The 54,670-nt window shown below is 40.1% G+C and carries 47 protein-coding genes; 22 read left to right on the top strand and 25 right to left on the bottom strand.

Translation table 11 applies throughout. The features are described from left to right. The coding region (locus PR809_RS18090) for a hypothetical protein (protein ID WP_272524600.1) at window positions 1-1,248 on the top strand (1,248 nt) is incomplete at its 5' end. A 210-nt stretch (window positions 1,249-1,458) separates the two neighbouring features. Here PR809_RS18090 and PR809_RS18095 read toward each other — a convergent pair. From PR809_RS18095 to PR809_RS18105, 3 genes are all read right to left on the bottom strand, one after another. Beyond that, a complete protein-coding gene (locus PR809_RS18095) occupies window positions 1,459-2,277 on the bottom strand; it encodes a helix-turn-helix transcriptional regulator (RefSeq protein WP_166267694.1) in 819 nt (272 codons plus the stop codon). Between the two features lie 735 nt (window positions 2,278-3,012). Beyond that, window positions 3,013-3,381 (bottom strand): nitrous oxide-stimulated promoter family protein, encoded by a 369-nt coding sequence (locus tag PR809_RS18100; RefSeq protein WP_166267696.1) that lies wholly within the window; start codon window positions 3,379-3,381, stop codon window positions 3,013-3,015. A gap of 284 nt (window positions 3,382-3,665) precedes the next feature. Next, window positions 3,666-3,878, bottom strand: coding sequence for a DUF465 domain-containing protein (locus PR809_RS18105; RefSeq protein ID WP_004261774.1), 213 nt, complete (start codon window positions 3,876-3,878; stop codon window positions 3,666-3,668). 267 nt (window positions 3,879-4,145) lie between these two features. Here PR809_RS18105 and eco point away from each other — a divergent pair, with 267 nt between their 5' ends. Further along, window positions 4,146-4,622: a serine protease inhibitor ecotin gene (gene eco / locus PR809_RS18110; protein ID WP_206277137.1), complete on the top strand. Its 477-nt coding sequence runs from the start codon at window positions 4,146-4,148 to the stop codon at window positions 4,620-4,622. A 47-nt stretch (window positions 4,623-4,669) separates the two neighbouring features. Here the strand turns inward: eco and PR809_RS18115 are convergent, their stop codons facing one another. Next, on the bottom strand, window positions 4,670-5,107 hold the full coding sequence (locus PR809_RS18115) for a universal stress protein (RefSeq protein WP_102137443.1): 438 nt from the start codon (window positions 5,105-5,107) through the stop codon (window positions 4,670-4,672). 299 nt (window positions 5,108-5,406) lie between these two features. Here PR809_RS18115 and PR809_RS18120 point away from each other — a divergent pair, with 299 nt between their 5' ends. Further along, window positions 5,407-6,336, top strand: coding sequence for a cation diffusion facilitator family transporter (locus PR809_RS18120; protein ID WP_102137444.1), 930 nt, complete (start codon window positions 5,407-5,409; stop codon window positions 6,334-6,336). Window positions 6,337-6,560: 224 nt separating this feature from the next. Beyond that, a complete protein-coding gene (locus PR809_RS18125; RefSeq protein ID WP_102137445.1) occupies window positions 6,561-7,601 on the top strand; it encodes a galactose-1-epimerase in 1,041 nt (346 codons plus the stop codon). 72 nt (window positions 7,602-7,673) lie between these two features. On the opposite strand, the gene PR809_RS18130 is transcribed toward PR809_RS18125, so the two are convergent. The 3 genes from PR809_RS18130 to prpB form a co-directional block, all read right to left on the bottom strand. After that, window positions 7,674-9,128: a bifunctional 2-methylcitrate dehydratase/aconitate hydratase gene (locus PR809_RS18130; protein WP_206276986.1), complete on the bottom strand. Its 1,455-nt coding sequence runs from the start codon at window positions 9,126-9,128 to the stop codon at window positions 7,674-7,676. Window positions 9,129-9,139: 11 nt separating this feature from the next. After that, the gene (prpC, locus tag PR809_RS18135) at window positions 9,140-10,303 is read right to left on the bottom strand and encodes a bifunctional 2-methylcitrate synthase/citrate synthase (RefSeq protein ID WP_206276987.1); all 1,164 of its coding nucleotides are present in this window, start codon (window positions 10,301-10,303) and stop codon (window positions 9,140-9,142) included. Between the two features lie 61 nt (window positions 10,304-10,364). Continuing rightward, window positions 10,365-11,252, bottom strand: a complete 888-nt coding sequence (prpB, locus tag PR809_RS18140) for a methylisocitrate lyase (RefSeq protein WP_206276988.1) — start codon at window positions 11,250-11,252, stop codon at window positions 10,365-10,367. Window positions 11,253-11,493: 241 nt separating this feature from the next. Here prpB and prpR point away from each other — a divergent pair, with 241 nt between their 5' ends. Further along, on the top strand, window positions 11,494-13,083 hold the full coding sequence (gene prpR, locus PR809_RS18145; RefSeq protein WP_241098797.1) for a propionate catabolism operon regulatory protein PrpR: 1,590 nt from the start codon (window positions 11,494-11,496) through the stop codon (window positions 13,081-13,083). A 590-nt stretch (window positions 13,084-13,673) separates the two neighbouring features. Then, entirely contained in the window at window positions 13,674-14,816 is a 1,143-nt protein-coding gene (locus PR809_RS18150; RefSeq protein ID WP_102137449.1) for an MFS transporter, read from the top strand. Between the two features lie 68 nt (window positions 14,817-14,884). Here the strand turns inward: PR809_RS18150 and PR809_RS18155 are convergent, their stop codons facing one another. Together PR809_RS18155 and PR809_RS18160 are read right to left on the bottom strand one after the other, a co-directional pair. Further along, window positions 14,885-15,829, bottom strand: coding sequence for an ATP-grasp fold amidoligase family protein (locus PR809_RS18155; protein ID WP_102137450.1), 945 nt, complete (start codon window positions 15,827-15,829; stop codon window positions 14,885-14,887). A gap of 371 nt (window positions 15,830-16,200) precedes the next feature. Beyond that, the gene (locus tag PR809_RS18160) at window positions 16,201-17,298 is read right to left on the bottom strand and encodes a fatty acid desaturase family protein (RefSeq protein WP_206276071.1); all 1,098 of its coding nucleotides are present in this window, start codon (window positions 17,296-17,298) and stop codon (window positions 16,201-16,203) included. Between the two features lie 556 nt (window positions 17,299-17,854). Between PR809_RS18160 and PR809_RS18165 the strand changes: the two genes are divergently transcribed. From PR809_RS18165 to fghA, 5 genes are all read left to right on the top strand, one after another. Continuing rightward, window positions 17,855-18,181, top strand: a complete 327-nt coding sequence (locus PR809_RS18165) for a DUF1090 family protein (RefSeq protein ID WP_195697514.1) — start codon at window positions 17,855-17,857, stop codon at window positions 18,179-18,181. A gap of 185 nt (window positions 18,182-18,366) precedes the next feature. Further along, on the top strand, window positions 18,367-19,284 hold the full coding sequence (locus tag PR809_RS18170; protein ID WP_102137453.1) for a bestrophin family protein: 918 nt from the start codon (window positions 18,367-18,369) through the stop codon (window positions 19,282-19,284). 168 nt (window positions 19,285-19,452) lie between these two features. Further along, entirely contained in the window at window positions 19,453-19,725 is a 273-nt protein-coding gene (gene frmR, locus PR809_RS18175; protein ID WP_004261729.1) for a formaldehyde-responsive transcriptional repressor FrmR, read from the top strand. 15 nt (window positions 19,726-19,740) lie between these two features. Continuing rightward, window positions 19,741-20,853 (top strand): S-(hydroxymethyl)glutathione dehydrogenase/class III alcohol dehydrogenase, encoded by a 1,113-nt coding sequence (locus PR809_RS18180; RefSeq protein ID WP_206276072.1) that lies wholly within the window; start codon window positions 19,741-19,743, stop codon window positions 20,851-20,853. A 10-nt stretch (window positions 20,854-20,863) separates the two neighbouring features. Continuing rightward, the gene (gene fghA / locus PR809_RS18185; protein WP_166267940.1) at window positions 20,864-21,700 is read left to right on the top strand and encodes an S-formylglutathione hydrolase; all 837 of its coding nucleotides are present in this window, start codon (window positions 20,864-20,866) and stop codon (window positions 21,698-21,700) included. Between the two features lie 93 nt (window positions 21,701-21,793). Here the strand turns inward: fghA and PR809_RS18190 are convergent, their stop codons facing one another. The 8 genes from PR809_RS18190 to hemP form a co-directional block, all read right to left on the bottom strand. After that, window positions 21,794-22,012, bottom strand: coding sequence for a HEAT repeat domain-containing protein (locus tag PR809_RS18190; protein ID WP_166267938.1), 219 nt, complete (start codon window positions 22,010-22,012; stop codon window positions 21,794-21,796). Window positions 22,013-22,285: 273 nt separating this feature from the next. Continuing rightward, window positions 22,286-22,498, bottom strand: a complete 213-nt coding sequence (locus tag PR809_RS18195) for a HEAT repeat domain-containing protein (protein ID WP_102137457.1) — start codon at window positions 22,496-22,498, stop codon at window positions 22,286-22,288. Window positions 22,499-22,800: 302 nt separating this feature from the next. Then, window positions 22,801-23,589 carry a heme ABC transporter ATP-binding protein gene (locus PR809_RS18200; protein WP_232368237.1) on the bottom strand — a complete coding sequence of 263 codons (789 nt, stop codon included), beginning with the start codon at window positions 23,587-23,589 and terminating at the stop codon, window positions 22,801-22,803. Between the two features lie 2 nt (window positions 23,590-23,591). Continuing rightward, window positions 23,592-24,593 carry a FecCD family ABC transporter permease gene (locus PR809_RS18205; RefSeq protein ID WP_102137459.1) on the bottom strand — a complete coding sequence of 334 codons (1,002 nt, stop codon included), beginning with the start codon at window positions 24,591-24,593 and terminating at the stop codon, window positions 23,592-23,594. Then, window positions 24,590-25,411 carry a heme/hemin ABC transporter substrate-binding protein gene (locus tag PR809_RS18210; protein ID WP_102137460.1) on the bottom strand — a complete coding sequence of 274 codons (822 nt, stop codon included), beginning with the start codon at window positions 25,409-25,411 and terminating at the stop codon, window positions 24,590-24,592. Before PR809_RS18210 ends, PR809_RS18205 begins: the two co-directional genes overlap by 4 nt. 15 nt (window positions 25,412-25,426) lie before the next feature. After that, entirely contained in the window at window positions 25,427-26,476 is a 1,050-nt protein-coding gene (locus PR809_RS18215; RefSeq protein WP_272524603.1) for a hemin-degrading factor, read from the bottom strand. Between the two features lie 25 nt (window positions 26,477-26,501). Next, window positions 26,502-28,514, bottom strand: coding sequence for a TonB-dependent hemoglobin/transferrin/lactoferrin family receptor (locus tag PR809_RS18220; RefSeq protein ID WP_206276073.1), 2,013 nt, complete (start codon window positions 28,512-28,514; stop codon window positions 26,502-26,504). A 430-nt stretch (window positions 28,515-28,944) separates the two neighbouring features. Continuing rightward, a complete protein-coding gene (gene hemP / locus PR809_RS18225; protein WP_229597470.1) occupies window positions 28,945-29,118 on the bottom strand; it encodes a hemin uptake protein HemP in 174 nt (57 codons plus the stop codon). Between the two features lie 209 nt (window positions 29,119-29,327). On the opposite strand from hemP, the gene PR809_RS18230 reads away from it, so the two are divergent. After that, on the top strand, window positions 29,328-29,957 hold the full coding sequence (locus PR809_RS18230) for an NAD(P)H-binding protein (protein WP_102137463.1): 630 nt from the start codon (window positions 29,328-29,330) through the stop codon (window positions 29,955-29,957). A 184-nt stretch (window positions 29,958-30,141) separates the two neighbouring features. After that, window positions 30,142-31,467 carry an MFS transporter family glucose-6-phosphate receptor UhpC gene (gene uhpC, locus PR809_RS18235; RefSeq protein WP_102137464.1) on the top strand — a complete coding sequence of 442 codons (1,326 nt, stop codon included), beginning with the start codon at window positions 30,142-30,144 and terminating at the stop codon, window positions 31,465-31,467. 57 nt (window positions 31,468-31,524) lie between these two features. Here the strand turns inward: uhpC and PR809_RS18240 are convergent, their stop codons facing one another. From PR809_RS18240 to PR809_RS18260, 5 genes are all read right to left on the bottom strand, one after another. After that, entirely contained in the window at window positions 31,525-32,469 is a 945-nt protein-coding gene (locus PR809_RS18240) for a DUF1177 domain-containing protein (RefSeq protein ID WP_195697507.1), read from the bottom strand. Next, window positions 32,469-33,194: a dipeptidase PepE gene (pepE, locus tag PR809_RS18245; RefSeq protein ID WP_102137466.1), complete on the bottom strand. Its 726-nt coding sequence runs from the start codon at window positions 33,192-33,194 to the stop codon at window positions 32,469-32,471. The genes PR809_RS18240 and pepE overlap by 1 nt, the downstream gene beginning before the upstream one ends. After that, on the bottom strand, window positions 33,187-34,392 hold the full coding sequence (locus tag PR809_RS18250) for an aminotransferase class V-fold PLP-dependent enzyme (protein WP_102137467.1): 1,206 nt from the start codon (window positions 34,390-34,392) through the stop codon (window positions 33,187-33,189). Before PR809_RS18250 ends, pepE begins: the two co-directional genes overlap by 8 nt. 17 nt (window positions 34,393-34,409) lie before the next feature. Continuing rightward, complete coding sequence (locus PR809_RS18255; RefSeq protein ID WP_206276075.1) at window positions 34,410-36,038, bottom strand: OPT/YSL family transporter; 1,629 nt, start codon at window positions 36,036-36,038, stop codon at window positions 34,410-34,412. A gap of 64 nt (window positions 36,039-36,102) precedes the next feature. Then, complete coding sequence (locus PR809_RS18260; RefSeq protein WP_102137469.1) at window positions 36,103-36,816, bottom strand: IclR family transcriptional regulator; 714 nt, start codon at window positions 36,814-36,816, stop codon at window positions 36,103-36,105. Between the two features lie 494 nt (window positions 36,817-37,310). Here PR809_RS18260 and galE point away from each other — a divergent pair, with 494 nt between their 5' ends. The 6 genes from galE to PR809_RS18290 all read left to right on the top strand — a co-directional run bounded on the left by galE (window position 37,311) and on the right by PR809_RS18290 (window position 44,763). Continuing rightward, complete coding sequence (galE, locus tag PR809_RS18265; RefSeq protein ID WP_166267926.1) at window positions 37,311-38,336, top strand: UDP-glucose 4-epimerase GalE; 1,026 nt, start codon at window positions 37,311-37,313, stop codon at window positions 38,334-38,336. A gap of 12 nt (window positions 38,337-38,348) precedes the next feature. Beyond that, window positions 38,349-39,401: a UDP-glucose--hexose-1-phosphate uridylyltransferase gene (locus PR809_RS18270; RefSeq protein WP_102137471.1), complete on the top strand. Its 1,053-nt coding sequence runs from the start codon at window positions 38,349-38,351 to the stop codon at window positions 39,399-39,401. A gap of 80 nt (window positions 39,402-39,481) precedes the next feature. Further along, window positions 39,482-40,636, top strand: a complete 1,155-nt coding sequence (galK, locus tag PR809_RS18275; protein ID WP_166267922.1) for a galactokinase — start codon at window positions 39,482-39,484, stop codon at window positions 40,634-40,636. Between the two features lie 34 nt (window positions 40,637-40,670). Beyond that, a complete protein-coding gene (gene galM, locus PR809_RS18280) occupies window positions 40,671-41,711 on the top strand; it encodes a galactose-1-epimerase (protein ID WP_206276076.1) in 1,041 nt (346 codons plus the stop codon). Between the two features lie 153 nt (window positions 41,712-41,864). Further along, complete coding sequence (locus tag PR809_RS18285) at window positions 41,865-42,869, top strand: substrate-binding domain-containing protein (RefSeq protein ID WP_166267918.1); 1,005 nt, start codon at window positions 41,865-41,867, stop codon at window positions 42,867-42,869. Between the two features lie 262 nt (window positions 42,870-43,131). Beyond that, entirely contained in the window at window positions 43,132-44,763 is a 1,632-nt protein-coding gene (locus PR809_RS18290; protein ID WP_102137475.1) for a sodium/sugar symporter, read from the top strand. A gap of 219 nt (window positions 44,764-44,982) precedes the next feature. Here PR809_RS18290 and PR809_RS18295 read toward each other — a convergent pair whose 3' ends face one another. Next, the gene (locus PR809_RS18295) at window positions 44,983-45,786 is read right to left on the bottom strand and encodes a DUF4198 domain-containing protein (RefSeq protein ID WP_206276077.1); all 804 of its coding nucleotides are present in this window, start codon (window positions 45,784-45,786) and stop codon (window positions 44,983-44,985) included. Between the two features lie 14 nt (window positions 45,787-45,800). Further along, a complete protein-coding gene (locus PR809_RS18300; protein WP_206276078.1) occupies window positions 45,801-47,774 on the bottom strand; it encodes a TonB-dependent receptor domain-containing protein in 1,974 nt (657 codons plus the stop codon). Window positions 47,775-48,125: 351 nt separating this feature from the next. Between PR809_RS18300 and PR809_RS18305 the strand changes: the two genes are divergently transcribed. The 3 genes from PR809_RS18305 to PR809_RS18315 all read left to right on the top strand — a co-directional run bounded on the left by PR809_RS18305 (window position 48,126) and on the right by PR809_RS18315 (window position 54,449). Next, entirely contained in the window at window positions 48,126-49,730 is a 1,605-nt protein-coding gene (locus tag PR809_RS18305) for a class I SAM-dependent DNA methyltransferase (protein ID WP_206276079.1), read from the top strand. Beyond that, the gene (locus tag PR809_RS18310; RefSeq protein ID WP_206276080.1) at window positions 49,720-51,048 is read left to right on the top strand and encodes a restriction endonuclease subunit S; all 1,329 of its coding nucleotides are present in this window, start codon (window positions 49,720-49,722) and stop codon (window positions 51,046-51,048) included. The genes PR809_RS18305 and PR809_RS18310 overlap by 11 nt, the downstream gene beginning before the upstream one ends. A gap of 122 nt (window positions 51,049-51,170) precedes the next feature. Further along, the gene (locus PR809_RS18315) at window positions 51,171-54,449 is read left to right on the top strand and encodes a type I restriction endonuclease subunit R (RefSeq protein ID WP_272524609.1); all 3,279 of its coding nucleotides are present in this window, start codon (window positions 51,171-51,173) and stop codon (window positions 54,447-54,449) included. On the opposite strand, the gene PR809_RS18320 is transcribed toward PR809_RS18315, so the two are convergent. Beyond that, window positions 54,437-54,670 (bottom strand): hypothetical protein (locus PR809_RS18320; protein ID WP_272524610.1); only part of this gene is annotated, 234 nt, incomplete at its 5' end. The genes PR809_RS18315 and PR809_RS18320 overlap by 13 nt on opposite strands.

The raw sequence follows: 54,670 nt of genomic DNA on the forward strand, positions 1-54,670 counted from the left end.
GCTGCCGAGCTGCAACAAAAAGCGCAACAAGCAGATAAAATTCAAGCCTCTTTAGCCGAGCAGACCGCGAAGGCAGCTCAGAAAGTGGCGTTAGAGTCAGAATTAGCAATAGCGAAAAAACAGTTAGCTGAGCAGCAAGCAGCACAAAATACATTATCAAAACAATATGCTGAGAGCCAAAAGCAACAGGAACAATTACAAACAAACTTAAAGCAAAATGAACAGAATTTTGTTGATGCTCAAAAACAATTGCAACAGGCCAATGCGGATCTGTTGAAGTTACAAAAAGATGTTGAAAAACAAACGGCGCTAATAGGGCAAGCAAGTGACAAGCAAGTCAAAGAGTTAACGACAGACTTAAATAAACAAATTGCATTATTGAAACAGAAAGAAGCCGCTTTAGCTAAGTTGGAATCTGAGAAAAAATCAATTAATGATGCACTGACTGCCCAGGAAAGTGAGAAGAAAAAACTTGAGCAGCAAAACCAGCAATTTGTTAAACAGGCTAAGTCCCAAGAAGACAAAATTAGTAAACTTGAAAGCGATATTGCGGCTAAAACAAAGAAACAGTCTGAGATTGAGCAAAAACTGACAGAGACGAATAAACTTCTTGGTGATTTAAAAACTAATTCTCAAAAAGAGTTGGCATCAGCACAAGAGAAGTTGAAAAAATTACAAACAGAGCTAGATTCGCGTAAATCCATTTCGAGTGATGAAACTTTAAAATCACAAATTATGGAATTAAACCGATTGATAACTCAGTTACAAGATGAAAATGATGCATTAAAAGCGAGAAGTGGCACAAAACCGAATACTGGCTTGGCAGGGCGAGTTCCACCTAGCAAAGATGCAAAAGCGGTTGCCGCAGAAAATGCGAAGAAAAACCAAAAAATTATTGAGCAAATCACCGCTCAAAAATACAGTAAGCTCGATAGCAACACTTACTATAAAATCATTCAAGCAGGTTCTCCTATAAAAGATGTTAAAAACAAAGACGTGACTTTTATTATGAGAGAGCAATTAACGGATGGTAAGGTTACGGTATTGTACACCGACCAAAACCCGGTCACATTACCTTATAGTCAGTTACCAACGCCATTAAATTCCTTTGTAGAACGAGCAGGGGAAGGGGGTATGGTTAAAGTCTATATTAAACCTGAAGGAGGGTATGGTGTTGACGGTATACCAGGAGAAGTGCCACCAAACTCCATGTCAATCATTGATTTAAAAATAATCAAAGCAAAATAATATAGCTTTTGTCTGAGTTCATCTTAAAGGTAATTTGTCACTGAAAGGCGAATTACCTTTTTTTGTGATATATCAATCTGAAGGGATTATAGAAATTTAAGAAGTCTAAGAAGTGAATATGGCTGTGTAACGGAAGGGACTGAGACTTGCCTTTCTGCCAGATTATATTTCTATAACTGACAGGGCATGAGTTCGAAGATTGCTGAGCGGTTAAGCTGCTATTCTTGATCTACTCGGTGTGTATCCAAATCGTTTTCGATAAGTTTGGGTGAAGTAAGATTGACTGGAAAAGCCTGCTTCCATTGAAACCTCTACAATGCTCATTGTCGTGTTAATTAATAGCTGGTGTGCATACATGATACGTTTTTCACTAATCCACGAGCGTGGTGAGGTTGAATAAACGGTATTGAACAATTCTTTAAACGTTGTTAATCCCATACCAAAAGTACGTGCAAATTCACTTAGTCTCCATTCTTTAAGATAATTATTTTCCATAAATAACTGCAAACGCTCAACTTGGCGACTACTCAGCTGCCTAAAATTAGATAACAATAGAGCTCCTTGTTCACTGTAGCTGAGTAATAATAATAATTCGCTTACTCGGAGTGTGAAGATGACGTCAGGGTATTCATTATTAATAAATGCATTTAAGCTTGCTTTGATCTCATCAATGATAGGAGATGAATTAAATTTAATCACATCACATGGTAAGGCTTCATTACGGTCTATTTCGCTTAACTCTGCACCATGATTGGAGATGAAGTTACGCAAGAAATCATCATTTAAGGGGATCCAAAGTAATTTGCAATCTGTGGTTTCGGTGAGTTGCAAGGAGTAAGCCCCTTGTTTGTGATATAAAATATCACCTTCATTTAAGTGTTGTGAGTTAGCTGGGGTTTCTAGTAACACAGAGCCTTGTTCTATGATCAAAAGCCCTTTGGTTTCTAAGTCGATGATATTATGAGATGCGTGACTATTAATGTTTATCTGTTTAATTACGTATTGATTCGGTGAATTTATTACTTGCATGACGATACCTTCATTAATTGTATTTCAAATATAATTTCAAAATAAAATATTCAACAATTTCCATCTGGTAATATAAAGCATGGGTGTTATTAGTATGGTTGAAATTATATAAATCGATTAATTTTGTGTCACATTGTAATTCTAAATATAAATAAATGTTTCCAAATATGTTTTTTCCGATCTTTTCTTAGTTTTAGCTCGGTATTTATAGTGTTAAAAAAAGTTTGTTTAGTTTTTTATTTTTATTATTTTTTTTAGTTTGGGTTATTAATCTAAAATACTAAAATTAGTCGGTTGTTAATATGTTATCGTTTTTTACGCATAACAGGCGTTTTTTTTTCTACTTTTTGCTCAATTGTCATTTTTAGTATAGTAATGTGAATTTTAGCTATGTTAATGATGATATTAAAATTCGTTAAAACCATCATTGATTAATATTATTTATGTAATAAATAATTGTTAACTTGAGTTATTTATTATGTTTATCGTATCGATAATATTAGTTTATCAAGATAGGGCTGGATAGCGGATTTATTGCGACAGGTATCTCATTTTTATAATGATAGGTTTGTACAATTGCTCTGATAGGCATTTCAAATATGTATTTTTATGCATAATTTCAAATGTTATTACTTTTTCATTCATCATTTTTCAGCCTACCTATGCCTTATTTTTCTCCTTATGCTGTGTTTTGTTTGAAACCTCAAATAGAGGGTGTCAATTTGAGCTAGGGTTTCACTCATCATGACCCATGTTTTTAGCTGTTCGCTTATTCACTTTAGCTGGTAAGTCAGGAACGGGTTTACGGTCATCAAGTAAGTGGCGTACAGCTAGTATTGGGTGATGGATTAGCATCTTAGGGCCAGCCCAGCGCATAACTAGCTTCATCTGCTCTCGCATTTTGGGTTGGTAACAATGGATTGGACATTGTTTACAAGCTGGTTTTTCTTCTCCATATCGGCATTTCTCTAACCTATTAACGGCATAGGAAAATAATTCTTGATAGAAATTAGGCGATTCTATGGGAGCGGGGTAGGTTTTTTCATAGATTTTTATCATTTTTTCAATCGTTTTAATTTCACGTTGAATGCGTTTACCAGCCATAAAATAAGTCTCTATAAAAAACAAACATACATTTAATATACAACTTTATATGAGGATAGCGAGTTAATGATAATGTATTCTTACTTTTATTGATGGAGCTCAACAAAATAAAGAGTTTTTCAATGTAACAAAAAAGAGGGTAAAAATTACCCTCTTTTAGTTGAATGAAAAATACTTAGCTAGGTACTAAATGAACAATAGAACATCGTCATTTTTTAGGGTGTTAGCTAATCTTTTTATTTTCATCATGTTAGAAAAACAACACATGTTGTTATCGTGATAGTCTATTGACTCGAGAGCATTATTTTTTGCATTTCATCTTTAAGATGTAATTTTTCTTTTTTTAGCTTAGCGACATGCTCATTGTAACCAGCACCAGAAGGGCCTTCTAATTTACTGATTTCTTTGTCGAGTTGATGATGCTTTTCATAAAGCGTTTGAAAACGGGGATGCGTAGAGATTAATTTTGAAACTAAATCTTGATCTGCTGATAACATACTACCTCCTCAGAATATATTAAGCCTCAGATTCAGTATAAACAGAGCGTACATTTTGTACATCCCAATAGCTTGTAATTTACATAATTTTTATTAGTTTTATGATCTTTCAACTAGAATTAAGTAGTATTACATTGTTTTTACCCGGGTTATCTATATTTTTGTAATTAAGAATCATCTATAGTGATAATTACGGTGTAAATGACTTAGTATGTATGAAATTCTGGTTTTTAAAATTGATTTTGTATTTCTAGATAGGAATAAATAATGAAAAAAGCGATTTTATCTGTAATGGCAGCGGCATTAATTTCATCATGTGCAGTCGCAACGGAGGATTTGGAAAAGATCGCGCCATACCCAAAAGCAGAATCGGGTATGACTCGTCATGTGATTGAATTAACCAAGCAACAAAATGAAAATGATTTTATGGTTGAGTTAGTTATTGGAAAAACGATCAAAGCAGATTGTAACCGCCAATGGTTTATGGGTGACCTAGACAGAAAGACGTTGGAAGGCTGGGGTTATGATTATTATAAACTTGACGAAGTAAAAGGCCCTGCATCTACTATGATGGGGTGTTCTGAACCTGCAAAAGACCGTTTTGTGACAACTCAATTAGGTGATGATGCATTTGTGCGTTATAACAGCAAATTACCGATTGTGGTTTATGCTCCGAAAGATATGCAAGTAAAATATCGTATCTGGTCTACAGACGATAACTTAATGGATTCAGTTACAAAATAAATATTCAAGAAAATGCCGCATTTAGCGGCATTTTTTATAGAACCAATTTAGCGAATAACAAAAACAGATGTTTTCGCATGACGCACGATTGCAGAGGCTGTTGAACCTAATAGATAGGTTGAAGTGCTTGGGTGATGAGAGCCAACAACAATGAGATCTGCGCTAATGTCTTGCGCATAATCTAAGATTTCATCTTTAGCTGAACCAATACCAATTTTGCAGTGGATCCGTTCATCAGCAACTTTGATGTCTTTAATGACTTCTTCTAATGCACGCATTGCAAGGATTGAGCGTTCCGCGGAATCTTTGTTACTTTCTGGTAATGCGGCAATTTCAATACCAAAAAATAACTCAAGGCTCGGAATAACGGATAGAAAATGAATTTCGGCTGAGCTTAGTTGCGCTAGTGCCTCAACGTGTTTGATGATCTCTTGGTTTAATTCATCTTCTAACAAATCAATAGGGACTAGGATTTTTTTATACATAGCTACCTCATTTTCGTATTATTTAAAATTAATTACAAAAGGTTATCTACAATATACTATAAGTTAAATGAAAAGTAATAAATGCTATAACGTGCGCATTTATGGCGATAATCTAAAAATGACATAACTTATTCTTTGAAAAGAAAGAATAATTATTATCAACTCTCTGTGTTATTTACAAATCACACAGAGACTTTTAATAAAATATATGCGAATATTGCGGTAAGTTATTTAACTAATTGATTTAAATGTATTATTTGAATGATAATTGTTTTGTTTTTCATTAAAGAACCCATTTTATGACTATGAATAATGCTTCAGCACAGAAAAAAAGTGATTTTGAAATTCAACAAATAAAATTTAAAGCCGCAAAAAAAAGCACATTAGTCAGTGTTGTCGTAAATATTTTCTTATCGATTTGGCAGATAATTGTTGGCGTTTTTTCTCATTCTTCCGGGTTAGTAGCTGACGGTATTCATACATTATCGGATTTGGTTGCTGATTTTGTGGTGTTGATAGCGAATAAGAAAAGCCACAAAAAGCCAGATGAAGACCACCCATATGGCCATTTTCGTTATGAAAATGGTGCGTCATTAATATTAGGTATTATTTTATTAATTGTGGGTGTGGGAATGGTTTGGTCAGCGATTGAAAAATTACTGAAACCTGAGTTAATTCCTGAAGTTCACTCAATTGCATTGATTGTCGCACTGATTGCTTTAGTCGCAAAAGAGGGGCTGTTTCGCTATATGCTGCATGTCGCGAAAAAAGTGAACTCCAGTATGTTAGTGGCGAATGCATGGCATGCTCGTTCTGATGCGGCTTCTTCCTTAGTGGTGGCTATTGGTATTGTTGGTAGCTTGTGCGGATTTAAAATTTTTGACCCACTGGCCGCATTGATTGTGGGGACATTTGTTTTTCGGATGGGGTTTAAATTCACCAATCAATCCATGCAAGATTTAATGGATAAAGGTGCAGATGAAGAAACTTTGCAGGAAATCCGTTCTATTTTGGATAATATCAGTGAATTATCAGGGTATCATGATTTAAAAACACGTAAGTCAGGCGACTTTTTATTGGTAGATGTACATTTAGAGCTTGATGGAAATATGAGTATTACTGTTGGCCATGAGATTGCGGTAAATGTGCGTAAAAAGCTGATGGAAAACCCATTAATTTTGGATGTCATGACACACCTTGACCCATACGACAAAGAGATTAAGCATTAATTATAGGTTGATTTTATTTTCCGATAAGAACCGAGCATAAAAGTGGCTCGGTTTTTTATTGCAAGCTATTATGTAAAAAGGCTCCATTAATTATTGCACCTAGTTGATAACAAGGTGAAAATTAATATGTTGTTTCAGCACGGCACAATATAGTATTTTTCCAACGTAAAGGGCAAATATAGCAAGCAGCTCTTTATAGTAATTATTGAATGATTGAGGAAAAAATGCAGTTAACTCAAGAACAATGTCAGATATTTCGCGCCCCAAAGGTTATTGCCCTTACAAATCAAAATGGCATGAAGATTATTCTCAGTAGTCTAGGCGCTAGTTGGGTTAGCTGTATACTTCCATTAGTAACAGGTAAACGAGATGTTGTTTTGGGTTCACCCAATATGGCGAAACAGATGGAACAAGGAGTATACCTTGGTTCAACCGTTGGGCGAGTCGCTAGCCGTATAAATAATTCACAGTTCACGTTAAATGAACAGCGTTATCAGCTTGCGAATAACCAAGGTGTACACTGCTTGAATGGTGGAAAGCATAATTTTAGCCAGCGTATATGGGGTATTTTTCAGCCAACTCCCCAGAAGGCTATTTTTTCTTTAGTGTCTCCTGCCGGTGAACAAGGCTTTCCAGGTCGGCTAGAGGTTGAGGTGAGCTATGAACTCACAGAAGATAATCAAGTCGTTATTCACCATACTTATCAATCGACAGAAGCTTGCCCTGTTAACCTCGCGAACCACATCTACTTCAACCTAGCGGGGGAAGATTCGGTCAGAACGGCTTTGGAACATGATTTATATATTGGTGCAGACCAATTCTTGCCGACAGATATGGACGGTATTCCAACGGGCGAATGGCATAACGTGGCTGAAACCAATTTTGATTTTCGCCAAAGCAAGCGTATTGGCCGAGATTTTTTACAAGACGATGTGCAGCACCGCGTTGGTGGGTATGATCATGGGTTTATATTAAACGATGCATTAACCGACGGTGAGCAGACAGTGGCAACACTGGGGGCGCCAAATGGGGATGTATGGCTCAATATCGCAACAACACAGCCTGCATTACATGTATATAGTGGAAATAACCTGCTAGCAACATCGGGGAAAACTCGAACGTATGTCCCTTATTCAGGGGTAGTGTTGGCAACTCAGTTTCCAGCGGATGCCATTAACCATTCAGAGTGGGGAGAACAATACAGTTCGATTGCGTTTCCTCAACAAGTGTACCGAAACCAAACTCGCTACCAATTTGTTTTTTGATACCTCAGTGAATGTTCAGCGCCTCAATATTAAGGCGCTGAATTGAATTGCTCGCTAATAATTGCTTTAGACTTAAATAACAAATAAATCCATATATTCATTAACGGGCATTTTTTCTAGCATTGGTTTATCGAGAGAGGCTGTTAGAATTCGAATTTGTTGAGCCTCAGGGAATTGCCTTGCTAAATTAACTCTAAATTTATTTAATAATAATGGCATACCCTCTTTACGGCGGCGCTTGTGGCCAACAGGATATTCGATAACAACTTCATCAAGCACTTGCCCATCCTTCAATGTAATAGTTAACCCATTGCTAATCGAGCGTTTTTCAGGGTCATGATAGTCTTGGGTGAACTGTACATCTTCTGTGCAATGCATTTTTGCACGTAATGCATCAATACGTTCGTCTTTAGCAACATTGTCTTCATAATCAGCGGCCGTTAGACGACCAAAAATTAATGGGACAGCGACCATATATTGGATGCAATGATCCCTATCTGCCGGATTATGTAATGGGCCTTTTTTATCAATGATACGAATACAAGCTTCATGGGTACGTATGGCAATCGACTCAATATCTTGAGCCGTTTTTCCTAGTTTTTCGAGGGTTTGATGGAGTTGTAACGCAGCTTCTACTGCAGTTTGGGAATGAAACTCAGCAGGGAAAGAAATCTTAAATAACACATTTTCCATGACATATGAGCCATAAGGGCGTTGAAAACGCAGTGGTTGCCCATTAAATAAAACATCGTAAAAACCCCAGGTTTTAGCGGTTAACGCCGTTGGGTAGCCCATCTCCCCTTTTTGAGCCATTAAAGCGAGCCGAACCGCACGAGATGTTGCATCACCAGCAGCCCATGATTTGCGAGACCCTGTATTGGGGCTATGGCGGTAGGTACGCAGACTGTGCCCATCAATCCATGCTTGGGAGACCGCATTGAGAATTTGCTCTCTTTCCAAGCCCAATAAATGAGAAACAACCGCAGTTGAGGCCACTTTGACTAAAATAACATGGTCGAGCCCAACTTGGTTAAAGGCGTTTTCTAATGCGATACAGCCTTGAATTTCATGCGCTTTAATTAATGCCGTCAAAACATCTCTAATCACTAGCGGGGGCTTGCCTTTCGCAATATTTTCACGAGAAAGCCAATCCGCAGTAGCTAAAATACCGCCAAGGTTATCAGATGGATGTCCCCATTCGGCAGCAAGCCAAGTGTCATTAAAATCAAGCCAGCGGCACATTGTGCCAAGATTAAATGCGCCTTGCACAGGGTCTAATTGAAATTGTGTACCTGGGACTTTTGTGCCATTTGGGACGATAGTCCCCGGGACGATAGGGCCTAATAATTTTTTACATGCAGGGTATTCAAGGGATTCCATACCGCAACCAAGGGTGTCTAGCAGGCAATGATAAGCCGTATCATAGGCGAGCTCAGAAATAATCGGGTAATCCATTACATAATCAACAATATCGCTGATCACTTTATCAAATTCAATTTGTTGCGAACGCACGGTTTGTGTTGTCATTAGGTTACCTTTTAACGCTGTTCTATAGGAATAAATAATTGGTTTTCAGGCCCAACATAGTTGGCTGAAGGGCGAATAATTTTATTATCTTGTCGTTGTTCAATAATATGTGCTGACCAGCCAGCGGTACGGGCCATAACAAATAATGGAGTAAACATAGCGGTGGGAATGCCCATAAGGTGATAAGCCACAGCAGAAAACCAATCTAAGTTTGGAAACATATTTTTTTCACGTTTCATGACAGATTCAATGCGATCTGCAACGGTATAAAGATGTCGATTTAGATTTTGTTCTGATAACTGTAAGGCGACAGATTTGATTATGGGATGACGAGGGTCTGCGAGGGTATAAACTGGGTGGCCAAAGCCAATGATAATCTCACTCTTTTTAACCCGGGCGATAATATCTTGTTCCGCTTCGTCCATTGATGCATAACGTTGCTGAATTTCTAATGAAACTTCATTTGCACCACCGTGTTTTGGGCCACGCAGGGCGGCAATTGCCCCTGTCATTGCAGAGTAAAAATCTGTGCCTGTTCCCGCAATAACCCTAGCTGCGAATGTGGATGCGTTAAATTCATGTTCTGCGTATAAAATTGCCGCAATATGCATGAATTTTTCCCATTGAGCAGGGGGCTTTTTACCGTGTAATAGATGCAAAAAATGCGCGCCAATCGAATCATCATCCGTTTGGGTTTCAATGCGTCGTCCATGGTGGCTAAAGTGGTACCAATACAACAACATCGAACCCAGTGACGCTAACAAGCGGTCAGCGATATCTTTAGCGCCAGAAAAAGGGTGTGATTCTTTTTCGGGTAACACACATCCCATCATTGATACGCCTGTACGCATGACGTCCATCGGGTGTGCGTTCGCCGGTATTGATTCTAAGGTTTGTTTGACACTTGCGGGTAACCCTCGAAAGGATTGTAGTTTTTCTTTGTATGCAACGAGCTCAGTTGCCGTAGGGAGCCTGTCATGGATGAGCAAATGTGCGATTTCTTCAAATTCACATTGTGTGGCTAAGTCGTGAATGTCAAACCCGCGATAATGCAGGTCATTACCATTACGTCCAACGGTACAAAGCGCTGTGTTTCCAGCCGCTACACCAGAAAGTGCAACTGATTTTTTAGGTTTAAATTGAGGTGCTTCAGTACGACTAAGTTGTTCATTCATCATTTATTCCTTGTAGGGGACAGAAGAGATGCAACTTTGAGTAATGATAAGTGTTTAAAAATTATGATTTCTTTTGGGAAAATAGTGCATCCAGTTTTTGTTCATAATCGTAATAATGAATACTTTGATACAGTTCTTCTCGAGTCTGCATTAGTGGAATGACACTTTTTTGCGAGCCTTCTTTACGTAACGTTGTATAAACCTGTTCAGCTGCTCTATTCATGGCTCGAAACGCAGACAGTGGATATAGCGCAATGGCAATACCCACACTGCGTAATTCATCAAGGGTAAATAAAGGGGTTTGGCCAAATTCGGTTAAATTGGCCAATACGGGAGCGGAAGTATTACTCGTAAACTGTTGATACATAGAAAGTTCAGTGATTGCCTCTGGAAAAAGCATATCCGCACCGGCTTCTATGTAGGCTTGTGCACGTTCCAGCGCGGCATCGAGGCCTTCGACCGCTAATGCATCGGTTCGAGCCATAATGACAAAACTGTCATCAGTTCGTGCATCAACGGCTGCTTTGATGCGGTCGACCATCTCTTGCGTCGATACAATCTCTTTATTAGGGCGATGGCCACAGCGTTTTGCGCCTACTTGGTCTTCAATATGTAACCCGGCTGCGCCCGCCTTGTAAAATGATTTTACCGTGCGTGCGACATTAAAAGCAGAAGGGCCAAAGCCAATATCAGCATCAACCATTAGTGGTAAGTCACATACGTCAGTAATGCGTCGAATATCAATTAAAACATCATCTAACGTTGAAATACCTAAGTCCGGCATGCCCAGTGACCCAGCAGCAACGCCACCTCCAGATAAATAAATAGCTTTATAGCCAGCTTGTTTAGCAAGGAGTGCGTGGTTGGCATTGATGGCCCCAACAAGCTGTAGTGGAGATTCTTGGGTGATAGCCTCGCGCAACTTTTGACCTGCACTAAATGACGACATAATAGCCTCATGTGGTGTTAATTAATTGTAATTAAATTGAGATAACTATAGTCATATAGCAATTGACGTGCCAACCTTGAGTTAAATTACGTACAGGTAAAAAGTGTTTAAAATCAATGGCGTGATGATTTTCTCGATTTGTGATAAGAAAAACAAATTTAAAATAATCGGTTGGCATGTTTCATTGAAACCATATATTGTTAAATGAAACAAATTTGAAACGTATTGAGAAGGTAGGGTGATGGTGGAAAAACCCATTATTTGGACGGTTTCAGTGTCCCGGTTATTTACATTGTTTCGAGATATCAGCCCTGAATTTAGTGAGCAAGCGGAAATCACGCCGCTCAATCTTGGTTTTGAACAGGCGGTAGAGGCTGTTCGTCAACGACTAAAGGATGGACACTGTGACGCCATTATCAGTGCGGGTTCAAATGGGGCTTATTTAAAAAGCCATGTTTCAGTCCCTGTTATTATCGTGAAAATCAGTGGCTTCGATGTTATGCAAGCATTGGCTAAAGCCCGAGAGATTAGCGATAAAGTCGGGATCATCAATTATAAAAAAACGTTGTCTTCATTAGATGAATTTCAGCAGCGCTTTGGTTTACAAATCGAGCAGCGGAGTTATGTCACGGCAGAAGATGCAGGGTCTCAGCTTAAAGCACTAAAAGCTATGGGGATTTCTGTTGTCGTGGGGGCTGGGTTAATCATGGACTTGGCGGATGAAATGGGGATGACTGGGGTTTTTGTCTATTCCACAGAAACCATACAGCAAGCATTTTCAGATGCTATCGAATTAAGCCGAATGTCGAGGCGTGAAAACCATTCGCAAGGTAAATACCTTCCCCCTAACCCCGCAAAAGTTCGTTATACGATAAACGACCTGATTGGTTCGTCATTATCGATGGAGCGTGTTAGGCAAACTATTATGTTGTATGCACGTTCTGATGCAACAGTATTGGTTCAAGGCGCGAGTGGAACAGGAAAGGAGATGGTGGCGCAAGCTATTCATCACGAATATACCTTATTTAATCAACATAAGCGTAGTAAACAGCAAATGCCTTTTGTCGCTGTTAACTGTGGTGCGATACCTGAAACATTATTAGAAGCAGAATTATTTGGTTATGAAGAAGGCGCCTTTACTGGCTCTCGTCGCGGTGGTCGAGCAGGACTATTTGAATTGGCGAGTGGGGGAACTCTGTTTTTAGATGAAATTGGTGAAATGCCTATCGTATTGCAAACAAAGTTGTTGCGGGTTCTCGAAGAACGCTCTGTAGTACGAGTCGGTGGGTATAAACCGCTACAAGTGAATGTTCGAGTCATTTGTGCGACCCACTGTGATTTAGACCGTTGGGTGAAAGAAGGGCGTTTTCGAGCCGATCTATTTTATCGGCTCGGGGTGCTGAGAATGCGCGTGCCTGCGCTCAATGAACGTGGTGATGATATTTTAGTATTAGCGGAGCGGCTACTTAAGTTAGCCTTTGCTGGATTGGTCTTGCCACTCCCTGCTTTTCGCGTGCAACAGCTGTTAAGTTGTCGTGACTATTTTCTCAATTACGCGTGGCCAGGAAATGTTCGTGAGCTGCGAAATTTAATGGAGCGGGTGGCTCTCTATTGTAGCGCATACTCCGAAAAAGCCATCAGTGAGGAAATGTTAGCGAGTTTGTCTCCTGAGCGCAAATGGGAAGCAACTAGTCATGAGGTTGTTATTGATAAAAGTAAGGAATCACTCACTGACGTGATGGCTAGGTTTAATGGTGACCGCAAAGCTGTAGCTCAGTATTTAGGTATTAGCAGGACAACCCTTTGGCGGCGACTTTCTTCACATTCCTAATCATCCTTTGAAAGGTCTGGGAGATCCGCTTATTGGCGACCAATCAAAATGGGCTTAATTTTTATTATTAGAAAATTTATTTCTCTATTTTAATTAAAAAGTGAAATAAATTGTTTTAGTAAATTGAGCAAGGTGAATTTGCTTCATCGATCAGCTTATGCAGCAGGAGAAAACAATAAATAGTTTTTTTTGTGATTAAGCACTTTTTAGGCATTTTATATTTAGTTTAAGTTGTATCTAAAAGTAACAGAGGTGGCTTTATTTGCGGTTTTTATAATTTGCTGTTTTTTAAGTGATTATCTTCTTTTTTCTGCCATTTTTGCTCTGGGTTCGCTGACATAAAAAACGTGATTTTTCTCACATAAATTATTTTGTTAGTCACCATTAGATTTTCTCATTTTAACTTCATGATTGAACGTTCTATATTGCGCTCAAATTAGTCTTATCTTTGTTTTTTTACTACTGCACTAATCGCCGAAATGTGTTCTTTAATTAGTAACACAATGTTGTCGTATTCTACGATGTAGTTGCAGCGCATATTATTTATTTTGTTAGTTGGAGAGTGGGGCGTGAATCAGTCCACTACTATCATGCGCAAACGCGACAATGCATTCGTTCCTGTTGCAGGGTTAACGATTTTTGCTATTGCATCGGGTTATTTAATGAGCTTAATCCCATTATCGATGGGAAGCTTTGGTATTGATACGCAATATGCGGGCTGGTTAGCGAGCGCGTATTATATTGGTCTATTAATTGGCTCAATGTTAATTGAACCAGTTATTGCTAAAATAGGCCATCGCCTTGCATTTATAGGTTTCTTATTGATGCTTGCCGCGACAGTTATCGTACTGCCATGGGCACCGACCATTGAATCTTGGTTACCGAACCGCTTAATTGCGGGGGTAGCTGTAGCGGGTATTTTTGTGGTTGTCGAATCTTGGTTATTGATTGGTGATAACCCGAAAGAGCGCGCTAAGCGTTTAAGTTTTTATATGACGTCATTGTATGGCGGAACAACGCTTGGGCAGCTTGCTATTGGTGTCATTGGAACCCATGGTGCCTATCCGTTTATGGTGGTACTAGGGCTATTATTATTAGCGGTAATGCCACCGTTATTGGTACGTCAAGGCCAGCCAGATAGTGGTTCACATCAAAAATTGTCATTGAAGAAAATTGCTCGTTTAAGTAAACCTGCAATTATTGGTTGTATGGTTTCTGGTATTACCATGGGGACTATCTATGGGTTAATGCCGTTATCATTGAAAAAAGACCAGTTCACCACCGACCAAGTGGGGGTGTTGATGGCTTCAATTATTCTTGGTGGGATGTTAATACAGCCAGTTGTTAGCAAATTATCTATTTTAATGAGTAAAACCTTATTGCTTGCCATGGTTTCATTATTAGGTGTTTTTGCTATGGGGGTTATTTATATTTCGAGTGACTACTTGGTGATGATTGTCGCTTTAGCGTTACTCGGTATGTCAACTTTTGCCTTATACCCTGTAGCGATAACGCTAGCGTGTGATGGCTTAGACTCCTCCTATATTGTTGCTGCAACCCAAGTGATGCTGTTTAGTTACAGTATTGGTTCAGCGATGGGACCTATCGCTGCGGGGACGTTCTTAGGCCAATATAATGGGTTAGTGAATTTCTTCTTTATTGTGCTGTTAGTGACTGCAATTTATATGTTAATTGCTAGCTTACGCCGCAAAGCCAGTGTGTTAGCAAATTAATTTTGTCGACATAAAACTGATTAATAAAAGGCTCTGTGAGTTATCTCAGAGCCTTTTTTACGTTTTAATTATTTCTTTTTACTTGCAGCTGAAGGTGCAAGTTGTGCTTCGATGGGTAAATGCCTTGTGTTACGTACAATACGTTGTTCCCAAAGTTCTCCCAATTTGAAATCCCATGACAGGGGTGATATTTCTGTTCTGCCTGCATTTGGTGCGAAAGTGAGTTCACTGAAATACAACGTATTTTCATCAGACATCAAAAAGTCAGCTCGGCAATAATCAAAGGGTGTGACGAGTATTTCTGCTAACCGTAACATTTCTTTGAATAATGGTGGCTCAGATACGGGTTCCATCATGTTTGGATAACCAAAAGTCACGGGTTGCAATTGCCAGTTGGTATCGTAAATATTAATAAATTCATTGCCAAATTCATCGGAGTAGTCAATCTCTGCATAGACAGGCTTGCCAGAGAAGCAGTGGATCCTGCATGTTTCAGGCACTAACTTTCGGTTTTTATTAGCGAATAAATCAATATATTCTTCACACATAATCTGTGCGGGAATCGTTTTATAATGGCGCTCTCGAGTAATATAGTAAAGATTTTTAGTTAAGTGAAAATCCAATTTGCTTTTAGCTTTTGGCCAATCAAATTGCGCTTTATTGCGACAAATAATGCTACTGCCACTATCATGATTGCATTTTAAAACAAAACGCTCTGGCAGTTTATTTATATCAATTTCATCGACATTTTTATAAGTAGCTATAATAGGAACTAAATATTCATTTCCTATTGTTCGGGAAATATATTCTCTAACGGTGAGTTTATCCGCAAATTGTGAATATAATGGATTTTTATCTCGTAGCATTCTAAAGTTGACCTTCTCATTAAAGCTTTTTGGTGCTTTAAAGTCAGGGCGATAATTGAGTTTTTTAGTAAATTTATTAGAGAGATAGATATTATCACTCATAATGAGTGTGCGTAATTTTTTTATAAAATACTCTGCTTTTTTCATGCGAGCACCAACCATTCTAATATTGTAGTGTGTAAATGAAATCTAATTTTTATTTGATTATATTTTTTATAACTTAAATAAAGCATCAATAAATGTAACGACCAATTTAATAATCTCTTAATCAATAAATAGTAAACAAAAGATAAATAACAGCCATTTTGTTAATAATAGCCGGGAATCTGTCTGCTTTTATATCAATAATTCAATCGATTGTTTTAATTATTCGACATTAATAATGTGGAAATTGCTATTTAAAGTGTAACAAAGGTAAGGAAGATAAACCTTAAGGGTTTATTTAGATATTATCTCTAAACCCGTGGGCTCAGAGATAATAATTGAGAAGGTTATTATTTTCAAAATGACTAATATTCTTACTGTAATGGCGGTTGCCCCATTTTTTTTAGGAATCGTATTTGAGCCGCAACGAGTTGTTTGTAATCAATACAGCGGTATGGCATATCATATTGTTGCGCCAGCTTAGCTAAAATTTGAGCTAAAGCAGGGTAGTGACGATGATGCCAATGAGGAAAAATATGATGTGTAAGGTGGTAGTTTAATCCCCCTGTTAAACGCCATAAATAGTGGGGGGTAGGTAGCCAGTCACAAGCCGTGACAAAATTATGGTGGTACCAGCCATGCTGAATTTGTTTATCTTCAGGCGCAGTGAAAAACTGTGTCTCTGCCCAATGTGTGCCTAGAAATAAATAAATTACAAAAATGGATGCGACCATTTGGCTCAATAAGTAAGTGATAAATATTGTTGCTAAGCTGATCCCATGGCTGTGAGCTACGAACAACGGGAGGCCGAGCATCAGTATTAAATGGCATATTTTGCTGCCTAAAAATAGCCCCCAGCCCAGTTTACCCTCGAGTACTTTCTGCGTCTTTAAGCGTGTTTTCCCAGTCCTATCGGACCAATCAAATACGAGAGCTATCCATGTGAGTGACAACGATGCAATGAAAGGCCAATAAATATGCTGATATTTCATAAAAGGCCGCCACCGTTGAAATGGCGTTTGGCGGAATATACCATTTTCTTCAGTGTCTAAATCGTAATGTTCGATGTTGGCGTAGTGATGGTGATAATGAACGTGACGTGTACGCCAAAACTCCGGTTCTAAGCCTAATGGTAATGTCACCAAACGGCCAAATAACCGATTTTTCCAGCCTGATTTAAATAGGGTATTGTGGCAGGCATCGTGCTGGCCAATTACATTTAATAACATGATAAGTAAAACAAATACAGAATAGGACAATATGTAAATTGAGGTAGATGTTGTCATGAGTGTTGGAAGATAACTCAGAAGGGCAACAATAAATAAGACCCCAATTATAGTAAGGTCAGCTAGGCTGGCATACACGTGATCTTGTTTAGCTTGCAGATATTCCTGACTTGCTTGTTTTAATGCGATATGAAATTGTTGTTCGTTAGCATTTGAGAACGTGAGTTCGAATTCAGTGTGATGCATGCGACTCTCATTTGATGTGATCTTCTTTTAATCAAAGAGTATATCCATACTAAGTTAATCGTCGCAAAATAAATATGACAGGGGAAGAACGTTTCGACCTATTCTGAATCAGATTTCATCGAAAGTAATAAATTTCGACAATTTAAATAAGTGTTTTTGATGGAAATAAATATAAATGAATGATTTCCGCCGTATAAACGGTAAAATGTGAGTTATGGATTAATTAAACTGATATGTTTTTTTATGGGCGACTCAGTAAAACATGTATTATCAACCTATTGAAATACGAAAAACTGGCTACATCCTTGTAGAGAAATCCTTTAGCTGTAAAGTATCAGGGAAAAATATGTCTGTCTGTAATAAATCATGTGAAAAAATGATTTCATTTGCTTTCCTATGTTAACAATAAATTACGGTTATCATTTTTAGTTGGTTTACTTGAATTGCTCGTTATATTTATCTTGCTTAAGCTAAATTAGGAGCTTGCCTATATTAATAATGTGTCAAAGTGATGAAATAGTTACTGGTAAATTATTTCTTGAATTAGGAATGTAATATGAAAAAAATACTGTTAATAATTTTATCAACACTGATTATTCCAGTATTCGCTCAAGCAAGTTATAAATACTATGGTTGTGATAAAAAAATCTATCAACTAGAGAAACAACTAAAATATGCCAAAATGCATGGAAATCGAAATAGGGTTGCAGGATTAGAGCGTGCGATTTCAAATGTACAAAATAACTGCTATGACCATTATTCTGGAGCGACAGGCCCAACTAAACTAAATCATCGATATAGTTTTACTGAAACTGATCATTTAGAGCGGCAGATAGAGGCGTTACAAGATGAAGTCGAACGCTTAAAAGCCGCTAAAAAATAACGTAATATTTAATATTAAAACCCAATATTATTTATAGAATAAAACCGTGTTGGATGAATTTAGCACTATTGCCGCTTGTTATAATTAGAGTAACTTTCACTTTAATTTTTGTTTGGCGCTAGCGTATTGAATTAATCAATGAAATAATAAGTTAATGTCGTTTTCTTAACACAATATGTCTTCTTATGGTTATTCGTCCTCATCAACACTGGTTTTTTCGGTTATTCGACTGGCATGGTTCTGTACTGTCAAAAATAACATTTCGGCTTTCTCTAAATATAATGATATCCATCGTGGCTGTACTCAGTTTTCAATGGTACGAACGATTAGGTATACACTTAACGATAGCCCCTTTTAGTTTGCTAGGGATTGCTATCGCAATATTCCTAGGTTTTCGTAATAACGCATGTTATAGCCGCTTGATTGAGGCTAGGACGCTTTGGGCTTCGTTATTGATTAACCAAAGAAATATTCTAAGAAATATTAAAGGATTATTACCCAATGACCCATCAGCTCAAAAGGAATTTGCTAATTTATTGATCGCTTTTGGTTGGAGCCTTAAACATGAATTAAGAAAAACCAGCCCAGTCATTGATTTGTATAGGTTGCTACCCCGAGCTATTTTTGATGAAGTTATCCAAAGTCCGTTTCCCACTAGCCGAATATTATTGCAGATTGGCCTAAAGGTGGGGGAATTACGCGATAAAAAAGTCATCAGTGATGTGCTCTTTCAAGCCATTAATAAAGATATTAATGCGCTATCGGAGGTACTTGGTGGCTGTGAGCGGATTTCGAATACACCGATCCCATTTGCTTATACACTCATTTTGCAGCGAACAGTCTACTTATTTTGTTCATTACTTCCTTTTGCATTGGTCGTTGACTTGCATTTTATGACGCCATTTGTGTCTGTTTTTATTTCTTATACCTTCTTAGCGTGGGATGCATTAGCGGAGGAACTTGAGGATCCTTTTGGGATTGCTGCAAATGATTTACCGCTTAATGCCATTTGTAATAGTATTGAACGTAATGCATTAGATATGTTAGATATTAAACCGCTTCCCCCTCAGTACCAGCCAGATAAATACTTCAACTTGTTGTAGCGTTGATCTATTCCTAATTGGAGACAGTAAAGCTCGATATTGGTGTTTTACTGTTTCACTTTTCCACTGGGTATTATTTTGTCTTTTTTGGTCATAAAAATAAGGAATTCTGTACAGATAATTCGACTAATACTATACTCCCCCTATGTATATTAAAGGGGCTTAAATATGCCACATTCCCCAAAAGAAAAAAAAGCAGTCCTTACACGGGTCAGAAAGTTGAAAGGGCAATTGCTTGCCTTGGAGTCGGCCTTGGAAGATGAAGTTGAATGTGCAGCCATTTTACAACAAATTGCTGCTATTCGCGGTGCAGTTAATGGCTTGATGGCTGGGGTATTAGAGAGTCATTTACGAGAAGGGCTTCAGGAGTCTGCGACAACACAGTTGCAAAAAGACTCTGTAGACGACGCTATCTCATTAATTCGAACATATTTGCGGTAAAAAGAAGGAATAACGATGAAATCACGTGCAGCAGTCGCATTTGGCCCTGGTGAGCCATTAAAAATTGTCGAAATTGATGTCATGCCACCAAAAGCCGGGGAAGTATTAGTTAAGATTAGCCATACAGGTGTTTGCCATACTGACGCTTTTACATTGTCAGGTGATGATCCTGAAGGCTTATTTCCTGTGGTATTAGGACATGAAGGTGCAGGTGTTGTTGTGGAAGTCGGGGAAGGTGTTACCAGCGTTAGCGTGGGTGATCATGTCATTCCTCTTTATACGGCAGAGTGTGGAAAATGTGTTTTTTGTGAATCAGGTAAAACAAACTTATGTGTCTCTGTTAGGGAAACACAAGGTAAAGGTGTGATGCCAGATGGGACAACCCGTTTTTCTTATAATGGGCAGCCGATTTACCATTATATGGGCTGTTCAACATTCAGCGAATATACGGTGGTTGCTGAAGTTTCTTTGGCGAAAATTAACCCTCAAGCTAATCATGAAGAAGTGTGCTTGTTAGGTTGTGGTGTGACCACGGGTATTGGTGCTGTACATAATACGGCTAAAGTACAAGAAGGCGACTCTGTTGCTGTTTTTGGGCTAGGTGGGATAGGCCTCGCAGTTATTCAAGGGGCAAGACAAGCAAAAGCTGGCTGTATTATTGCCATTGATACTAACCCGTCTAAGTTTGAATTAGCGCGTCAATTTGGTGCGACAGAATGTTTGGATCCTAATGACTTTGATAAGCCGATTCAACAAGTGTTGATTGAGAAAACCCAGTGGGGAGTTGATCATACCTTTGAATGTATTGGTAATGTTAATGTTATGCGTGCAGCACTTGAAAGTGCACATCGAGGATGGGGCCAATCAATTATTATTGGTGTCGCAGGGGCTGGGCAAGAAATCTCAACTCGCCCATTCCAATTAGTAACAGGGCGATCATGGCGCGGCACGGCATTTGGTGGTGTGAAAGGTCGTAGTCAATTACCAAAAATGGTTGAAGATGCCATGAAGGGCGATATTGAGCTGTCTCCATTTGTGACGCACACATTGCCATTAGAGAGTATTAATGACGCATTTGATTTAATGCATGAAGGTAAATCAATCCGCACCGTTATTCACTATGATTAAGGAGTCTTTGATGGAGAGAATTGAACGCCATGCGTGCTTTGGGGGCTGGCAGGATGTTTATCAACATCAATCCACCGTACTCGGCTGTGAAATGAAGTTTGCCGTCTACCTACCACCACAAGCGAAAACAGCGGCTTGCCCAGTGATTTATTGGTTATCAGGGTTAACCTGTAATGAACAAAACTTTATCACTAAGGCGGGAGCCCAACAATTTGCGGCAGAATATGGCGTGATCTTAATTGCACCAGATACCAGCCCTCGTGGTGCTGAGGTCGCTGATGACGAGGCATATGATTTAGGGCAAGGTGCAGGTTTTTATGTGAATGCTCAGCAAGCGCCATGGCGCAATCATTACAAAATGTATGATTATATCGTATCTGAGTTACCCGCTTTAGTTGAAACGCATTTGCCTGTAACGGATAAACGCTCTATTTTTGGCCATTCAATGGGAGGGCATGGGGCTTTAATGATTGGCTTACGTAACCCAGGTCGATATTGTAGTTTATCTGCATTTTCTCCGATTGTTGCGCCAACCCAAGTTCCTTGGGGACGAAAAGCCTTTACGGCTTATTTGGGGGAAGAGACGAGTAGTTGGTCCCAATATGATACAGTTGAACTGATTGAAAAATCTGAGGCTATCCCACCTATTTTAGTGGATGTAGGCACTGCGGATCCTTTTTATCAAGAGCAATTAAAACCTGAGTTATTTGCTGGTGTTTGTGACAAAAAGCAATTTGAATATCGATTGAATCTTCGTGATGGCTATGATCACAGTTACTACTTTATTAGTAGCTTTATTGGTGAGCATATTGCATTTCATGCTCGCTATTTAAACGATAATCGCTAAATATAACTAGGTGGGACCAATAATAGCTAGGTGGGACCAATAATTGGTTTCACCTAACTATTTCTATAATTTTACCATAATAAGACTAAATCACTATTTGAAGCCCCCGTATGAGAGCTTGCTTATTGCTTTAATGGCACTGATTGCGACATCTTTATTTGGGTCATTACATAATTCAAGCAGCCGATTAATCGTACTATGTTGTTTTAGCCGTATATTACAATCACCTAAAGCGGATATAGCGGCTATTTTCACATCATCATTTTTTCTTTTTGTTAAATCAAGTAATGTATTGATGACTTTGCTATCCATTTATTATCCTACTTATGGGTATTAATAAATAAGCTAATTAAAACTCATTTTTTTCAAATATTAATCTCAATGTTGGGAATGCTACTAAAAGAAATGGTTTATTAATATCAAAAAACACAACTAATATGAGTGTTGGTTGATATGGAGGGGAGCTAACGGATGAACAAGTGGAAATATCACTATCTATTCATCCGTTAGCTACTAGAGAGGTGGTGAGATTCAATTAAAAGCTTTTGGTTTTAAAAAGTATTAATGAAAGATATTGGTTTTAGATTAAAAATGTTCAGAGAGTTTACTTAATGCTTTTATTGCAGACACTGCGACATCTCTATTAGGGTCTTTACAGAGTTCAAGTAAACGATTGATTGCATTTTGTTGTTCAACGGTGACTTTATAATCACCTAAGGCTGAAATAGCTGCAATTTTAACATCATCATTTCCACGATGTGTTAACTCAATTAATGTTTCAATAATGTTATTTTCCATGTAAACCCTTTGAAATACCTACGCGATGCCAAGGTATTCTAAGTGAAAGTACTTGAGATTTATTTTTGAAGTTTAAGGTTTTATTAATAGATTATATAGATTTTACTCATTTTTAGGCTAATAACTATTTTATTAACTGAAGTGCACTAAGGGAGTAAAGGTTATTGATATAAAAATTAAGATTATTAAATCTATTAGTTAAATATTAAAATAGATATGACTTGATGATTTTTTAATAAGATCTAAATAACAAAGCACCTTACCTTTAAAATGGGTTAAATAAAGTGCTTATTAAGCCTAAGTTAGTGACGCAAATAAATGTGAGGCGTGTTATTTTCAGGATGTTGAGTTACACCGAGGTCAGCTTGGTACCAACGTGTTAAGTTTTCAGTCGTTAAAACATCGGTAGGGGAACCTTGGGCGACCAACTTCCCATCATGAATTAATAACACTTTATCTGCATATAATGCGGTTAGATTAAGGTCATGTAATACACAGCAAACGCCTAACGGTCGTTGACGTGTAAGTTGATGTAGTAGCCGTAAGCTATGTTGTTGGTGATATAAATCAAGCGCTGAAGTGGGTTCATCGAGAAACAAACAAGCGGGTTGAGCTGTGGGTTGCCATAATTGCGCTAATACTCGAGCCAATTGAACGCGTTGCTGTTCCCCCCCTGAAAGTTGGCGGTAGTCTCGCTGCCGTAGTGATTGGCAACTGGTTTGTGATAAGGCTTCATCGATGGCGGTGTGTTTGTGCTCTGAGCCGTAGGGGGTTCTCCCCATCGCAACGACATCTTCAACAGTAAAAGCAAATTGTAAGTGACTATGTTGTTTCATGACGGCACGTTTTCGCGCTAATGCATTATGGTCCCAGTCAACCATCGCTCGGCCCTCAATAAAACATGCGCCATGAGTTGGGGTGTTATAGCCTGTTAGCAATTTTAATAGGCTGGATTTCCCTGCGCCATTGGGACCAATAATCACCACGAATTCCCCTTGCTCAATAGATAAACTCACATTATCTATAAGCGTTTTTTCACTGATTTTATACGATAAATTTTGGGCTTCTAACAAGAACGGTTTTGTTTGCATATTTAGATCCTCCCTGCAGGCTGGCGTAAAATAAGCCATAAGAAGTAGGGGCCACCAATCAAACCTGTCAGTAAACCAACAGGAATTTCAGCAGGTGCAACCGCAGTCCTCGCGACAGTATCGGCAATGAGTAATAACCCCGCACCGACGATAGCTGAACCTGGAATGAGCCAACGATGATCAGGCCCGAGCGTCATGCGAATGAGGTGCGGAACCACGAGGCCAACAAAACCAATAACGCCGCTCATAGCAACAGCACAACCGACTAACATGGCACTGAGGAATAATAAAATAAATTTGGTTCGTTCAACATTAAGCCCAAGGTAATGTGCATCTTCATCGCCTAATTGCAGAATATTGAGTTTAGCGCCCTGCATTAGACAGATAGCACAAATAGGCAGAATCACTGAAGCTGCAATGGTCAATGACGTCCAGTCAACATTACCGAGTGTGCCCATCATCCATAAGCTGAATGTTCTTAGTTGTTGGTCATTGCTGATATAGCTAAGAACGCCAATGAATGACATGCACAGTGCATTGATAGCGATGCCTGCGAGAAGTAACTTTGCGAGGTTGCCATTTGATGAGCGATTTAAGCTAAAAATAATAAAAGAAACGGCTAGGCTACCAATAAAAGCGGCAGCAACATGGCCATACCCTTGCATCACGGTAGGTAATGAAACCGAGAAAACAATAAATGCAGCAACGGATAGGGCTGCACCGCTGCTGATACCGAGTAAGCTCGGATCTGCGAGAGGATTACGAAATAACCCTTGCATAATGGCACCAGACACCGCCAAAGCAAGGCCGACTAAAATGGCAATTAACACACGAGGAAGGCGGATATTCAGCCATATCTGCCAATCCGAGTCTGTGGCAGATGCCTGCCACAGTGCTTTTAATGAAAAGTTCATTGCGCCTGCATTCGACGCGATGAGAACTAAACCACCAAGTGCGAACAATAAAACGATAATCACCAAAAATGGGTTTTTAAAGCGACTCATTGGGATTTTTCTAATGCCTCACGTAGTTGTTTCATGACTTCAGGCGTACCTAAACTGAAGGTGAGCATGCCGACATCATCAACAACCAGAAGCGCTTTATTTTTCCCAGCGGGGGTCATTGACATTCCTTGTAATTTCCACACTTTTTCTATTCCTCCTAATGATTTAACCCCTTCTTTGGTGAAAATGATTAAATCGGGTTGGCTTGATAGCAAACCTTCTTGGGATAGAGGACGATAGCTGTCGAAGCTGCTCATGGCATTTTTTGCACCGACTGCGTTAATCACGCTGTCTGCCGCTGTGTGCCGTCCTGCCGCTAAAGGCATAACACCACCGTGGCTCATAATGAACAGGACTTTTTTATCGATAGGAGTTGTATTTACTTGGCTGAGCTGTTGGTTAAATTGATTAACTAATTGCTTTCCTTGCTCCGTTTTACCGACCACGTTAGCGATGGTGGTAATTTTTTCTGGAATGGCTTCTAAACTGGGTTTCCCTGTCACCTTAATAATTTTTACGCCACTTTTTTCGATTTGCGAGAGAGCCATTGAGGGTTTGGCTAACTCACTCGCAAGTACTAAAGTCGGGCGCATTGACAGCACGCCTTCTGCGTTAAGCATACGCATATAGCCTACATCAGGGAGCTTGGTGGCTTGCTCTGGGTGAAGGCTGGTGCTGTCACGGGCGACGAGCTGTTCCTGTGCTCCGAGTTCATACACAATTTCCGTCACATCACCCCCTAAGGTGACGATACGTTCTGCTGCATAAGAACCAAAAGAGATAAACAGCGTTGATAAGATTAGAAGCCATTGTTTCATAATAAGTTACCTATTTTAAATGCGGGGTAATGCGGTGACTTGTTGGCGCCATTGCTCTTGCTCTGGAGTCCCTTCCGTACGCTGCCCATACATTTGTGCGATTTGATTTCCTTGGTTATCGAAGACTTCAAGGCTAGTTACATGGCCATCTTGTGTTGGTTTACGTGTAACCCAGCATTCGGCAATCCCATTTTCAATCATGTGCAAGGTGAAATCAGGGTTGAAAATATTTAGCCACTTTAAGTCTGAACCTTCACTTTGATATGGCATGATTTTTTTGATTTCACCAGTAAAAATTTGCACACATCCGCGGTTGCCCACAAAAATCATAATTTCGTTTTGATCTTTGAACGCCGTGTTAATCAGCTGATTGAAGGAATCATTAGGCACTTTCCACGCTAAATCATCGCTAACCGCAGCGAAAACTTGCTGGCGGCTGAGGTTGTTTTTCTTGAGCAGAACAAAGAACTGGTGAACGTCCGTCATGTTGCGCCACTCTTGCTCTAACTGTTGTTTCAGTTCTTCGCTGACGGGCTGACTAGTAAATGCAGCCGCAGGTTCGTGGGTTAACTCGGCATTGTCTGGCGTAGCGTATTTTTCAATCAGTGCTTGCCATGCCGCCATGTCCGTTTCATCGGTGGTGTAAACTTTATGTAGTGCATCACCTTGTTTATCAAAGAATTGGACACTATGACGTTCACCGTGCTTGCTGTCTTCTGTCAAAGCAAAGATAGCGTCCCAATGGCTGAAAAACATCCGTAAATCAAGGGCACGAGGGTTTAAAATCAAACCGCCATGGGGGCTAAATGTCGCATTGTCATAACGGCCAACTTGCTCATGAACCACGTACTCGTTACGGGTAATCGCTTTCACTTTTCCAACAGTGGCTAATTCTGTCAATAAAGTGGGGGCATCGACGTTTAAACGAACCGCTTTGTCGTGGCCAACACGACTATGCAGCAGCTGAGCTTCAGATACATTTAAATAAGCGGCGAGATCGCGAGCGTATTTGGCTTTGTTATCTGCTTTTGCTTGTTGGTAACGCTCGTAAAGTGCTGAATTCACGTTTATCTCCTTAATATTGTGTGAATTACCATTGGAAGCTGACAAGCAGCTTGGCATTACGTCCATCTTGAGGAATGCCTTGTGATGAGTAGTATTCTTTATCAAAAGCATTGCCTAACACGACACTGGTTCCTAACCCTTTGAATTGCCCGTCACCTTGGTAGCTGACGTAGAAGTCATGCACGGCATAGCCCGCTTGTTGTTCTGCTTTAGAGGCTTTATTGAATTCAGTATGGCGCGTAAATTCCCCTAACCAGCCCACGGAAAAACCGCTGTCTGAGATAGGCACGGCCAGATTACTGGTGACAGAATCAGGTTTAATTGATGTTATTGATTTTCCATTAGATTCATCTTTTCCTTCAGTATGGTTATAAGCCAAACTCCAGTTGAAATAGTCTGTTTTATAATCCATCGAGGCATCCCATCCCCAAATTTTGGCTCGTTTAGTATTGATTGATGTGGTGTAGTTATTTTGCAGAACATATCTATCAACATTCACATATGTGTTTATGTAATCTTTCGCTTTGGTATCAAAATAGCTGGCTTTAAATTGCAGGTTATCGCGATCCGTCAATAAGTCATCGAAACGCAGACCAAAACCATATTCTGCAGTACGGGTTGATTCAGGTTTCAGATTAGGGTTTGGCTTCCATCTATTAACGATTGGCCCCATTTGGAAATGGACCTCGTCGTTATACATTTCCATCATAGAAGGTGCTCGGAAGGCTTCTGAATATGACGCAAATAGCATTGACCACTCTGTTGGTGTAATGCTAACGGCACCTTTAGATGACCATTTACCTTTTTTCACATCTTCATTGCCATCCGATGTGGCTTTATAATGGTCATAGCGCGTACCGACAATAAAGGAAACAGGTAAATCTTTTAGGCTAATTTCATCTTGTAAAAAGCCGGATGCAAAGGTGATGTCCGCATCGGGGAATTGGGTGGTGTTTGCATAAGGAGTTTGTTTTTGCTTATAAGCTTCACTGCCGTATGTCAGGTTGTGTGATGCTAATGGCAAGTCATAAAAGTTAGAGCGGTTATCAGCTTTTATGCCATAAGTTTTTTGTGTACGACCTTCATAGGGGGTTCCTTGGCCTTTTGCCGTGATATTAATATCGGAGTAATAAGGCGTGACTTTAAAATTTAGCCATTCCTGTGAGCCCGGTTTAATTTGATAAGTTATCTGAGCATCTCGTTGGCGAGTGGTACGGTTAACTTTTAGATTGTCACTCCCTACATTAATTTCTTGCGGGTTTTTAGGCTCATTGGCATCGTTGTTGTAGTAACGCATTTGGCCTGATAATTTCTGTGCATCATCGATTTGCCATGTTCCTTTTGCGAGCAAGTTACCGATAGTTTCTTTGTTTTTCATGTCATCGCCATTACTCATGCGGACATTACCGGTTTCTTTGGTGACAAAGCTGAATAACCCATCAAGGTTATCACTACGTCCAAATGCGCTACCACCGAAACCGAAGCTATGATCGCCGGTAGCGGCTTCGGTAAAGACACGGAAACCGTGGTCTTGGCCTTCACGTAATAAGTCTTTGGCATCAACAGTTTCCCAAGCAATCACACCGCCCATAGCACCACTGCCATAAAGCAAAGCTGAAGGGCCACGGATGATTTCAACTTGCTTAATCAGTGCGGGGTCGATAAAGGTGCCATTGACATGGCCTGTATCTGTGCCTTGGCGAATACCATCAACTAAAGTCAAAATGCCGCGTCGATCAAACCCGCGCATATAAATATCTTGTCCATTCGCTCGGCTAGTTCCCGTGACGCCAATTCCGGGAACTTTGCGTAAAATGTCATTGACGGTGCTGGCCGTTTGCGTTTCAGGTGAATTATTTTTGATCACCGTGACCATCATCGGGGTTTCGAAGCTGTCTCGTTCGCTACCTGTCGCATAAACGGTCATCACATCATGATGGTTTTTTTTGGGTGTTGGCTCTGTCGTTTGTGCTTGAGCACTTGCTATCACGCCTAAGATGGCGCTGGTCAGGACTGACATTCGCAAAACAGGGGACATAATTGTGATACTCCATATAGTTTTTATCTGTATTAAGCAGAGTGAATTCGTATTAATTGATGACGATGCGTTGGTCTGGAGGACCTGAATTCGGTATGACACAGGAAAAATTGCATGTAAGTAGTGTCTGAACATAGCAAGAGGAGTAAACACATAATGAAAGTATAAAGCTGAGGTAATAGCAGACTACTGGTTTGTGTTCAGCAGGACTATTTAGGGTTTTGCACATGAAAGCGACCGCTGTGCGATAGTAAAGTATCGAGTGGCTATCCTTGCTAATTCGATATTTAGCGGTACAAATGTGGAATACAGACGTCAGTTTAAACTCCATAAGAAACCTTTTCCTATGTTTAGATTAAGCTGGCTGCCTGGATAACTGCTCTAGGTGGCTTGCGAATTAAGTTTTGGTGCGACTTACTTTGGGTATGGCTTACTTAGTTAAGATCAATTTACCGGTACGTGTTTGTCTCAATTGATAAAGCTCGCCATTATGTTGAATTGAGACCTTACCGGCAGGGCCCAATAATTGTTGGCTTTCTATCACGTCAGTTTTTACGGTGTGTTTTGCCGTTTCGACGGTATTTTCTGCAACTGGGGCTGTCATATTATTTACCATACTAAGTTTGTTGATAATCGAAATGATATTGAGAATGATTATCTTTAGAATGATTGTTAATATCAAGTAATTTTCACAATCAAACAACAAAAGAGCCACAAAAAACTAAGTTAGTACGAAAAAACAGCATTAATCTAGTGGAACCCCACTGACAAGGCTATAATTGAATTTCTCCATTCATTGCATGGGTGAATAAAATGAAAATATTACTTTTAGGTGCGACAGGCCTTGTGGGCAGCCATGTTTTATCATTGGCTCTGGCAGACTCTCGTGTGACTCAGGTGATAGCGCCAACACGACATGCATTAGCAGAACATGAGAAATTACAAGCACCTATTGTTGATTTTAATCATTTGCCTGACGAGGCTGCATTATGGGAAGTCGATGCTGTGATTTGTGCGCTGGGCTCAACCCTCAAAGCGGCGGGCTCGAAGGCGGCATTTCGCCAAGTAGACTACACCTATCCTTTAACCTGTGCGCAGCTGGCCAAAAAATGGCGTTGCCCAACATTTGTATTGACTTCTGCGTTGGGGGCAAATGCGAAGTCACCATTTTTCTATAGCCGAGTCAAAGGGCAGCTTGAACAAGATTTAATGTCACTGGGTTTTGATTCTTTAACTTTGGTTCGGCCGAATGTGATTGGTGGTGAGCGTGAACATACGCGTTTGGGGGAAGTTGTTGTGATACGAATTATTTCTTTTCTATCATCTGTATTGCCTGCCAGTTGCCAAGTTAGCCCTGCAACACATATTGCGAAGGCATTATTTGAATCCGCAGTGAGCCCCACTAAAGGGGTTCATGTTATTTCATCTAAACAGCTTATATAACACTGGGTAGTTCATTTTTCTTTTGAATGTTATAGGGAAGAGATAAAAATATTCATTTCTTGATGAAGGCAACACTTTGTAATAAAACTGTAATAAAAGTGTAACGATTAGGTGTTTTTACTTATTGTTGCCACTAAATTATTGTCATATTTTTGCCTGCTTGTACTTTTAGCCGGGGTTGAATATGTCAATATTTAAAGAACAACCAGATATACCAGTAATAATGTCGAAATCTGAAATCGACGCTAAATATAAATACTGGCGATTACACTTAATGATTGTCAGTTATATTGGCTATGCCGTTTTTTATTTCACACGCAAAAGCTTCAATTTTGTTATGCCTGAAATGCTAACTGATTTAGGTATTACAAAGGCCGATATAGGGATGGTTGGAACCGCATTTTACCTGACTTATGGGGCATCTAAATTCCTTTCTGGCATCATTGGTGACCGTTCAAATCCACGTTATTTTATGGGGATTGGCTTGATAGCGACAGGGGTTGTAAACATCCTGTTCGGGCTAACCTCCTCAATCAGTATGTTTATCGTGTTGTGGATGGTAAATGCATTTTTCCAAGGTTGGGGTTGGCCGCCTTGTGCAAAAATACTTAATACATGGTATTCACGTAATGAACGTGGGCTCTGGTGGGCCATTTGGAATACATCACATAATATTGGTGGCGCGATAATTCCAATTCTATCGGGCGGTGTCGCATTAGCCCTTGGTTGGCGCTATGGGATGATCATACCGGGAATTATTGCCATTGTGATTGGTATTGGATTATGTATTTTATTACGTGATAGGCCTCGGACAATGGGCTTGCCAACGGTTGGTGAATGGCGAAATGACCTTGAAGAATTAAAATATGAAGCCAAAGGGGCGGGTTTACCTTTAGGCAAAATATTGAACGAATATATCTTTAAAAATAAAGTATTATGGGTTCTTGCTATATCATATGCGGTGATTTACATCGTCAGAACAGGGATAAATGACTGGGCAAACCTGTATTTAATTGAAGAGCACGGTTTTAATTTATTGTCGGCCAATGCTGTCGTCATGATGTTTGAAATTGGCGGTTTCTTTGGTGCAATTGTTGCAGGATGGGGCTCCGATTTAATCTTTAAAGGAAACCGTGCGCAAATGAATGTTATTTATGCGCTCGGAATTATTATCACGTCATTCTGTTTATGGATTGTTCCTGTTGATAACGAATATGTATTTTCTTTCTTATTCTTTATGACAGGGTTCTTCATTTTTGGTCCTCAATTCTTGATTGCGATGGCAGCCGCTGAAAACTCGCATAAAAATGCCGCAGGAGCATCAACAGGGTTTGTTAGCTTGTTTGCGTATATAGGGGCATCAATCGCGGGGTATCCATTGTCAATCGTCATTGAAAAATACCAATGGAATGGCTTCTATTCCTTGCTATTAGTCTTATCCATTTTCTTAATTTTAATGTTAATTATTGCAATGATAATGACGAAGAAAAAAGTCAGTGTAGAAGGCTAGTACAGCGTGATTTATGAATGACAGAGCCCACAAATGTGGGCTTTTTACTTTCGAAGGTTACCCCTGAATCTGCGCTAATGAACCGTATAAATCATAAAGCCTCTCATATTCATCTTGCTGATAAAATCGAATTTTATCCCAGCAAAATTGCTTAGCGACTTCTACAGTAAACCGCATGGCATCGATTAACTCGCTTTCATAACTTGCGCCTGTTTCACTGCCGGGAACAATCGATTTAGCCGTAATGGCAAGACCAACAACAGGTGCCTGTGTTGCAATATGCGGTTGCATTATAGAATTAAAGTGATAAACACCGTTATCATAAGGAGAAATGTCTTGTGTGGTGATAGGAAACGTCTTTGCCACATCTCCTGTTGCATACTCCAGTAAGCGTACTAAATCAGGTGCGACGCGTAAAATATAGCCTTGCTTAGCCGTGGGAGAAATAGCAATCCCTCGCTGCTTAATGATGCTGTTTCCCTTTGATGTATCGATGGATAAAATAGCATCCATCTGTTTATCGACTTCATATTGGTTCATGGTATTGGATGAAACTGGCATTCCCATAAAATCGACAGGGTCATGAGGCGTAATCGAAACATGCGTGGCGATATGAGAGCTAATTATTACGTCCCCTTTGAGGGTTTGCCCCTTTGCTGCCATATCCAACAACTTCATCGCGCTGGCAAAAGCGACAATTGACCCATCTGCATCAGAAACTATCCCAATACGACTCGGCTGTGCCTGCTGTGCACCTAAACGACCGATAATGCCTAAAGTCGGGTAAGCGCCTCCACGGTGTTTGCCCTCAGAGCCTGGGATCAATACTTTTATAAAATGGCATAACTTACTCGTATCCTCTGGGGATTCATAAGGAATAGAAATAACAGTGATGATGGCATCACTTGAGCCAACAGAATGAAGTAGCGCTGCCATTTTTTCGCCATCAACATCAGGGGTGTCTAATAAGTCATAAACTTGGCTTAGATAATTCAAAGACATTATTGCACTCCTTTAATCATATTTAATTTGAATGGCTTGTTGGTAGCAATTTCTTCAATCTTATTAGGTCCCCGTAACCATAAGGCATTTTGCTCACCTAAAATGGTGCCATGGTCGTTTTCAATAAATAATGCAGTACCTTCATACAGTGCGATCAACTCTTCCATGGGGTTAATCGTTAAAAACTCATTTAACCGCTCTTCACGGCTTTCTCCATTATGGCCAATCGGTTTACCAGAAATAAAATGCGGATTAATTTGAAATGGGCAAATATTCAGTGCATTAAATGTAGGGGGTTGGATAATTGGCATATCATTGGTGGTGCGAATACTCGGTGTTGCAACATTACTGCCTGCACTCCATCCCATATAGGGAATGCTTTCGTATTTAACTCGTTGTGAAATCAGCTCTACTATGTTTGCATCATATAGGCGTTTTAATAAAGCAAAGGTATTTCCGCCACCAATAGCAATCGCTTGTGCTTGTTTAACTGCCGCAACAGGGTCGCTAAAGTGATGAATTGATGTTAACTCATAACCTAAAGCATTAAATACTGGTTTCACAATCGCTTCAAAATCATCAAAACTGAATGTAACTGCAGCATAAGGAATAAATAAAATACTTTGTTTTTTGTGTTGTAATAAACGATGGATTTGTTCGTCCGCATGTTGTAAATAATTCATATTCCCCATACGTGAGCTGCTCATTAATAACGCATTAGTCATTGCTATATTCCTTTTTGATTTCTTTTATTGAGTTAATTAATAAATCAATCTCTTTTTCACTATTAAAATAATGAAGTGATAAGCGAGCCATTTTTTCTATTTGATAGAACTCTAATATCGCGGTTGCCATAAAGTGACCTGATTCAATAATGATATTTTTAGCTTCTAATTTTTGCATTAATAAATCAGAGGGAATTCCGTTAATATTAAATGGAATTATTCCTATTCTCTGGTGGCTATTATTAGGGCCATAAATTTCGACACCGAAAAGTTGAGATAATTGCTGCATTGCATATTGAGTAAGTGTTTGGTTACGTTCCTCAATTTGCTCAATACCGATATTTACTGCATAGTCTAAAGCCGAATCTAAACTAATAATAGCCGGAATATTTGGGCAACCCGCTTCAAAACGTTTTGCCGTTTGAGGCAGAATAATGTTCCCTGTTTGTGGATCAATTGAGCTATTCCACCAACCGACCAGTGTGGGGGATAATGATGGAACCAGTGGTTCACGAACAAAGAGAATGCCACTGCCTTCTATAGCTCTCAACCCTTTTCGGCCACATGATGACATAAAGTCACATTGCCATTTTTGAACATTAACGTTATACATTCCAATGGCTTGTGAAGCACTAATATGGCTAAGTACACCATGCTTTCTGGCTATCTCACAAATAGCCTGCACAGGTTGAATTACCCCAGTTATGTTAGATAGCGCAACGAAACTGATGAGCTTTGTCTTAGAGGTTATCGCTTGCTCGATAGATTCAGGTGAAAGGACACCATAGCTATCCGCACTCACCTTAATAATTTTTATTCCTTTTTCATGCGCTAACAGTTGCCAAATTGCAATATTGCTGAGCATCTCAGTATCAGGGATTATCACTTCATCGCCAGCTTTCCAAGAAACACCTCTAGCAATCAAACTGATAGATTCTGTACCATTTTTGGTAAATGCAATTTCACTGGGCTTTGCTCCGATAAATGCGGCCAACTTTTTTCGACAAATTTCAACTTGCTCATAAGTTTGCTTGCGGAAGCTCGGTAAATAAATCCCTTGCTCTGCGGTTTTATCAAGATAGCGCTTTACTGCGTCTATTACTGGTTTTGGTGGTGGTGCCGCGGCTCCCGTATCAAAATAAGCGTAATGTTGTGAAACTAGCGTGTCTTTTTGCACTTGCGACCAGATATTCGTCATTATTATTTCCTATAAAATTATTTAGCCCAGAAGGAAAGTAGCTTCGCTTTGAGGGTTGGCAGGAAAGCTTTAGCTGTGGAGTAAAGAGCATCGCCGGCAATAAGCCCACCAGCGAAAGTTGAAATTTTATCGGAACTGATATTGAAGAAACGCTCAATGATAATTCGAACTGCGAGTGCGGTAAGAACAGTCCAACCTGCAATAGGATAGTTAATCATTAAGCCAGTTGAGAAGAGTACGCCAATCTGATTTTTAGCACCGCCAATCAACTGAATGATGGCTCCCGGTATGGCCCACAATAGCAACATCATCGCCACATTTGAGGAGCTTCCTGCTTGGATAGTAGCAGCATAAAGCCTTGATGCAGGAACGATTTTGTCTTGTTCGAAATAAAAATCGTAGGTAAGCGCAACCACCACCAAGGCGCAGAAAAAACCGATAATAGCGGCAAAATATTGTTGTTTTCTTCCATAATGTTCTGCAGATTGGTTTTTACCATAACCGCGGATCATAAACCCCGTTTTTAGGTCAAAACCCATATCGGCAAAAGCAGGGCCTGTAGCGGCACAAAAACCGACTAAAACAGCTAATGCTTCAGGAGGGAACCCCAGTAAAATGCCAATCATCAATGAGATAAGAGCTGCTGCAGTTGCAGGAAACCAGCCAGAATGCATTGCAGCCATACCCACAATCATCTCTTGGATTAAAGCGGCTAAGGTCGCAAAAATGAGGAATCCAATAAGTTGCGGCAATGTCATAGTGGCAAATATCTGGCTAATAAATGTGAGTGCTAACGCGGTTAAAAAGTAGAAAATTGCCCCTTTGATTAAGGTTGACTTGATACGTTTGCTACTTTGGCGTAATTCATCACTCTCCTCGTTTTGTTGCTGACTATCTTTCTTGTTGCGAAATACAATGGCTCCGATTTGGATTAAGGCGACGATACCTGCACCAATCATCACACCATGTGGGACATAGTTTTCATATAAATTATAAGTAATTAGCCCTGACTCAGAAAAACCACGAATAAGTAGTCCAACAGCAAACATGAATAACGCGAAAATACTGCCAATCAACGCGATCCCTGCGGATGCCATTGGGATACCAAAACCTGCACCGATGGCTCCAGCAGCAAAGCCTGTCAGCAATGCGCCAAGACGCTTTCCACCTTTATTTCCTGCCCATAAAGTTTCTGCGGTGGCAACACCAGCAGGCCAAGAAGCGCTGGCAGGATAGGCGCGGGTATTAAACAAACCATATAAAATCGTGCCATCAATGATAATCGCAACGAAAGCCCCAGCCATCATCGGATAAATTAATTCAGGCATACCCAACACCCAAGGTACACCGATGGCAACCATTAACCCATTTGCTGCAGCAAAGGTTGCTGCAGAGATACTGGTTTGAATTAAATTTTGTGCATCTATAAATTTAAATGATGCGAAAATAGAAAGCGGGACACGAGATAATAAAATGGCGAGAACAGCTCCGATAATTGATGTGTTTGCGGAGATGCCTAGTGTGACAATAATCTGAATGCCAATAATAGCACCAACAAAAGATAATATAATTATTGCGATGAGTAGTGCCGGAGAAAAAATAGATACACGTACCTCAGTATCATTTTTATCATGAGATATATTCATAGAGTTACCTATTTTATTTTAATAATTAATAACTGCTTTTTATCTTATTAATTTCACCATGGATTTAAAATATGGCAGATAATTTACTGGCTGTGGATTTTAATAATGGGTAATACTCGGTTAAATTTTTACTTTGGCTTGATGCTGCAATGCATAACGAGCCTAATACCCCTTTTTCAAAAGAAAATATAGGAACGGATAACCCTTGTGTTCCTGCTAAATAAGCTTCTTTTGAATATGCATATCCTTCTTCAGCATAGAGACTTAATTGCTTTCTTAATAAGGTGTTATTTTGCAAATTATGTTTAGAAATATATTCATCAATATAAGAAATATCCATTGAGCTTAAAATTATTTGTGTAAATGGGGCTTCATGTAAGCTCAACGCTTCTCCTTCTTTAGATGTAAAGCGGATAAGATGGTCACTTTCTAAAATGAAATTGCAAATAGCGATATCATTGTAACGGCGATAAATAAATATGGTTTCATGTGTTTTATCAGCGAGAGGGCGTAGGTAGTCACTCGCTAATTGTGAAAAATGGCGTGTGTTATTGGCTAAATGACCGATTTCAATACACCGCAAGCCTAATAAATATTCTTTATTCTTATTTTTTTGTAAGAAACCTTGCTCTTCTAAAATATTAAAACCCCGCTGTATGACGGAAGGGCTCTTATCAAGATGACGAGCTAACTCACGCACTCCCCATATGGGCTTGTTGATTGAAAAGCAATCTAACAAGGTTAATACGAATCCAGCAGATTGTAGTCGGTTATTCATAGCTTCCCCTGTTTATAATCAATTGACTTAGCACTATTGTTATATTTTTGTTCCTGATACAGGAACAGTGTGCCGCTTTGTAATACAAACATATTTAGATGAAACAATATGCAAAGTAAATGATTTGTTGCATCCGTGTTAAGTTGGTCACTAAAACAGTTCTTATTATTTATCTTTTTTTCTTGGTTTTGCTGTAATTATTTGAAATTAATCTATTTTTTTTGGTTTTTAGCTGTTCCTGTTAGCGAAACAATGGAAAAGACGCAAATAGATAAATAAGTTATTGGTGAGAACAGGAGAATTTGTTTAGCTTGAATGATCTTTTCCTGATGCGGTTCATTTTATGTGAGAAATAGGCTATTTTATAATTTTGTGTAAACGTTTACACTAAGTCGAGATTGATCACAGAATCTTATCCCAACTCGTTGTTATACTCCGTAGCAATGACACGTTGGAAGACAGAATGTAATTTAGGCTGTATTGGGGGAAAAGAGATGCAACAGGTTGAAATACTCGTTACAGGCGGGCTTGGATATATCGGTAGTCATACTTGTGTTCAATTAATAAAGGCTGGGCTATCGCCAGTTATTATTGATAATTTGTGTAATGCAAAGCGAGAAGTGCTTAATCGTATTGAGGCATTAACCGGTGTACGTCCGGTGTTTTATCAATGTGATGTCCGCAACGAGCAACAACTAGCATCTGTTTTTTCTTCTCATCAATTTCATTCAGTTATTCATTTTGCAGGGCTAAAAGCGGTTGGAGAATCAGTAGAAAACCCCCTTAAATACTATGATGTTAATTTTAATGGAACATTGGTATTAATGCGCTGTATGCAAAAAGCGAACGTGAAAAGTTTGATTTTTAGTTCGTCAGCCACGGTATATGGCGAACCTAGTTGTTTACCTATCACTGAAACGTTTCCAACGGGTAATACACAAAGCCCTTACGGCACGAGTAAATACATGGTTGAGCGTTGTTTATCTGATGTATTTCACTCAGACCCGTCATGGTCATTAACATTATTACGCTACTTTAACCCTGTTGGTGCCCATCCATCGGGTTTGATGGGAGAAGACCCTCAAGGGATCCCAAATAACTTAACGCCTTATATTACCCAAGTTGCGGTGGGAAAAAGAGAAAAACTGGTGATTTATGGAAACGATTACCCTACGGTAGATGGAACGGGGGTTCGTGATTACATTCATGTCATGGATTTAGCAGATGGCCATGTTGCCGCCCTGCAAGGGGTTGGAAATCAAGCTGGATTACATTGCTACAATCTAGGCACGGGTAACGGCACCAGTGTTTTGCAAATGTTACATGCATTTGAAAAAGCAGTTGGAAAAGCCATCCCTTATGTGATTGAACCCCGTCGTGCTGGGGATATCGCAGAATACTGGTCCACACCGGAAAAAGCGTACCGCGAACTCGGATGGCAAGCGGAGCGAACCTTAGAGGATATGGCGGCTGACAGCTGGCGTTGGCAATCAAAAAATCCCAATGGTTATGAGGTTTAGGAGATAAATAATATGAATACAATGCCATTTAACCCTTCTGATTGCCCTCATCGTCGCTATAACCCATTAACGGGGCAGTGGGTGTTGGTGTCTCCTCATCGAGCAAAACGGCCGTGGAGTGGTAAAGATGAAAAGCCATCAATAGAGAATTTACCTCAATATGATGAGCATTGCTTCCTTTGCCCAGGTAATACACGGGTTTCCGGGGAAGTGAATCCTAACTACCAAGGGACTTATGTCTTCCAAAATGACCATGGTGCGTTATTAGCACAACCCTGCGCCCAACCTGATAACTCATCTGAGTTATTTCAATCACAATCGGTGAGTGGCGTTAGCCGGGTGATCTGTTTTTCACCTGACCACAGTAAAACACTGCCAGAGCTGTCTGTATCTGAAATTGAAGGCGTTGTCGAAACATGGCAGCAACAAATCGCTGAGTTAAGTGAGCATTATGCTTGGGTTCAGGTTTTTGAAAATAAAGGGGAAATAATGGGGTGCTCTCAACCTCATCCTCATGGACAAATTTGGGCGAGTGATTTTTTACCAAATGAAATTGCACGCAAGGACCATTTTCTTGCGCAATATTACCAACGCCATGGCCGTAATTTATTGATTGATTACATTAAAGCTGAACAACAAGATGGCTCACGGATTGTTGTCGAAACTGAAGAGTGGATTGCACTTGTCCCTTATTGGGCGGCTTGGCCATTTGAAACCATGCTATTACCGAAACGACACATTCGCCGTATGGATGAAATGAGTGAAGCCATTCGCGCAGACCTTGCTGTTGCGCTAAAAAAACTCACAAGCCGTTACGATAATCTATTTCACTGTTCTTTCCCATATTCAATGGGATGGCACTTTGCGCCTTTTATGAATGAAAGCCAAGGCATTGAACATTGGCAATTACATGCCTTGTTTTATCCACCATTATTGCGCTCAGCGACAGTAAAAAAATTCATGGTGGGGTATGAAATGTTAGCGGAAACCCAGCGAGACCTCACACCAGAACAAGCCGCACAACGTTTGCGTGATGTGAGTGACTGCCATTATAAGCAAAGCTAAACCGCTAAATAATTTATCAAATTACAATTAACTTAGCTGTTTGCTGGGTTAAGCAAATTATGCATTAAGGATAATTAAAAATGGAAACGTTAAAGCAAATTGTTGCCACGTCGTTTGAAAAAACCTTTGGCTATCAACCTGAAGTTTATGTTCAAGCCCCAGGGCGCGTGAATATTATCGGTGAACATACGGACTACAATGATGGTTTTGTTTTGCCTTGTGCCATTGAATACCAAACGATGACCGCAGCGTCAAAACGTGATGATCGTATAATCCGAGTCGTTGCAGCTGACTACCATAATGAGTGCGATGAATTCAGTTTGGATAGCGAAATTGCATTTTTGCCTGAAAAAATGTGGGCAAACTATATTCGCGGTGTCGTGAAGTTTCTGTTACAACGCGGGTTTTCATTTAACGGTTGCGATATTGCTGTGAGTGGAAATGTACCACAGGGGGCTGGTTTAAGTTCTTCTGCCTCACTCGAAGTCGTGATTGGGCAAACACTGAAAACATTGTATCAATTAGATATTAGTCAACAAGATATCGCACTTAATGGCCAACAAGCTGAGAACCAATTTGTCGGTTGTAACTGCGGCATTATGGACCAACTTATTTCAGCGTGTGGTGATGAAGGCCATGCTCTATTGATTGATTGCCGCAGTTTGGCACTATTTCCTATTTCCATACCTGATGACTTAGTTGTGATGATAATTAATTCAAATAAACAACGCGGCTTGGTTGGAAGTGAATACAATACGCGTCGCCAACAATGCGAAGAAGCCGCTAATTTGTTTGGGGTGAAAGCGTTACGCGATGTCACTTTTGATGAGTTTTTGCAGAAGCAACATCAATTATCCCCTATCGTTGCCAAGCGAGCTAAACACGTGATCAGTGAAAACGAACGTACTTTGGCGGCAGCAAAAGCATTGACACAGAATGACTTATTGCAGCTAAGCGAGCTAATGGCGCAATCACATATTTCTATGCGTGATGATTTTGAAATTACAGTTCAAGAAATTGATACTTTAGTGGATATCGTTAAGTCCGTTCTAGGTGCTCAAGGTGGGGTGCGAATGACAGGCGGAGGCTTTGGTGGTTGTGTGGTGGCATTAATGCAGCAACAATGTGTGCAGCCTGTGATTGACGCAGTAGAAGCGCAATATCAGAAAGCGACAGGTTTGCAAGCCGATATTTATGTTTGCCAACCAAGCTCAGGCGCGAGTGTGGTGCGTTAAAACTAAACTAATATATTGAAAAAGTTGAGATAAAATGCCGTTTACTCAAGAGAAAGACCCGACATTAGGTACGCCCAAAGTCATCGCGTTGACCAATAAAAATGGAATGGAAATTACCCTGACAAGTCTAGGGGCAAGTTGGATGAGTTGCATTTTGCCGCTAGCGAGTGGAAAACGGGATGTCGTTTTAGGCTCACCGAATGTGGATAAACACACAGAGCAGGACGTGTACTTGGGCGCAACAGTAGGGCGTGTGGCTAACCGTATCGCAAATGCACGTTTTTCCATTCACGGTGAAAATTATTCAGTATCAGCCAATCAAGGAGCGCATTGCTTACATGGTGGGAAAGATAATTTTAGTTATCGGATTTGGGCGGTTTCGCAACTGAGTGCTCAACAGGTTATTTTTTCACTCACCTCACCGGATGGTGACCAAGGTTTCCCCGGGGAATTAAAGGTTGAGGTGAGTTATGAATTAACGGATGAAAATCAAGTGATTATCCGTTATAAACACCAAACCACGAAGGCCTGTCCTGTAAACTTAACCAACCACACTTACTTTAATTTGGCGGGGGAAGGTAGCGAAAAAACGGTGTTAGATCACGCTCTTACTATACACGGCGATTATTATTTACCTACAGATAAAGCAGGGATCCCGAGTGGAGATTGGCGTGATGTTACGGGGAGTTATTTTGATTTTCGCCAAAGCAAACTCATTGGTCGTGATTTTCTACAAGATAGTGACCAAGTTGCGGCTGGGGGCTATGACCACACTTTTGTGCTTGATTCAGCCTGTATCGATGGGCGCAAATCAGTGGCATCGTTGAGTGCTCCTGAGGGAGACGTAAAGATGAATATTTTTACAACGATGCCCACCATGCAGCTTTATACAGGGAATTATTTAGTTTCAGTGCCAGGTAAAACCAAATTGTATACGCCTTTTTCCGGTGTGGCATTTGAAACGCAGTTTCCACCCGATGCCGTTAATCACCCCGAATGGGGAGAGCGATACAGCCCAATTTCACTGCCTAATCAAATTTATTGCAGTGAAACCTGTTATCAATTTATTTTCTAAATCTATATATCATTAACACCGCATTTAAGCGGTGTTTTCTTTTTTGCACCATAAACCCATTATTTTAATTTAAATAATTTTAATATGCGTTATGCCATTGTTTTTAATTCTAGCGCATTGTTTAATAAGCCATCCTAATTGTAGAGGTATACGATGGCGACAATCAAAGATGTGGCAAAAGAAGCAGGTGTTTCGGTTGCAACTGTTTCTCGAGTGATTAACCAATCACCGAAGGCGAGTCAAGCTTCTATTGTCTCAGTAAAGAGTGCAATGAATAAGCTGGGTTATCGCCCCAATGCCGCTGCTCGTGCTCTTGTGAACCAAAGTTCAAATACCATTGGGGTGTTAGTTAACGATGTTTCCGACCCTTTTTTTGGCGTTATGGTCAAAGCCGTTGATGGCGTAGCGCATAAAAACGGTAAACATATTCTGATTTGTAATGGTTACCATAATGCCAAGGAAGAGCGCCAATCTATTGAGCTATTGATCAACAACCGCTGTGATGCCTTGGTGATCCACTCGAAAGCCCTTGATGATGCAGAACTGCTGCAATATGCGAAAGAAGTCCCAAGTATGGTACTAATAAACCGCCATATTGATGAAATTGCAACCCGTTGTATTTCATTAAATAACTACAAGGGCGCCTATTTAGCAACAGAACATCTCATTCGACATGGACATACTAAAATTGCGTACATTTCTTCAAATCACCAAATTGAGGATGCCGTGCAGCGTTTACAGGGTTATCGAGATGCGTTAAAAAATAATGGCATTCAACTGTCTGATAGTTATATTGAATATGGTACGCCTTATGGAGAAGGCGGGGAGCAAGCGATGACTAACTTACTGATAAAATCACTCGAAATCACAGCGGTCGTGGGTTACAACGACTTTATGGCTGCGGGAGCCATCGCGGTATTAGATGAAAATGAAATTCACTCGCCAGAACAGGTCTCTGTCATTGGTTTTGATGATGTGTTGATTGCCCGCTATATCCATCCACGCTTGACAACTATTCGTTATCCTATCCAAATGATGGCAGAAAAAGCCACTCAACTAGCGCTCTCTTTAGCAAGAGGGGAAAAAACGACAGGTGAAAGTTTGATTTATTCTCCGACATTGGTTCAACGTAATTCAGTTAGGCCTTTGCACGCCTAATTATTTTATAGTCCATAGAATGACGAAAAAAATGTAAACGTTCTCATTTGTATTTGATGAACTTCACGAATTTATTATAAAACAGGTTTGTTCTCGCCACTTTCTCTCTACTTCTCGGTGATTTTTTGTATTGATTCCGGCTATTTAGCTTACTAAGTTAATATTTTAGATGATATTGTGAAAATATGTGATTCATTTAACGGTGATATTTTGTGGTAACGTTTACACTTGCTTTGTTATCACTTGGCGAAGGAATTTGACTATGCAAACTGAAGGGGTTGGGTTAAGCACATTAGATTACGGAATATTCATTCTGTATGTGCTTGTCATTATTAGTGTTGGTCTTTGGGTTTCTCGAGATAAAAAAGGGCAAAAGAAAGGTACAAAAGACTATTTTCTAGCAGGAAAAACATTACCTTGGTGGGCAATTGGTTCTTCATTGATTGCGGCAAATATCTCAGCAGAGCAGTTTATTGGTATGTCGGGCTCTGGCTTTTCAATAGGTTTGGCTATCGCGTCCTATGAATGGATGGCAGCACTAACACTGATTATTGTCGCAAAATACTTTATGCCAGTGTTTATTGATAAAGGCATTTTTACTATTCCAGAGTTTGTTGAAAAACGTTTCAATAAAACGTTAAAAACGATCTTAGCCGTGTTCTGGCTGGCATTATTTATCTTTGTTAATTTAACTTCAGTTCTTTATTTAGGGTCGTTAGCACTACAAACAATCCTAGGTATCCCAATGCATTATGCTATTTTTGGCTTAGCATTATTTGCAGTGATTTACTCTCTTTATGGCGGGCTGTCTGCGGTTGCGTGGACGGATGTTGTACAAGTTTTCTTCTTAATTTTAGGCGGCTTTTTAACCACAATAATGGCGGTAAGCTATATTGGCGGTGATGCGGGGTTATTCGCAGGTATGAGCCGTATGGCAAGTGAAGCACCCGCGCATTTTGAAATGATTTTAAGCCAAGACAACCCACAGTTTAGTAATTTACCCGGTATTGCAGTGTTAATTGGTGGTTTATGGGTTGCCAATTTATATTACTGGGGCTTTAACCAATATATTATTCAACGCGCATTAGCCGCTAAGTCTATTAATGAAGCGCAAAAAGGCTTGGTTTTTGCCGCATTTCTTAAACTCATTGTCCCAATCCTTGTTGTCGTACCGGGTATTGCGGCATTTGTGATTGTTTCTGACCCTGCATTACTGGCGGGATTAGGAACGATGGCACAAGAACATATACCAACACTGGCCCAAGCGGACAAAGCTTACCCATGGTTAACTCAGTTCTTACCAGTAGGCGCTAAAGGGGTCGTGTTTGCGGCATTAGCTGCGGCTATCGTCTCTTCTTTAGCTTCCATGTTGAACTCAGTGGCAACTATTTTCACCATGGATATCTACAAAGAATACATTGCTCCATCAACCGCGGATCATAAATTAGTGAATGTCGGGCGGATTAGTGCAGTCGTTGCGTTAATCGTTGCATGCTTTATCGCCCCATTACTGGGTAACATTGGACAAGCTTTCCAATATATTCAGGAATATACGGGGTTAGTTAGCCCAGGTATCTTAGCCGTATTCTTATTAGGTTTGTTTTGGAAGAAAACCAATGCGAAAGGGGCGATCATCGGTGTGCTGCTCTCAATTCCGTTTGCATTATTCTTAAAACTGATGCCGTTAGGTATGCCATTCCTAGACCAAATGATGTACACCTTCTTCTTTACTGCGGTTGTGATTGGCTTAATTAGCCTGACAACGGCAAAAGACGATGACTGTGAGGGTGCAATTATCCTAACGTCCGAAACGTTTAAAACGTCGAAAGGTTTCAATATTGCGTCATACGCAATTATGGTTATCTTGTGTGTTCTATATGCACTGTTCTGGTAACGAAATACATCGAACAAGCTGATAAGTAAAATGATAGCATAAGGCGGGAAAGGTAACTCCCGCCTTATTTTTTGCATTTGTTAAGCGAAATAATGGCTTATCATCAACACTGAAATCAGACTAACTATCTATTGCCCCAAACCCCATGAGAAAAAGCTATCTCACCTATAATTCAATTTTATCTATGAGAAAGCTTTCAGAGCAGTAAAAAGATTGCGATTAACGTTTAAATGACAACGTTGCTACCGCCACACTTTCATCACATCGCTCACTATTTTCAAATGGTTGCTTATACTTAGTTAACAACATCCATTCACCGGCAGGTAAATGTTTAACGGAAATAATGCCATTATTATTACTCGTCACTGAATATTCCGCTGTATGTGGCGGGTGCTTTGATTCGTTATTAGCGGTATGACTATGGTTATGACTATTTTTAATATACTCAGCAGAATCTATTTCAACTTGACTATAACTAAGTGGCTTACCACGGTAAAAAACCTGAAATAAATCTACCTGCTCATTTTTAGAAAAAATATTATTAATTGGAACTATTTCTAATTCTTGCCCTATTGGTTTAAAGATATAACTATCTAATTTGATATTACCGTCACTCACTATCGTTTTAGCGAATTTAACGCTAAACTGGCAATAGCTCGCTTGTTCTGCTTGTTGCTTATTTAATGGCCTCCAACCCTCCTTAGTTCTAGACCAAAACATCGGTTTCATATTTGTTGATATAATGAAATTATCGGCATTCTTTAGATTTTGCTTATATTCATAAACATAATCTGCTCCTGTACTTTCTAATGGTTCACTTCCTTGTTCTGTCGTTATTTGCGGTAATACAAAGTAATCCTGTCGATTAGGTAAACGTCCTTTCGACGGGAAATCATGGCCATAGCCAATCTCAGCAATAATACGGTCGCTTATTGGCTTAGCTGTGAGCCAAACATCATGAGCGGACGCTATAGATGTCATCAACAATGTGGATAAACTAATCGTAATTAATTGGTATTTCATTTCAGTATTCCTATTTACCATTGGTAACTAACAAAAACATTAACAGAGCGGCCCGCAATAGGAGCACCTTGAATTGAATTCGCTTGCTTATTTAATGCATTATCTAAAACTAACGCAGCTGTTACGCCTTTTAGATTTTCGAGAGGTTGATAATCCACAGAAAATGTATTTAAAACATAGCCTGCTTGAGTGTCCGTGCCTGTTTTCACATGGCGAGCTGGGGCGACAAAAGTGCCTCGCCAACCGACGGATACTCCACTGAGTGATGTGGGTATTTCTAGAGAAGTGACCACCGTATCAGGACTTAAATTTCCTAACCATTCACGATTATTTGCATCAATTCCTTCAGTATGGTTATAGGATAGGCCTAATTTGAAATCACGGTGTTCATAACTTGATTGGATATCCCATCCCCAAATTTTTGCTAACGCGACATTATTTGCATAGGTAATTCCCTTTTTTCTATCGACATGCGTTGCTATATAATTTTTCGCATGGGTATTAAAGTAGCTGCCTTTCAGTTCGATGTTATCTCCATCAGAGAAAATAGAATCAAATGTCAGTCCTACCCCAATCTCTTGTGAATTATTAGTTTCAGGCTTTAAGTTTGGATTTGGTACCCAATAATTAGGTTTCCCTCGTGAATAAAAATGTAATCCATCACGATACATTTCTTCCATTGTGGGCGCCCGAAAGGCTGAGGATGCGGAACCAAATAGCATCAGCCAATCGGTTGGATTTAATACAATTGCGGCTTTTGGCGAGTAGTTGCTAGCAGTTAAATCACCATATTTTGAATTGCTACTTTGATAATGGTCATAACGAGTACCAATGATAAAAGTCATTGGTAAATCACGTAATGTAATCTCATCTTGGATTAGCCCTGAGTAAAAATTGATTTTCCCATCAGGGTAGACGGTTTCAGTACCTGAAGGTTGGTGCTTTTGATGATAAAATTCGCCACCTACAATAATTTGTTGACCAAATAATGGCGATTGGATCACACTCGTATTCGTTATTTTTGTTCCATAACTTGTGCTATTGCGGTGTTTACTTTTTTGTCCCGCAGGTGTTGAATGAACATCCACTTCAGAAGAATAAAGCCGTGTATTCAAATCAATTAAGCCTGAATAAGTAGGGTTAAAATGATAATTCATTTGTATATCACGCTGAGTAATATTGCGGTGATAGTATTCTGAATTATCAACACTAGGACTAGTGACTGTTGGGTTTCCGGGTTCTTTTGATTTACTACTATAGTGTTTGATGCTGCCGCTTATACTTTGGTTTTCGTCAATCGCATATTCACCTTTGGCAAACAAACTATTATTTCCCTCATCATTTGGTGCGGAGTATCCATCTCCTTGATAAATATTACCTCGCTGGCGTTGACTCAGCGAAAGCAAACCATCAAATTGTGCTGTTCGCCCATATGCCATCACACCTGTCCCATAGCTATGGTCCCCTGTTGCCCCTGCGGTAAATACGCGAAAGCCATATTTTTCGTTACCATTCAGAAAATCTTTTGCATTTACAGTACGATAATCAATGACTCCCCCAAGTCCACCGCTACCATACAAACTTGACATAGGTCCCCTGACAACCTCAACTTTTTGGATTAAAAATGGGTCGACAAATGTCGCACTTCCCTTATCCATTCCAGTGTCCTGTTTCACGCCATCAACCAGAACTAAAACCCCATTTTTGTTATAACCTCGTAAGTTAAATGTTTGCCCATTAGTACGACCTACGCCAACTTCACTGAGCCCCGCGATCCCTTTTAACAGTCCCCCCGCAGTCATTGAGGTATAAGTTAATGCCGTATTGTTGTGTACTACATTAACGATGGAAGGTGCTTCAAATTGTTCCGTTTCTATACCTGTTGCTGTGACAGTAATTGTTGAGTCTTTTGCAGTAGAAACGGCAAAACTCGAATTATGGTTCCCTAGAAATAAAATAAAAAAAGTTGCTAATGCTGTTGTTCTCATTAATAAACCCAATATAGATCCGATACGTGAAAGTTATGTTATAACATAACAATATAACTTCAAGTTTTTCTCTCTAATTATTTTGAAATTATTATTTTGGATTTTGCTGCCGATACCACGCTAATTCTCTAATTTTGTTGTGTATCAGCTAATTATGGGTAAGATCTCATTGGACATTAAAGCGAATGTTTCAAAAAGAATTTCAGCGGTAGCCGCCCAAACCCATCTGATTTTATGAGATAATCTTCTTCATACCTATTTTGTATACATTATCGGCAGCTGGCGTAAAAACAATCAACACTAACTCAGTGCTCTCCGATAATAACTGATAAGAAAAGAGAATCTATCGACATGGCAAAATCACCCGCGAAAAAACCAACCAAAGGCTTTGAAGAAACCCTTTGGGATACCGCTAATCAACTGCGTGGTAGCGTTGAATCCTCTGAGTATAAGCATGTGGTACTCAGTTTGGTGTTCCTGAAATTTATTAGTGACAAATTCGAAGCCAAACGTAGCGAATTAATCAAAAATGGTCAGGAAGCCTTTGTTGATATGGATGTTTTTTATCAACAAGATAACGTTTTCTTTTTGCCGCAACAGTCCCGCTGGTCTTATGTGCAAGAGCGTGCGAAACAAGATGATATCGCGGTGATTATTGATACTGCGTTATCCACCATTGAAAAAAGCAACGCATCACTGACAGGCGCATTGCCGGATAACTATTTTTCTCGCCAAGGGCTTGAACCGAAAAGGCTCGCCTCACTTATCGACAGCATTGAAAACATCGATACCCTTGCCACGGAGTGTGGGGTAGGGGAAGAAGATCTCGTCGGCCGTGTTTATGAGTATTTTTTAGGGCGCTTTGCTGCGAGCGAAGGTAAAGGCGGGGGCGAGTTCTATACCCCAAAATCGGTAGTAACCTTACTTGCTGAAATGTTAGAGCCTTACCAAGGTAAAGTGTATGACCCGTGCTGCGGCTCAGGCGGTATGTTTGTGCAGTCGTTGAAATTTGTGGAAAGCCACCAAGGGAAAAGCAAAGATATTGCGATTTATGGGCAGGAGCTGACCAGCACCACCTATAAACTGGCGAAAATGAACTTGGCGGTGAGGGGGCTGACGGGCAATTTAGGGGAACGCCCAGCGGATACCTTTTTCGCAGACCAACACCCTGACTTAAAAGCCGACTTTATTATGGCGAACCCGCCGTTTAACTTAAAAGATTGGCGTAATGAAGCCGAGCTGACCAACGACCCACGTTTTGCGGGGTTCCGTACCCCACCGACGGGAAACGCTAACTATGCGTGGATTTTGCATATGTTATCTAAGCTCAGTGAAGACGGGGTTGCGGGCTTTGTGTTAGCCAATGGTTCGATGAGCTCGAATACCAGTGGTGAGGGCGAAATTCGCCAAAAACTCATCGAAGATGACCGTATTGAGTGCATGATAGCTTTGCCCGGTCAGCTCTTTTTTACCACGCAAATCCCCGTTTGTTTGTGGTTTATCAGTAAAAGTAAACACGCGAGCGCCAAATATGGTTATCGTGACCGCCAAGGGGAAACCTTGTTTATCGATGCGCGTAATATTGGCACGATGATCAGCCGTACCCAAAAAGAATTCACAGCGGAGGATATCGCCACTATCGCTGATACCTTCCATGCATGGCGCAGTAGCGAAAGTGAACTGAAACGTCGTGTTGCAGCCAATGAAATCAGTATTGAGCAGTATCAAGACCAAGCCGGTTTTTGCAAAGTTGCCTCCTTTGACGATATCAAGGCCAATGATTTTGTACTCACACCGGGGCGCTATGTCGGTGCTGCGGAAGTTGAAGATGACGGTGTGTCGTTTGAAGCCAAGATGCAGGAACTAACCCAAACTCTTTATCGCCAGATGGATGAAGCGGCAGAGCTTGATAAAGCTATCCGTAAAAATATGGAGGCGCTGGGGTATGGGGAGTGAGTGGATCAATTGTGAGCTTGGGGATGTAATAGAGCTTAAACGTGGTTATGACTTGCCTAAGACAACTAGGCTCGCTGGTAATATACCAGTGGTATCCTCTTCTGGGGAATCAGGCCTTCATAATGAGAGTAAAGTTACTGCTCCCGGAGTTGTAACTGGACGATATGGTACGATTGGTGAAGTATTTTATCTTGAAACTGATTTTTGGCCTTTAAACACCACGTTGTATGTACGCGATTTTAAAGGTAATGATCCCTTATTTATTTATTATTTTCTAAAGACTATCTCTTATTCAGATTATACTGATAAAGCTGCTGTACCGGGTATAAACCGTAACCATATCCATAAAGCTAAAGTAAAAATCCCTAAAGATAAACATTACCAGAAAAAATTGGCGGAAATTCTGCGAGTATTAGATAACAAAATCACCTTAAATCGCCAAATAAACAAAACCTTAGAACAAATGGCGCAAGCTCTATTTAAATCATGGTTTGTGGATTTTGACCCTGTTATCGATAACGCACTAGATGCCGGTTTTTTTGAGCAGGATTTAGCCTTTTCAGAAGAATTACTGCGTCGAGTTGAATTGCGTAAAACGGCGCGTAAAAGTGATGATTTTAAGCCGTCATCAAAAGATATTCGTCAGTTATTTCCTGATGCTTTTGAAGAAGGTTCAGAGCCTGCGTTAGGGCTTGGGGGATGGGTGCCTAAGGGGTGGCAGGTAGGTGAGTTAGGTGATGTTTTATTATTACGAAATGAAAGAACAAAACCTTCAGAAGAAACAATAAATTTGCCATATGTACCAATTGAATGTATTGGTACAAAAACACCATTCCTTTCAGAATGGAAATCTGGTGAAGAGGCAAATAGTAGCCTGCTCCTATTCAAGAAAGGAGATATCCTTTTTGGTGCGATGAGGCCTTATTTCCATAAAGTATGCATAGCCCCATTTGATGGAGTTACTCGTTCAACAGTTTTTACTCTAATAGCAAATGATCCCTGCTCTCTTTATTTTTCTTTTTTTATGGCATATCAAGAATCAACAGTTGAATATGCGACTCTTCATTCAGAAGGTTCAACAATTCCATATGCTAAGTGGAAAAGTTCGCTAGAACGAAAACTGATAACTTTACCTACAATAGAATTGCAACAGTTATTTCATCAACAAGTCGAATCATTCATTGAAGTGGGGGATTTTAATAATGAGCAATCTAAAAACCTTGAAAAACTCCGTGACACTCTCCTCCCTAAACTGATCTCCGGCGAGCTGTCTTTAGACGATATCAAAATAGACATTCCAGAAGAAACACTCATCTAATTTATTCGACCGCTTCACATTTTTCTTATTGTGCAGCGGTTTTTGTTATCTAATCAATTAAACTAGCTTAATTAAAAAACGCGATAAAAAACAATTTATAAAACAGACAAGAAGCCACTGACATGAGCCATATCTTCACCGAAGCCAAATTGGAACAGGCAATTATTGAACTGCTAGGACAACATGCAAACAATGCAGGAAAAACCTGCTATCCGCATTATGTCGGCAACACAATTCCACGCAAAGACAATAGCGAAGTGTTGATAGTGGACGACTTACGTCAGTACCTTGCTAACCAATATCAAGCAGATGGCATCACTGAAAGTGAAATCACCACGATTGTTCTGCAATTACAATCTTTGCCAGCCAGCGACCTCTACCAAAGTAATAAAACTTTTTGCCATTGGCTCAGTAATGGTTTTTTACTCAAACGCGAAGACCGCAAGCAAAAAGACCTGTATATCGAACTGATCGATACCCAAACATTGCCTGCTCAATTGGTTAAATTATTTGCCGGGGAAGATATCGTATCGGAGGCAGATAATAACCGCTATCGGTTAGTTAACCAGCTCGAAATCGAAGGGCAAGCCCGTGATGGGGGAGTCCAACTGCGTATCCCTGATGCAATTTTATACGTTAATGGTTTACCGCTGGTGGTCTTCGAATTTAAATCAGCGGTGCGAGGTGAAGAAGCTACCCTATTTGACGCATGGACACAGCTTTGCGTTCGTTATAGCCGCGATATTCCTAAGCTATTTGTTTATAACGCCTTGTGTATTCTTAGTGATGGCGTGAATAACAAAATGGGTAACCTATTTGCCCCTTATGAATTCTACTACGCATGGCGCAAAATCAGCGGTAACGAATCAACGGAAAAACAAGGCATCAATGGCCTATATACCCTGATCGAAGGGCTATTTCATCCCGTTCGTTTATTGGATGTATTGAAAAACTTTATTTTCTTTCCTGATACCAGCAAGCACGAAGTGAAAGTATGTTGTCGTTATCCTCAGTATTATGCGGCTCGTAAGCTGTTTTACAACATCGAAAAAGAGCGTAAGCAGATAAACTCGGGCGGTGAAAACATCGGGGGTAGCGGTAAAGGGGGCACCTACTTTGGTGCGACTGGTTGTGGTAAAAGCTACACCATGCAATTTTTAGCGCGCTTATTGATGAAAAGCGTCGATTTCGCTAGCCCAACCATTATTTTAATCACCGACCGCACCGATCTTGATGAACAACTGGCAAAACAATTTTGCAATGCAAAAGCCTTTATTGGCGATGAAATTATTGTACCGGTCACCAGCCGACAAGATCTACGCGACAAGTTAGCAGGGCGTGCCAGTGGCGGGGTATTCCTCACCACCATTCATAAATTCACAGAAGATATTCAACTGCTTTCTGAGCGCAGTAATATTATCTGTATCTCTGATGAAGCTCACCGCAGCCAAATTAACCTCGACCAAAAAATCAGTATTAACCAAGAAGACGGCACGGTTAAAAAGACCTATGGTTTTGCTAAATATCTGCATGATTCACTGCCGAATGCCACTTACGTTGGTTTTACGGGAACGCCTATCGACGCCACCTTAGATGTATTTGGTGAAACTATCGATAGCTACACCATGACCGAATCGGTGAATGATGAAATTACCGTGCGCATTGTGTACGAAGGGCGTGCCGCTAAAATCGCCCTTGATAACAGCAAATTAGAAGAAATCGAACGCTATTACCAAGAGTGTGAAGCGCAAGGCACCAGCGAATATCAGATAGAAGAAAGCAAAAAAGCCACAGCGAACATGAACTCCATTTTAGGGGATCCTGACCGTATTGATGCGCTAGCGAAGGATTTTGCACAACATTATGAAAAACGTGTTGAAGAAGGCTCGACTATCAAAGGCAAAGCGATGGTGGTTTGCGCTAGCCGTGATATTGCCTATGCATTTTATCAGAGCCTGAAGTTACAACGGCCAGAGTGGTTTGAGGCGAAACTGGCAATAGAGGGTGCTGAACTCACTGAGCAAGAGAAAAGCGAATTGATGCGCCTGCCGATGGTCAATATGGTGATGACTCGAGGAAAAGATGACCATGAGGCCATGTACAATTTGCTGGGAACGAAAGATTACCGCAGAGAGTTAGATAAACAATTTAAGAACCCGAAATCCAACTTCAAAATAGCCATTGTGGTTGATATGTGGCTGACCGGTTTTGACGTGCCAGAGCTGGATACTATTTACATCGATAAGCCATTACAAAAGCATAATCTTATTCAAACCATTTCCCGCGTGAATCGCCGTTTTGAAGAGAAAGAAAAGGGGTTAGTGGTTGATTATATTGGTATTAAAAGTCGCATGAATATGGCGTTGGCCATGTATTCGAAAGCGGATAAGTCTAATTTCGAAGATATTCAGCAATCTATCGTTGAAGTGCGTAATCACTTGAACTTATTGGCGCAAGTATTCCATAAATTTGATAGCGATGATTACTTTTCAGGTTCGCCAACACGACAGCTAGACTGCCTTAATCGAGCGGCTGAATTTATCCTGCAAACCAAGAAAGTTGAACTGCGTTTTATGGGGTTAGTGAAGCGGTTGAAAGCCGCTTATGATGTCTGTGTGGGCAGTGAAGATATTACTCAAGATGAACGGGAACACATTCATTTTTATCTCGCGGTACGCTCCATCGTTTACAAATTAACGAAAGGGGACGCACCGGATACAGCGCAAATGAACCAAAAAGTGCGAGAGATGATAGCCGAGGCCCTTAAATCCGAAGGTGTGGAAGAGATTTTCACGTTGGGTGATGACAAAGCGGAGACCATTGATATTTTTGATGATGAATACATGGCTCGTATCAATAAAATCAAGCTGCCAAACACAAAAATGCAGCTGCTACAAAAGATGCTACAAAAAGCCATTAGTGATTTTCAAAAGGTCAATCAACTCCAAGGGATCAACTTTTCCAAGCGTTTTCAAGCTTTAGTCGAGCAATATAACCAACGCAAAGAGAATGATGTGCTCAATGGTGAAGAGTTCGACGATTTCACTGAACAAATGGCGACGATGATTTGTGACATCAAAGCCGAAATGATGTCATTTAAAGGCATTGGTATCGATATGGAAGAAAAAGCTTTCCTCGATATTTTACAGCACATGTGCCAGAAATACGATTTTACCTACGATGACGCCAAAATGTTGGCGCTTGCTAAAGATATGAAGCTGATTGTCGATGACAGCACGCAATACCCTGATTGGAGCAACCGGGACGATATTAAAGCGAAGCTGAAAGTTGACCTGATTTTATTATTGCACCGTTATGGCTTCCCACCAGTGGCCAATGACGAGATATATAAAAGTGTGCTGGAACAAGCCGAGAATTTTAAAAAATATCAGCTGGGGTGATTGGCGACCGCTAGCGCATCTGGGTCTTTCTGCGCTTTCAGACCTGCAATATCGCCTTCAGTGTGGATGATATCCATGGTCTGATTACTGATTTCACCAATCAACTGGGATTTTTTTAAACGGTTTTGTTTTTTCTCTTTATCGAATATCGGGTTGATGCTGCCGTCATTGGCGTGCTCGGTATCGCGATTGAGCTCGTTAATATCCTGTTTTTGCTTGTT

Origin of the sequence: Providencia sp. PROV201, from assembly GCF_028479545.1 — a bacterium.
Taxonomy (GTDB): domain Bacteria; phylum Pseudomonadota; class Gammaproteobacteria; order Enterobacterales; family Enterobacteriaceae; genus Providencia; species Providencia huaxiensis.

Excerpts from the sequence above, each read along its gene's own strand:
- PR809_RS18095 (WP_166267694.1), bottom strand. The coding sequence starts at position 2,277 with ATGCAAGTAATAAATTCACCGAATCAATACGTAATTAAACAGATAAAC.
- PR809_RS18100 (WP_166267696.1), bottom strand. The coding sequence starts at position 3,381 with ATGGCTGGTAAACGCATTCAACGTGAAATTAAAACGATTGAAAAAATG.
- PR809_RS18105 (WP_004261774.1), bottom strand. The coding sequence starts at position 3,878 with ATGTTATCAGCAGATCAAGATTTAGTTTCAAAATTAATCTCTACGCAT.
- eco (WP_206277137.1), top strand. The coding sequence starts at position 4,146 with ATGAAAAAAGCGATTTTATCTGTAATGGCAGCGGCATTAATTTCATCA.
- PR809_RS18115 (WP_102137443.1), bottom strand. The coding sequence starts at position 5,107 with ATGTATAAAAAAATCCTAGTCCCTATTGATTTGTTAGAAGATGAATTA.
- PR809_RS18120 (WP_102137444.1), top strand. The coding sequence starts at position 5,407 with ATGACTATGAATAATGCTTCAGCACAGAAAAAAAGTGATTTTGAAATT.
- PR809_RS18125 (WP_102137445.1), top strand. The coding sequence starts at position 6,561 with ATGCAGTTAACTCAAGAACAATGTCAGATATTTCGCGCCCCAAAGGTT.
- PR809_RS18130 (WP_206276986.1), bottom strand. The coding sequence starts at position 9,128 with ATGACAACACAAACCGTGCGTTCGCAACAAATTGAATTTGATAAAGTG.
- prpC (WP_206276987.1), bottom strand. The coding sequence starts at position 10,303 with ATGAATGAACAACTTAGTCGTACTGAAGCACCTCAATTTAAACCTAAA.
- prpB (WP_206276988.1), bottom strand. The coding sequence starts at position 11,252 with ATGTCGTCATTTAGTGCAGGTCAAAAGTTGCGCGAGGCTATCACCCAA.
- prpR (WP_241098797.1), top strand. The coding sequence starts at position 11,494 with ATGGTGGAAAAACCCATTATTTGGACGGTTTCAGTGTCCCGGTTATTT.
- PR809_RS18150 (WP_102137449.1), top strand. The coding sequence starts at position 13,674 with ATGCGCAAACGCGACAATGCATTCGTTCCTGTTGCAGGGTTAACGATT.
- PR809_RS18155 (WP_102137450.1), bottom strand. The coding sequence starts at position 15,829 with ATGAAAAAAGCAGAGTATTTTATAAAAAAATTACGCACACTCATTATG.
- PR809_RS18160 (WP_206276071.1), bottom strand. The coding sequence starts at position 17,298 with ATGCATCACACTGAATTCGAACTCACGTTCTCAAATGCTAACGAACAA.
- PR809_RS18165 (WP_195697514.1), top strand. The coding sequence starts at position 17,855 with ATGAAAAAAATACTGTTAATAATTTTATCAACACTGATTATTCCAGTA.
- PR809_RS18170 (WP_102137453.1), top strand. The coding sequence starts at position 18,367 with ATGGTTATTCGTCCTCATCAACACTGGTTTTTTCGGTTATTCGACTGG.
- frmR (WP_004261729.1), top strand. The coding sequence starts at position 19,453 with ATGCCACATTCCCCAAAAGAAAAAAAAGCAGTCCTTACACGGGTCAGA.
- PR809_RS18180 (WP_206276072.1), top strand. The coding sequence starts at position 19,741 with ATGAAATCACGTGCAGCAGTCGCATTTGGCCCTGGTGAGCCATTAAAA.
- fghA (WP_166267940.1), top strand. The coding sequence starts at position 20,864 with ATGGAGAGAATTGAACGCCATGCGTGCTTTGGGGGCTGGCAGGATGTT.
- PR809_RS18190 (WP_166267938.1), bottom strand. The coding sequence starts at position 22,012 with ATGGATAGCAAAGTCATCAATACATTACTTGATTTAACAAAAAGAAAA.
- PR809_RS18195 (WP_102137457.1), bottom strand. The coding sequence starts at position 22,498 with ATGGAAAATAACATTATTGAAACATTAATTGAGTTAACACATCGTGGA.
- PR809_RS18200 (WP_232368237.1), bottom strand. The coding sequence starts at position 23,589 with ATGCAAACAAAACCGTTCTTGTTAGAAGCCCAAAATTTATCGTATAAA.
- PR809_RS18205 (WP_102137459.1), bottom strand. The coding sequence starts at position 24,593 with ATGAGTCGCTTTAAAAACCCATTTTTGGTGATTATCGTTTTATTGTTC.
- PR809_RS18210 (WP_102137460.1), bottom strand. The coding sequence starts at position 25,411 with ATGAAACAATGGCTTCTAATCTTATCAACGCTGTTTATCTCTTTTGGT.
- PR809_RS18220 (WP_206276073.1), bottom strand. The coding sequence starts at position 28,514 with ATGTCCCCTGTTTTGCGAATGTCAGTCCTGACCAGCGCCATCTTAGGC.
- hemP (WP_229597470.1), bottom strand. The coding sequence starts at position 29,118 with ATGACAGCCCCAGTTGCAGAAAATACCGTCGAAACGGCAAAACACACC.
- PR809_RS18230 (WP_102137463.1), top strand. The coding sequence starts at position 29,328 with ATGAAAATATTACTTTTAGGTGCGACAGGCCTTGTGGGCAGCCATGTT.
- uhpC (WP_102137464.1), top strand. The coding sequence starts at position 30,142 with ATGTCAATATTTAAAGAACAACCAGATATACCAGTAATAATGTCGAAA.
- PR809_RS18240 (WP_195697507.1), bottom strand. The coding sequence starts at position 32,469 with ATGTCTTTGAATTATCTAAGCCAAGTTTATGACTTATTAGACACCCCT.
- pepE (WP_102137466.1), bottom strand. The coding sequence starts at position 33,194 with ATGACTAATGCGTTATTAATGAGCAGCTCACGTATGGGGAATATGAAT.
- PR809_RS18250 (WP_102137467.1), bottom strand. The coding sequence starts at position 34,392 with ATGACGAATATCTGGTCGCAAGTGCAAAAAGACACGCTAGTTTCACAA.
- PR809_RS18255 (WP_206276075.1), bottom strand. The coding sequence starts at position 36,038 with ATGAATATATCTCATGATAAAAATGATACTGAGGTACGTGTATCTATT.
- PR809_RS18260 (WP_102137469.1), bottom strand. The coding sequence starts at position 36,816 with ATGAATAACCGACTACAATCTGCTGGATTCGTATTAACCTTGTTAGAT.
- galE (WP_166267926.1), top strand. The coding sequence starts at position 37,311 with ATGCAACAGGTTGAAATACTCGTTACAGGCGGGCTTGGATATATCGGT.
- PR809_RS18270 (WP_102137471.1), top strand. The coding sequence starts at position 38,349 with ATGAATACAATGCCATTTAACCCTTCTGATTGCCCTCATCGTCGCTAT.
- galK (WP_166267922.1), top strand. The coding sequence starts at position 39,482 with ATGGAAACGTTAAAGCAAATTGTTGCCACGTCGTTTGAAAAAACCTTT.
- galM (WP_206276076.1), top strand. The coding sequence starts at position 40,671 with ATGCCGTTTACTCAAGAGAAAGACCCGACATTAGGTACGCCCAAAGTC.
- PR809_RS18285 (WP_166267918.1), top strand. The coding sequence starts at position 41,865 with ATGGCGACAATCAAAGATGTGGCAAAAGAAGCAGGTGTTTCGGTTGCA.
- PR809_RS18290 (WP_102137475.1), top strand. The coding sequence starts at position 43,132 with ATGCAAACTGAAGGGGTTGGGTTAAGCACATTAGATTACGGAATATTC.
- PR809_RS18295 (WP_206276077.1), bottom strand. The coding sequence starts at position 45,786 with ATGAAATACCAATTAATTACGATTAGTTTATCCACATTGTTGATGACA.
- PR809_RS18300 (WP_206276078.1), bottom strand. The coding sequence starts at position 47,774 with ATGAGAACAACAGCATTAGCAACTTTTTTTATTTTATTTCTAGGGAAC.
- PR809_RS18305 (WP_206276079.1), top strand. The coding sequence starts at position 48,126 with ATGGCAAAATCACCCGCGAAAAAACCAACCAAAGGCTTTGAAGAAACC.
- PR809_RS18310 (WP_206276080.1), top strand. The coding sequence starts at position 49,720 with ATGGGGAGTGAGTGGATCAATTGTGAGCTTGGGGATGTAATAGAGCTT.
- PR809_RS18315 (WP_272524609.1), top strand. The coding sequence starts at position 51,171 with ATGAGCCATATCTTCACCGAAGCCAAATTGGAACAGGCAATTATTGAA.